The organism is Isoptericola sp. NPDC060185 (genome assembly GCF_042728595.1).
GTDB lineage: Bacteria > Actinomycetota > Actinomycetes > Actinomycetales > Cellulomonadaceae > Isoptericola.
In genome coordinates this window covers 1-57,671 of sequence record NZ_JBHWYY010000013.1, presented here as the reverse complement: position 1 = coordinate 57,671, position 57,671 = coordinate 1, and the positions used below count along the sequence as shown (strand labels likewise).

Below are 57,671 nucleotides of genomic sequence, written 5' to 3'. Positions count from 1 at the left end.
ACGCCGGAAACTCCTGGGCCACGCTCTACCTCACCTCGCTCGACGCCCCCGCGGCGATGGCCGCGCTCGGGTTCATCGCCCTCGTCGGAGCCCAGTTCGTCGGCCGGCTCATCGGCGACCGCCTCGTCGACCGGTACGGTCAGCGCGCGGTCGCCCGCACCGGCGGCCTCGTCGCCGCGGTCGGCATGGGTCTCGCCCTCGCGTTCCCGACCGTCCCCGGCACGATCCTCGGCTTCGCCGCCGCCGGCTTCGGCGTCGCCACCCTCGTCCCGGCCGCCATGCACGAAGCCGACGAGCTGCCCGGCCTTCGCCAGGGCACCGGCCTCACGGTCGTGTCCTGGCTCATGCGCCTGGGCTTCCTGCTCTCGCCGACGATCGTCGGCGCGATCGCCGACACGGCCGGCCTCCGTGCCGGACTGCTCGTCGTGCCGATCGCCGGCCTCGCCGTGGTGCTCCTCGCGGGCGTCCTCCAGGGCCGCCCCACGCAGCCGACCCGCACACCCGAGACGGTGGGAGCGCCGGCAGAAGACCTGGTGTGAGCGCCCGGACCCGACCTCCACGGCCGAGGGCGGCGAACCACTCGCCAGAGGACGTCCGACCAGCAACGAACGACGGAGAGGCGGAAGTCATGGGAGAAGATCGCACGATCGTCGGACAGCGTGACGACGGCGACCTCCCTCGGTACGCGGGGATCGCGACGTTCGCGTTGCTCCCGCGGATCGAGGACGTCGAGCACGCCGACATCGCGGTGGTGGGCGTCCCGTTCGATTCGGGAACGAGCTTCCGGCCTGGCGCACGATTCGGCCCTGCGCACATCCGTGAGCACTCGCGCCAGCTCCACCCCTACCATCAGATCCATGACGCGTTCCCGTTCCGGGATCGACAGGTCGTCGATGCCGGTGACGTCGGGGTCGGCCCGTACGGCATCGAGCGGGCCGTCGAGACCATCCATTCGCAGACCCGCCGCATCGCCGCCCGGGGCACGAGGATCCTCGCGCTCGGAGGCGATCACACGATCGCACTGCCGCTTCTTCGAACGGCGGCCGAGGTCCACGGGCCCCTTGCCGTGCTGCACTTCGACGCGCACCTGGACACCTGGGACGTGCTCCACGGGGCGAGCATCTGGCACGGGTCGCCGTTCCGCCGAGCCGCTGAGGAAGGACTCCTCGACCTCGACCACTGCCAGCACGTGGGCATCCGCGGCGGGATCTACGACCCCAGCGAGCTCGACGACGACCGCAGGGCCGGCTTCGACATCATCCGCAGCGAAGCCTTCCAGGACCGCACGACGCAGAGCATCGCAGCACAGATCCGTGAACGCCTCGGATCCGGACCGGTGTACGTCTCGATCGACATCGACGTTCTCGACCCTTCGCACGCCCCCGGCACCGGCACACCGGAGGTCGCCGGCATCACCACACGAGAGCTCTTCGCGGTGCTCCGCCAGCTTGGCGGGCTCGACATCGTCGGCGGCGACGTCGTCGAAGTGGCCCCCGCGTACGACCACGCCGGCATCACCGGGCTCGCAGCGGCGCACACGGCGTGGGAACTACTGACGCTGATGGGGCTCCCCGAGAGCACTACGAACATTCACTAGCGCACTGGAACTGAGAACTCGGATCTGTGCGACCAGCATCACCACAGGTCAGAGAGTTGCGCCAGATCCCACGGGGCGAAACGAGGAAGGCCCTCCGACCGTCGTTTCCGCTGGTCAGAGGGCCTTCCTCATGGGTGGGCGATACTGGGTTCGAAGCAGCGACTTCCGCCACTCTGACCAGCATCGACGATGGTTCTGAACCTGCCGTGGGCCACCAGTGGGCAAACGATCCGCAACTCGTCCGAGCCGGACTCTCAGCTGGAGCGGCGAACGCCAAAGGCGATAGCCGCCAACACCCATCCTAGCGAATGAGGTATGCGGGCCAGCGACACTTGACGAGCTCGACGGTTCCGAGTGTGACCGCGACTCATCCCCCAGGCACCAAGCGATCATGCGAGAACCGTGTGCCCACCCGACCAGCAGCGAAGTACTACTCTGCGCGATCCCCGAGCGGGGCTCATCGGGCCCGCTCAGCACCGTTCGTCGAGGTCCTGACCTCTGGCGACACCGCACGTCCTGCCACGGTTTGCACGCGTCTGGGGGTCTCACATCGTCTTGACCAGTCCGTACACTTGCCTCCGGACGTCCCATCGATTCAACTCGGCAGGAATGGGGCACACCTCCTCCCCGGCCTGTGGAGTTTCTCGTGATCGGCGGCGACGTCGGCGACGTCACCACCCACCGAACAGCCATCAACCGCGCCATGTGGCGCTACGAGCGAAGCACGCAAGGGGAACGATGTACCTCAGTAGGGTCACGGTGGATGGCTTCCGCGCAAGTGCCGATCAGCAAATGACGTGCACCTTGCCCGGCAGGTTCTCGGTCCTCATCGGGGCGAACTCGGCCGGAAAGTCCACGATCAGCGAGGCTCTGTACCTCGCGCACCCCCAGACGCTTACCTCTGCGGGACGACTCTCAGCTGCCACACTGGGGCGTGGCCGGCGCGGCGTCGACGTCGAATACCACTTTGAGGCCGATCTATCACGAGAAGGACCGCTCGGAAAGCACCTCCAGAACCGCAGCGGAGCAGGGCAGCCAGGGGACCGCGCAGGCGCCTGGACCCGCGAGTTCCAACGCCGGCTCGGGAGAGTGCGCGCCCAATCCATCATCGGAGACCGCGGCGTCGCCGACAGCATTCGGATGGTCTACCTACCTGCCTCCCGCAACCCGCTCGACGACCTCGCTCGTCGCGAAGCACAAACCCTCATCGAGCTGCTACGCGCCCAGCAACAGCGCATCGACGGCACCAAGAACCTACGCGACCTGCGCGGCCGCGCCACAGGCCTACTGGAGGCCCTCACTCAGCACGGCATCATCGCCGACATCGAAACCCGCATCGCCAACCACCTGCACGCCCTGACAGCCGGAGTCACCCGCCAGACACCCCACATTCGTGCGCAGGTCGTCGACGACACATACCTCGCTCGCGTCCTCGAAATCATGCTCGCCACTCTCGAGGGACGCGACAACGCCCAACCCCTCGAAGTCACAGGCCTCGGCTACGTCAATCTGCTTCACATCGCCGTCACACTTGCCGCGATCCCTGATCCCACAGCTATCCCCGTCGTCTCCACAACGGAGGGGGGTCCTGGCCCCGCGCCGACGAACCCAAGCAACCCAGACGAGGCGGCAGCGGCACGTGCGATCCTCGAGGACGCCCACGAGGTCGCCGAGATGCAGGAGGATTCCTTCTACCCCGACGGGCCGTTCCATGCCATCGTCGTCATAGAGGAGCCCGAGGCCCACCTGCACCCTCAGCTGCAGTTCGCGCTCGTCCGCTATCTCCGCCAGGTCGTTCGCGAGCGTCCCGAGATCCAGGTAGTCATCACCAGCCACGCGAACGACATCATCTCTGCGTGCGAGCCGGACGATCTGGTCCTCCTGCGACGTCGCGGAGATCACCGCGTGAGCGTCGCGCTGAAGGACCTGCCCCTAACACCTGACCACAAGCGCAAGGTGCGCCTCCACATGGATGCATCACGCTCGTCCGCCTTGTTCGCAGAGCGCCTCCTTCTGGTCGAAGGGGTTACCGAGGTCGCCCTCATCCGCCAACTGGCCTACCTCTGGGCTGCCAACGACGCCGAAAAGCGGGCCTTCGTCGACGCGCTGACCATCGTTGCGATGGGCACCAAGGTCGGCGAGTGGGGTCCTGCGCTGCTCGCAACGCGCGGCAAGGAGCTCTGCACGAAACTTGCTGTCCTGCGCGACAGCGACCTTGAGGAACACGAGACCCCCTCGCTCCCTTCGTGGGCGTCGAAGTACGACCCGAACATCGTGCAGTTCTTCCACAGCCACCCGACGCTCGAGCCTGCCGTTACCCCGGGAAACGAAGAGTTGATCACCGCCGTCCTCCTCGATATGGAAGGTTGGGACGCAGAGTCCCCCACAATGGACAGCACTCAAGTCCACGAGCTCTTCCGCAGCGCCAAGAAAGCCAAGGGCGACCGGCCGGCCCAGCCCGCGGGACCGATGCAATCGCGCAAGGGCGAGTTCGCGCTCGAACTGGCCGATGAGCTACTGCTCGCAAGCGAAACTGACGCCCGCGACGCGGAAGCCTTCCGCGCCGAGCGCGGCTACGCTCCCCCGGTCGTCCCAGCCCACCTCGCCGGGATACTCGAATTTCTCTATCCCCAGCCCCCAATCGAGCCTCTCTCAGGACCTGAGCCCGACGACGCCTCGAACGACGCAGGGCCTACCGAGCCCGCTGCGGGAGCCGGGAACGATGGCAGCGACTGACCCCGTCCTGTCTCGGCTCACCGATCAGCAAACTGTCGCCGCCGCGACCCCACTCCCTCGCGTCTATATCGAAGCCCACCCCGGCTCGGGAAAGACCACCGTCGCTGCTCAGCGCTTCGGCGCGCTCCGGTATGCCCGCACGCCACCTCCGCACGACCGTGGCGTAGTCGCCGTAAGTTTCACCAGAGCCGCGACTGCGGAGCTTCGCCATCGCGTCGAAGTCTCGTGGGGACCGACCGCCCTGTCCGGCCCGCATCAAATCGTCACCCTCGACACCCTCGTCTACGACCTCTTTCGCGACCTACTCATTGGCGGGATCGTCCACTGGCCAGAAGGCCACACCGACCTCGAGATCATTGACACCTGGACGATGCGTCTCGAGCGTTTCTGGACCGTGCTTGAGGTCCGCGTTGTTCTCGATGGAAGCCGCGTTTCTACGCATCGCCAACGCACGGCACGGGGTGCGCACCTTCGGCTTGAGGAGGTGGCCGCCCAACTACAGGCGGGCGTTTGCACCCATGAGGACGTTCGACATCTCTTGGAGGAAGCCCTCGACCTGCCTGGGGCGCGCGACCGCGTTCGACGCCGCCTTGCCCAAACCACCAGCGCACTCATCGTCGACGAGATCTTCGACGCAAACAGCCTCGACCTCACGATCGTCGAGGTCGCTACCGAGGCAGGCATACCCACAACTCTCATCGGCGATCCCTGGCAGGCCCTCTATGGCTTCCGCGGAGCACAGCCAGACCTCGTCCCCGACGTCATCGCCAGGATCGCCGCAACGACATTGCCCCTGACCCAGTCCTTCCGGTGGGAAACAGAAGAACAGGCCGCGCTCGCATCTCAGGTTCGCAGCTCACAACCGAGCAACCTTCCCATGGCAGCAACCGTTGAAACGGACGTCGTCCTGTCGCGCCAGTGGGAACCACTTTGGAATGTCGACGACGCACTTCTTCCACTTGCATTCAAGCCGAAGAACGGGAACACTCCGTATGCCACTGCAACCCTCCTATTGAACGCGCTGACTACTGCTCGGTTCGGCGTATCCGCCACCTACCTCAACGAAGCGCTCATCACTCTTGGAATCACAGACCCTCAGTCGCTGTCTCGCCTTGAAGCACCACTTGGCGACATCATCGCTCTGCTCGCCAGCGACGCTGCCGACGCCGCGAAGACTCTTTGGCCGGAGCTCGTGTCGATCGTGAAGACAGAAGCGCCCCGCTCCATCCCTGAGAACGCCCACCACAACTACTACGCCCGTCTTCGACGGATCGCCGTTCGAGCACAGCAACCGACCTTGACACCCGGGATGACCGTTCACCAGGCGAAAGGCCGTGAATGGCCCGTAGTTGGCGTGCACCTTATCGAGAAGGACGCCGAACACCTCGCCGCCGGGTTGACCAATCAGACGGAGATCGAACGCCAGCTGTATGTCGCCGTCACCCGCGCGCGCCGCCGGACCGTTCAGGTGTAGCCCTTCGTGCGGCGTTGCACACAGGCGCGGGTGATTCCTCCGCGGCCTAGCTGGCTACAGCGCGCCATGCGTCATCGTCCTACACAGTCATATTGACGAAGCCTGCCCCTGAGACCCCCGCGCTCTACGGTGACAACTCCACTACGGCCCCATGAGCGATTCAGTACGAGGCACAACCGTAGGCCTGGGCGACTCCGAGACCCACTCATCGCTGGACCAGAAAGGGTACCCCGGCACAGGCGAGCCTACGCGCGGAACACACCAGGCGATGCGAGGCGAATGACTGCCTCAACATAGTCTCAGCGACGCGATTGGCGGCCGCCCGAAGGCGTCGCCTCCTCGAAAGCAGCCGCGAACCTATTGTGAAGCGCGACGAGCGCCCGTTTACCCGGACTCGTCAGGCGAACGTCCTTCCGCAAGAGTGCATAAGCGATCTCGACCTTACCAGGAGCCTGGACACGGTTGCTCTTTGCCCAATTGGAGAAGCAAGTCGCGATCGGCGTGCCGGGTGTCACATCTGAGGCGCGAAAGCGCTTCAGCTGGCCCATGGCTTCTAGGAGGGAGTTCACGACCATAATGTAGTCATCCCGGTTAACTAGGTCTTCCACTGCGTGGTTCTTTGGCAGCGCGAAAACACGATGCTCGTCGACCCCGGCTGCCCTAAGGGCGTACTTGTGGGCTGCACCGCCTTGGTCGCCGTCTGTCAGATAGACGACGCGTGCCGCCACCTCCTCGACACGGATTCCCGAACCGTGCGCATTGGCGAGACCCGGCGCGACCTGATAGTCGAGGTCGTCGAGACTTGTGGCCTGCCGGATGAGGGTGGGAAGGAGCACCATGTCTGAGGCGCCCTCCGCCAACACTGCGCTTCGACACATGGAAAACGCTGCTGCGCCCGCTCCCATGGCAAACAGCAGTGGCGAGAAGCCCGGCCCGGCCCCATCCCAAAAGTTGTGTTTGAGGATGCTGGCATCCGGGTGCTCGGGGTCGCGGACGACCACCCTGATTCCGGTTCCGAGGTCTGCCGGAAGACAGCCGGGCGAGTGGGTGGTGTAGAAGACCTGCGCGGCATCGACGCTCTTGAGAAGCGCTCCGACTAGGTCGGCTTGCGCGTCGTAATGAAGGTGGGTTTCTGCCTCGTCGATGAGCAAGACTGGCGGGACCGCATGCCCGCCGGATTCGAGAAAGGCCACCAGCGAGACAAACGTCTTCAGTCCGTCGCTCCGCTCGCTCATCTTCGTCACGTCACCATTGCCGTGAAGCTCCTTGATCAGCACTTCGAGTCGCTGACTGTTGACATTAAGACGCACAGCGACCTTGCTCTGGTTCCATGCCGCATCAAAAACGTCTAGGAGCCTGCCGTTGGCCCGCTCCAGGGCCGTCTCACGCTTGGTCGTATCCTGCTGTTGTATGTAGTCCCACATGCAATCCAGATCGAGCCCCGCGATCGAAAGCAGGCGCGTCACGGCGGGTGGGATTTCCCGCTTGTCCGGCTGTATGAGGTACGAAGTCTGCAAGTCGCGGTCCTCATCTCTGAAGAGCACGAAAGATGGCACCCTGCTCTCGACCGCGCTCCAGACCGCGTCTGTCGGGTGTTCCTGGACGACCAGGCTGTGGACTTCGTCTAGCATCCTGCCCAGCTTTGCGTCCCTGGCCCCCTTCCGCCCGGCCGGGGTTTCCTGTAACCACTTGGAGAGCGCGATAAGGTCCTCCACACGCTCTTCGGACCATGCGTCGTCTGGCTTGGCGAGCATTTCCGAAATGGTTTCGGCCCAGTCGACCGCGTCGCGTTCGACCGCGTCTGAGGCCGAGGTAAACTGCGACGCAAGCTTGGCCTTTGCTGTGCTGAGGCGCTCGGCAGCCACGACAAACGGCCTGGCGGGCCGTCGGGGATTCGGGCGAAGGTCGTATATTTGCCTGCCGTCACGCTTCTTGTAGAGGACAAGCGACGTAGGCGGGTTGTCCATCGGGACCGACGAGAAGGCCTTCTTGTCACCGTCCTCGAACTCGAAAAAGACCTTCACAACAGACGCATTGTCGGACGCGGGCGGACGGGATCGGTTCTCGTCAGTTGGGGGAAGCTCGCCGCCGATAGAGAACCATTCGAGCGCAGAGAGCAGCGACGTCTTGCCCGCCTCGTTGAACCCGACAAAGGCGGTGATAGGGCCGTCAATGGCGGTCGCCGTGTCCGCAAGGCGCCGGTACCCCATGAACTCGATCCTGCTGACACGCATCACGTCTCCCGTCGCCGCGGCCCCTGTTCGGTGAGCGCTCGCGTGACCGGTTGGCCGCCAGCACCCCGACTACCGGACGAGTCTTGCAGGCGGTGGGGACAATCCTTCACTTCGACATGGCCGCGCGTCCTGGGTGATGAGAAGAGCGAACTGCGCACTGCGTACTGCGTACCGGGGCACCTTCCATCCGTTCCGAGCCTCCACTCGAGCCTGGGCGCGAGGCATCTGGTGGGCGATGGCCCGTCGGCGCGACGAGGATGCGACTCATGGCCTCAAGGTGACGGGGTAGCATCGCGCCGCGCCGCGCGCTCGCGTCCCTCGGGCAGACCAGTCTGCCTTCGGGACAAAGGAGTCTTTAGATGGCTGCCTGAGCATCGCTGCGAAGTCGGCGCGCTGGGTGATCGCGTCGGGCTGGGGCGGCACCGTGCGGCGTTGGGGCTCCAGGACCGAAAGTTGTCGATGGAACTCGGGGTTGGACTGAGGTGTCATGACGCCGAACACTGTCCGGCAGTGACGCACGCCACCGGGACCTCTTGCAACCAGCGACTCCTCACCGGTCGCGACGAGCATTCGGCCGTCGGCTACGCCCTGGCGGGTCGCGCGGGCAAGGCGCAGGTCGACGTCGTCGAGCGCCTCCACGAGTCGTAAGGCCTGCTCGGCGGTGATCGTCGCCGTCCGCGCGACCTGGTCGGTGGCGACTGTGCCGTAGGCGACGGCGTACAGGCCGTTACCGAGTGTCCCGCTGACGTTGCGCATGGCAGTGACAAGTCCGGCGTAGACGTTGCCCCGGACGGTCAGGGCCGCCGCGCACTTGGTGTCACCGGCCGCCAGCGCAAGCTTGCTGGCGAGTACCGAGAGCTTCCACTGGGATCGGAACAGGATGCGCAGTGACAGGGGGCGCGGGAAGTCCGCGTCGATCACGGCCGAGAGGTTCTGCAACGCGGTGATCGCGCTGTCGACGGTTCCGCCGGCTGCGTCGAGCTTTGACTCGGGCCGATAGCCGATGCGGTCGACGGTGAAGCCGTCAGGGGTGATCTGCCGCGCGATCCACTCGTTGAAGAACCTCGTTGTCGCGCTCAGCCCTCGCATGTTATCCCCCGATGTGGCGCGTGAGGGCCGATCGGTTCTGACCCCCTTGGTGCCGGCGAGCCCCTGCCAGCCGGGCAGCCGTCCGTGCCGGTCGTCCAGTCGGATGAGTGCGCGCAAGACGTCGGTGACGTCCTTGAGGACGACGTTCCGTTGCTCGGGGGTGATCTGCGCAAGCAACGGTCTGAGTTCGCGCTCGCGTGCGAGGAACCCCGCGACCGCGCCGCGCCGCCATTGCTCGACGATGGGGTTCTCTTGTTCGGTGCCGAGCTCGATCGCGTTGGCGAGCCGCCCGCCGGGCAGTTGGTCGCGCTGCGGGACGGCACGTTCGACCCAGCGCAGCCAGGTCGAGGGGCGCGGAGAGTCCCCCAGCATCCCAGCGGTACAGGCACGGGCCAGGTCGGCGACATAGAGAAGGATGACGGCGCGGTAGCGCTGGATGAGGTCGGCTCGCTCGCGGAAGCCGTCCAGCGGCGCACCGCGTGAGGGGTGCTTGCCGCCGAGTTCGTAGTAGGGCCGGGTGTGGCCGAGCAGCTCCGTCAGGGAGTCTCTCAGCTGTCCGGCCACGTCGCCGTACGTCATGGCGTCGCCTCTGACCGCACGACACCGCGGTCCGCGGCCCAACTCGCGTCGAGCAGTTCGCCCGCACGGAGCAGGACGACCGGGTCGAGACCGAAACCGCTGAGATTGCTGATGGCTTGCCGTGCGGCGGTGTACATCGCGTACCGGCTGATACAGCGCACCGGCAGCGCGACGGCGAGCTGGCCCGGCGGATGCAGGGAGTCGATGAGGTCCAGCACGTCCCAGTAGTCGTGCAGGTGCCCCGCGTCGGTCGCCTCGGCTAGCGCACAGAGGTTGGAGCGGGCGACCTGGTACGTCAGATAGTGGCCGAGCAGCATGGGCTCGCCGCCACGTTCGACGGCGGCCTCAGCCGGGCCAGTGGGGATGGTCATCGCGGTTCTCCCATTTCTCGGGCACGCCGACGGCGGTCCTGTTGTCAGGAGGAAGGTGTGCGCGCGGAACCGGGCGAGCTACGCGGCGAGCCGCCGACGGCGGCGTCGCGGCAACGGGCTCCGCGACCGCACACCGCGCGGTAGACCCAGACGAACGGGCTGCGGATGGCGACGTGGGCGAACTTGATCGCGTTGAGCGCCGCCCACAGCGTGGGCACCCACCACCAGCTGGTGCCGCCTGCGCTCAGGTGTTCGCCGCTCCAGGTCATGGCCAGGTAGTACAGCGGCGTCAGCGCGGCTCCGACGGGCAGGCCCCATGCGATGCCGCGGTCGGTGTCGAGCCAGCGGACCAAGTGGTTCGTCGGCATCCACGCCTGACAGAAGGCGTGACACCGCCGCGCGAGCGTGAACCAGAATCGGAAGAGGAGGTAGAAGAACACGAGATCGCTCCCTTCGAGCCGGGCCGGCTCGCGGTGAACCGGCCTCGTGCCGAGAGTGCGCGCGGAAATCCTCCCGCGGCGCGGACAGCCGTCGAACCTGTGGACAAGGCGCTCTGGGTCCTGCGGATCGCCGTCGTTCCTGCCGTGAGGGCGACCGAAGGCGCGGCCCTGTCCACAGGTTGCTGACCAGGGGTTTCGGTGCCGGGGACGTCCGCGCACGCTGGGTCCCATGGGTCTGGTTCCGAGCGATGGCAGGCGGACGCTAGAGGGTGCGCCCGTACGCGTGCGCGCCGTTCGAACCCCCCACGCGGGTCTGGGTGAGCGCCTCGGCGCGGCGCAGCGCCTCGGCTGCCCGACGGCGGTCGCGTTCCTGGACGACGGTCCGCGTCGAGGCGCCGAGCGGCGCGTTCCCGGTGACGCCGTACCGGTCGCGGTAGGCGGCGATCACGCTCAGTTCGACCAGCCACTGCTCGCCGTCACCGGCGCCCGCGGGCCGGTCGCCGACGCGACGCACCCACGGGGCGCGGTCGCGGACGGCTGCCTCGGCGAGGGTGCGGGCGCGCGTCTCGATCAGCTCGCGGCGTTCGGCCAGGGCCCGGGCGGTGTCGGTCGGCAGCGGCCCGGAGGCGGCGGGGATGAACCCGGCGACAAGGTCCGGCGACGTTCCGCGGGCGGGTCGTCCGGCGGCGCGGGCGAGGCGTGCGGACAGGGCGGAGGCGACGTCGTCGGCGTCGAGCAGGCTGCGCTGGGCGACCAGGCGTGGCAGCAGGGCCGCGACGTCGTGGCGGTTGGCCTCGGCCCGGCGGAGTTCTGCCATGAGGACGGCGAACGCCTCGGACTCGATGACCTGCCCGGCCTCGGCCGGCGTAAACCCGCCCGCACGAACGAGAGACTCCGTGACGAGGGCGGTCCAGCGGTCCCGCTGCGCGGCGGTGGCGATGGTCTCGTACTCGGCCGCCACCTGCGCGATGCCGGTCCACCGCTCCTGCTCGGCGGCGGTGGTCTCGTGCGCGGACAGCTCGAGACCGGAGTGGTTGAGCACCCCGAACAGGACCGTGCGGGCGGAGACGTCGTCATCGATCGGGATGTCGTGCAGCGGATCGGGCTTGTCCAGAGCGACATACGCGGTGTTGGAGCGGCGGCCGCGGGTCATCGAGACGTACAGGTTCTCGCGGGTGGTCGACGGCGACACGACGACGTGCGCTGTGTCGACGGTCAGACCCTGGGCGCGGTGCGCTGTGACCGCGTACCCGAGGTCGACGTGCCGGGCGACGTACTCGGCGGGCAGCGCGACGGTCCTCCCAGTGCCCCCGGTGCGGCGGACCTCGAGAGTCCCGTCCCGGCCGACATGTGTAACGGTCCAGCGATCACCGTTGCGAACCCAGCTTCCGTCGTCCGTGCGCAGCCGACGATGGTTGCGGCGCGTGATCACGACGTCGCCGGCCGAAGCGCGCTCCTCGTCCCGCAACGCTACCTCTCGCTCCGCCGACGTGACGCCGGACCGTATGCGTTCGGCGCGGGCACGTTCGTTCAGCTGTCGCACGGACTCCGCGGCCTCGGTGACGAGGATCGTGGAGCGCCCCGCGCGCAGGTCCACCTGCCAGGCCTCGTAGGCGGTGTCGATCATCGCCTCGGTGGTCCCCTCGTAGAGGCGGCCATGGCTCTCGTACGCGTCGATCGCGGTCACGTCGCCGTCCCGCAGGGCCAGGGAAGCGACCTTCTCCCAGGCGTGAACGAACCGGCGTACCTCAACCAGGCTTGGCACCTCGCCGTCGCGGGCGGTGACGAGCATGGAGAACGCTCCCCCGGCATCGACGGACTGCAACTGGGCGGGGTCGCCGACCAGGACGACCTTCGCGCCCGCCTCCGCGGCATGTGTCGCGATGACGTCGAGCGTGCGGGTCGAGGCAAGGGTGGCCTCGTCGAGGATGACGAGCTGGCCAGCGCGAAACTCCGCCCGGCCGCGACGGTGGTCGTATATCCACTTGGCCGTGTTGTCGCACGCGATGCCGAGATCCTCGGCGAGCACCTGAGCGGCGGCGGCCGACGGCGCCATCCCGACCACCGACCCGGCGCCGTGCTGCACCGTCCAGGCACGAAGCAGCGCGGCCATCGCGGTGGACTTGCCCGTGCCCGCCGGACCCACCAAGAGGTCCAGCTTCCGGCCCGAGATGAGGACCTGCGCGAGCGCCGTGGACTGCTCGGCGTCGACCACGACGCCGTCCACGCGGCTTCCGGGGACCGCCTCAAGACTCCCGCTTGGGACGACGAGGCGTGCGTCGCGGTCGTCCGCGAGCGCCAGCAGGCGGTCCTCGGTCGCGAGCACGTGCTGGCTGGAGAAGTACGTCGAGTGGCGGGGGCGCAGGGTGCTGGTGCCGTCGTCGCGGCGCATCGTGGCCGGGGTGGAGGCGATCTCGCCGGGGGTGAGGGGGACGGACTGGCGGGTGGCGGCCTCGGTGATGAGTGCGACGACGGCTTCGCGGTCCTCGACGGTCTCGAAGCGCCATCCCATCGTGCGGCGGGAGGCTTCGGCCCACAGGTTCCAGTGCCGCCATGTCGACCGCTTCTCTGCCACTGCGTCGACCACCTGAGCGGCGACCTGGTCGATCATGAGCATCGGTACCGATTCGCGGGTGAGTGCCTGCGCCGGCGTCGTCCTTGTGATGAGCCGGCGCGCCCGCTCGGTGGCGTCGCCGCGCAGGATGGCGCGGGTACGCCGGCGCCAGTCGTCGGTCAGGTCGGACAGAGCGTGGATCGTCTTGTCGGGTCGCGTGTCGAGTGTGGCGTCCGCCCGCATGCGCACGATCTGCCTGTCCGACGGACGGTGGCCGTGCTCGCGCTCGTAGTCGTCGATCTTGGCGTCGGTGGCGACGTCGATGTCCCGGGCGCGGGAGGAGAACTCGCGCACAAGGTCTTCGCCGACGCCGTCGATCTCCCATTGCGGGTTGCGGCCGTCGCGTTCGCGCCGCTCCCACGACAGACCGAAGGTGCCGGTGAGCCGGTCGGCAAGGACGGCGTTGTGGTATTCGGACAACGCGACGATGGCGTGGTGGACGGCCTTGGAGTCCAGGGTGCGCCATCTCCCGTCGTGGGCGGTCAGGACCTTGTTCGACACGACGACGTGCGTGTGCAGGTGTGGGTCGTTGGCGCGCGAGTCCCAGTGGTCGTAGGCCGTGGCGGCGATCCCGACGACGGGCATCCGCGCGGTGCCGGCGTGCCCGACCCGCGTCGCGGCGACCTCACGCTCGAAGAACTCGAGTACCTGCGCGACGGCGGCGTGGTGCGCCTCGACGATCAGTTCCTGGGTGTTGGCGTCGGCCACGCCCCACAACACGGAGACCGACTTCGGCACCGAGAACGTCAGGTCGAACCCTGCGGTCGCGGTCTGCGGGCCCCGGGCGGCCTCCTCGGCCTGGACGCGGATGACCTCGGCGTCGAACTCCTCGGTGGGCAGCGTCCGGTCCACTCGCGCGGTTCGAGCGGTGGTGCGCTCGGCGACGGTCGGGTACTCCCGGAACGGCTGACCGAGGTTCGCTCCGCTCACGGGATCGCTGCCGCGCCCCAGGAGGGTCTGGAGCTGTGCGCGAGTGACCGCCATCCCGGGACGCAGCTCGCCGTGGCCGAAGTAGGCGACGCCCTTTCCCATCCACACTCCCGGCGGTGTCCCTGCCTCGGTGAAGTAGCGCGTGAACGCCGTCGCCTGGGTCGCGTCGCCGTCCGTCTGCACGACCGAGCGCAGCAGGTAGCCGTAGCCCTTGCCGGCCGAGAACACGCGCATCGAGACGGTCACATCGCCCAGGTGTGCGGCTCGACCCGCCTCGGGTGCCAGAGGCGTCGGGACCACGGATCGGTGCGTACGGGACCGGCCTCCTGCGCCGGCGACGCCGCCCGCACACCTACGTTCCGACGCCGGCCACTGGTGTTCCAGAGCGGACGGCAGGACACCGTTCGGATTGCAGGGCAAGGAGAGTGATGGCATACCTGGGCAAGTACTTCTTCACCCGCGCTGGTCGCGGTGACGTCGTGCATGTACCGCCCGAAGGGGTGCGGTGCTCGGCGAAGGGCCTCGCAAGAATGCGCCACTGGGGACGAGCTGGGACGCCGACGACAGCAGTACTGCTGCTAGCCGTCCTTGCCGCATGCACCCCAAGCACCGAGGCCTCCCCCATACCCACCCCGACCACGACGTCGGCGGCAAGCACGCCCACGTCGGAGCCGTCGCCCTCGCCGATCTCCGACTCCGAGGTCGCCGCACAGAACGCAGCGGGTCTGGTCCACGAGTACTACCAGGTCCTCGACCAGACACGTGCCGACCCCGATGAGCCCCTGTCGCAGCTCGAGTCCGTGGCCATCAGCAAGGACCTGAGCGTCTGGGAGCAGCAGATCAAGCGCGACCGCCGCGACGGCTACCGGCAGACCGGCGAGACGAGGCTCGTCGAGGTCGACGTCGGGTCTGTCAACCTCGACAACTCCGACCCTGACGCCGGCGTCGTGCCCACAGTCCAGGTCGACGTCTGCTACGACGTGTCCGACGTCGACGTCGTCGACTCCGACGGGACGTCGGTCGTCGCCGCCGACCGCGCAGACACCGGGCGGGTCCGCCACACCGTGAGCAACTACTCCTGGGACACCGACCCCGACGACGGGTGGCGGGTCTCCACGAGCGTGGATCTCGAGCAAGCACCATGCGACCCCGAATCCTGACCCAGGTCCTCGTCTTCGTGATCGCCTCCATCACGGCGGTCCTGCCGCCCACGGCCCCAGCACACGCTGGGGCACCGACGTGCGAGCGCAAGGACCCAAGCACCGGCCGGTGTCTTGTTACGGTCGTCGTCCCACCTCGCCAGGACGAGAACGCCCAGCCGGTCTCGGGCTCCACGAGGGACCCCGACGGCAAGGTCGGGGCGAAGGATTCCGGGTCGGGATCGCCGTGCTACTTCGACCCGTCGAAGCAGGGCTTCACCGCGGTGAAGGCGGGCCCGGTGCCGTGCAAGAGCGACCTGGGGTACTGGTCGAACGCGCACCAGTGCTACATCCGGGTGCTGGATCCTCAACCCGGCCCCGACGACCCGGCGTGGCAGGGCCACTCTCCCCGCGACGACGGCGCGGTCTACGGCTGCCACCAACCGCTGCCGATCGACATCGACGTGTACATGTGGCTCGCCGCTCCCCCGGACGCGTCCGGCGCGGGCCCGTCCCCACGTCAGGTCGCGCAGATGGCCGTGGACGAGATGGACCTGCACGCCATCACGATCGGCATCGCCCCCAAGCCGGGCGACGGCTCGGTCGGCATCGTCGGGATGCCGGTCTGGATGTGGGCCTCCCATCCAGGTCCGAGCAATCTCGGGCCGACCACGGCGTCCGCATCCGCCGGCGGCATCACCGTCACCGCCACCGCCCGGGTGCAAACGATCAGCTGGAACATGGGCGACGGCAACACCGTGACCTGCGACGGCCCGGGCACCACCTACGACACCAGCTACGGCACCGAGCCGTCGCCGGACTGCGGACACACCTACACCACGACCAGCGACCAACGACCCGCCGGGAAGTTCACGGTCACCGCGACCTCGGACTGGGTCGTCACCTGGGAAGGCGCCGGACAGACCGGCACGATCCACATGGACGGGCTGAGCGAGAGCGTGCAGATCGCCGTCGGAGAGGCACAGGTACTCGTGACCAACTGACACGCACCACCGAAAGGCGCCTCGTCCAACGGGGCAGGCAAGAGGGGTCGACGATGACCAACACCATCACCCGCGACACAGCGAACCAGGACCCGGCTCCGGCCTTGGGCCCGCCACCCAAGCTGCGCCGCCGGCCCACCGTGATCGCCATCGGCCTGGTGGTCGCCCTGGTCTCCAGTCTGCTGGTGGGGTGGATGTGGATGCGCGCCAACGACCGGGTCGAGGTCCTGGTCGCTGCGAGTGACGTTCCGCGCGGGGAGGTCATCGACGCCACAGACCTGCGCACCGCGCGCATCAACCTCGACCCCGCGATCACTCCCCTGGCTGCCGACCGCGCCGACGACGTCGTCGGTCAGCGTGCCGCGACCGACATGGTGACCGGCAGTCTCCTGACCGATGCGATGCTCGAGACCGAGACGCTGCCGGCGGACGGATCCTCCCTGGTGCCTGCAGCCCTGCCGGCCGAGCTCGCCGCCGGGCTGGACCTGCAGGCCGGGGACCGGGTCAAGGTCGTCCTCACCGGTCCGGCCGGTCAAGAAGCCGTGGGCAACCCGACATTCACCCCCGCCGAGGTCGCCGGCGTCGACGTCTCTCCCGAGACCGGCGGCACCGTGGTCTCCCTCCTGGTGCCCGAAGCCGACGGGCCGGTCCTGGCGGCTCGGATCGCGGCCGGGAACTTCTACCTGGTCCTCGACACCCGGGAACGGTGAATGAGATGTCCGTCATCACCCTGTGCTCAGCCTCCGGCTCCCCCGGCGTGACGACCACTGCCGTCGGCCTGGCCATGGTCTGGCCCCGCCCGGTCTTGATCGTCGAGGCCGATCCGTCTGGGAGCAACGGGCTGCTGGCCGGATACCTGCAAGGAGCCAGCGAGTACGAGACCGGGCTGCTCGAGCTCGCGTCCTCCCCGCTGCCGATGCCGGACGCACTGCGCGACGTCGTGCGGTCCCTCGATCCCACCACCCGCGCAACGGCAGGCTCACCGGTGAGCTACCTCGTCGGCACGCAAACACACGGGCAGGCTGCCGGGTTGCGCGACCTGTGGACGCCGCTGGTCGAGGCATTGGCCGACCTCGAGCGCGGCGGCCAGGACGTCATCGTCGACGCAGGACGCCTCGGACTGATTGGGTCCCCCGAACCTCTGCTGTCGTGGGCGGACCTGACGCTCCTGGTCACCCGGTCCACGTTGCCCGCTCTGGCGGGCGCGCGGACCTGGGCCGACGACTTGCGCGCCCGGGACAGCTCATGGCGCCAACCTGGACTGCTCGTGATCGGCGAGGGCCAGCCCTACCGGCGACAGGAGATCACCAAGGTGCTCGGCCTGCCCGTCGTGACGACGATCGCCGACGACGAGGAGGCCGCCAAGGTGTACCACCGCGGCGCTCGCCCGCCCAGAAGGTTTACTACCGGTCCGCTCTCGCGCAGCCTGCAGGCCGCGGCAGCAGCCATCACCGGAGCGATCGCCCGCCACCGCGAGGATCTCACCCACGACGTCACCGCCGGCGGCACCCCATGACCACCCTTGACAACCCCCGGCAAGGCGCCACCACCGTGACAGGCGAGCAGACTCCGGATGACTGGGGCCTGGTCGCACAGCTGCGGGCACGCGCCTCCCAGCAGCTGTCCCAGGCGGTCAGTGAGCACGACCACCTGACCCGGTCCGCGCAGGAGGAGCTGGGCCGTACGATCATCCTCGACCTGGTCGAGGCGACCCTCGCCGACCGCGTCGACGCCGGCCTGCCCGCTTGGAGCCTGCCCCAGCAGCATCAGCTCGCCAAGCGGGTCTTCGACGCCCTGTTCCGCCTCGGGCGCCTTCAACCGCTCGTCGACGACGACCGGGTCGAGAACATCATGATCACCGGCGCCGACGCCGTGCTGCTCGAGCTCGCCGACGGAACCCTGACCCAGGCGCCGGCGGTCGCCGACTCCGACGAGGACCTCGTGGAGTTCCTCGTGTTCCTCGCGTCCCGCTCCGAGGTCAATGCCCGCGAGTTCTCCGAGTCGCACCCGACCCTGCACCTGCGCTTGGACGGCGGGGCGCGGCTCGCGGCCAGCGCCTGGGTGTGCCCGCGTCCGCAGGTCACCATCCGGCGCCACCGCCTGGTCGAGGTCACCCTCGACGACCTCGTCGCCCTGGACATGCTCACCCCGGTCGCCGCATCCTTCCTCGCCGCCGCGGTACGGGCACGCCGCTCGATCGTGGTCTCCGGCGCCCAGGGTGCCGGCAAGACCACCCTGGTGCGCGCCCTGTGCGCCGAGATCGACCCGTGGGAGGCCATCGGCACGTTCGAGACCGAGTACGAGCTGCACCTGCACGAGCTACGTGAACGCCACCGGGTCGTGCGCGCCTGGGAAGCCCGGCCCGGCACCGGCGAGCTCGGCCCCGACGGGCACCGGGCCGGGGAGTTCACCCTGGACGAGGCCCTCGTCGACTCCTTCCGGTTCAACCTCTCGCGCCAGATCGTCGGGGAGGTCCGCGGCCGAGAGATCTGGGCCATGATCAAGGCCATGGAGTCCGGCACCGGCTCCATCTCCACCACCCACGCCTCCGGCGCCGTCGCCGCGATCCGCAAGCTCGTCACCTGCGCCATGGAAGCCGGCCGGCACGTCACCCACGAGCTCGCCACCTCCAAGCTCGCCGCCACGATCGACCTGATCGTCCACCTCGACATGACGACCGAGCCCATCACCGCCCCACCCGGGGAGGGCACAGCCGGTTCGGGCCGGCCTGCCGCAACCCGGTCCGTCCGCCGCCGACGGGTCGCCGAGATCGTCGCGGTCGCCCCCGGCGAGCACGAGACCGGGTACGCCACCACCGACGTCTTCACCTCGACCAGGCCGACCGCGTCGCAGGGCCCGGTAGGCCCGCGCGGCCAGCTGGCGCTGGCCAGGCCGGCGGTCCTGCCCGACGACTACCGCGACCTGGCCGCCTACGGGTTCGACCTCGCCGGCTACTTCGCCAACCAGAACGGGCACACCACCCCGAATGGGGAGGCCCGCTGATGCTCCCGCTCGTCGTCGTCCTCGGTGCCCTGATCGGCGCAGGGCTCTTCCTGAGCATCCTTGGGCTGATTCCACGACCACCCGCACCGCCGCGACCGGCGACATCGCGGGTGCACGTCGATCGGCGGACCCGGATCCTGCTCGCCGCCGGGCTGGGCGGCGGCCTGCTGGCGTGGTGGGCCACCGGGTGGGTGCTCGCCCTGTTGATCGTGCCCGTCGCGGTCCTGGGCCTGCCGACCCTGATGTCCACTCGCAGCGCGAAGGCGGAGATCGCCCGCCTCGAAGCGATGGAGGAATGGACCCGCTCCCTGGCCGGAGTCCTGACCGTCGGGATCGGCCTCGAGCAGGCGATCATCATCTCGATGCGGTCGGCCCCGGGCCCCATCGAACCTGCACTCAACCGCCTCACGGCCCGGCTGCGCGCCCGGTGGCACACCGAAGACGCCTTGCGCGCGTTTGCAGACGATCTCGATGACGCCACCGGTGACCTCATCGCCGCCAACCTCATCCTCGCCGCCCGCAAGCGCGGCAGCGGCCTCGCCTCCGTCCTGGAGGGGCTGGCCGAGTCCGTCGCCGACGACGTGCGAGCCCGCCGACAGGTCGAGGCCGACCGTGCCAAGCCCCGCGCCACCGCCCGCTGGGTCACGATCATCTCCGCGAGCGTCCTGGTCGTCCTGTCCTTGGCGTCCACCTACACAGCGACCTACGCGACCCCCGTCGGCCAGCTCATCCTCGTCGTGCTGCTCACCGCCTACATCGCCACCCTGGTGTGGATGAAACGGATGGCCACCGGCAAGCCCTGGCCCCGCATCCTCGTGGACACCCGCGAAGGAGCCCACCCATGAGCTCGACCCTCGCAGTGATCATGGCCATGACCGCTGTCGGCGCCGGAGCCCTCGTGGCCGTGCTTGCGCGGTTCCTGCCCGCGCATGTCGACCTCGGCGACGCGTTCGACCGGATGACCCCCACCCGCCACCGGAGGATGCAGCCCACCGCGGGCACCGACACCACTGGCAAGGAACGCCTCGGCCTGTGGGCCATGCGCGCCCTGCCGCCGGCTCTATGGGTACGCACCCCGAGCCGGGAGCTCGCTCTACTGCGTATCCCAGTGGCCCGGTTCTACGCCGAGAAACTCATCTTCGCGGCCCTAGGGCTCGCGATCCCGCCCTTCCTCGTCGCCCTGTTCACCCTCCTCGGTCTGCAGCTTCCCATCGCCGTCCCCGCCGTGGCTGGGGTCGCGGTGGCCGCCGTGATGTTCTTCATCCCGGACTACAACGCCCGCGATGACGCCACCAAAGCGCGGGCCGAGTTCCGCCGTGCATTGGCCGCCTACGTCGACCTCGTCGCCACCGAACGCCACAACGGCGCGGGCACCCGGCAGGCCATGGAGAACGCCGCCGAGGTCGGCACCTCCTGGGTCTTCACCCGCCTGGCCGAAGAGCTCCGTCGCTCACGCTGGTCCGGCATCCCACCCTGGGACGCCCTGCGCTCACTCGGCGACGAGCTCACACTGCCCGAGCTCGCCGACTTCGCCGACATCATGCGACTGTCCGGCGCCGAAGGCGCCTCCGTCTACGCCAACCTCCGCGCCCGCTCAGCCGCCGTACGCAACGCCATGCTCGGCGAGGAACTGGCCGCCGCGAACGCGGTCGGCGAGCGCATGTCGATCCCCGGCTCCGTCCTCGGGGTCGTATTCATGGCGCTCCTGCTTGCACCCGCATTCCTCGGCATGCTGCAACCCACCTGACCCCGTGAAAGGAGCCACCCATCCCATCCCTGCCTGTCAGCCGGTTTCCTCAGCGTTTTTGAAGCAAGGAGCAGAACCATGCTGCACTTCACCACGCTCCTGGCCCTGGTCAGGGCCTACCTGATTCCGCCCGGCCAGCCGCAGTCCGACCATGCGCGTCTCGACTCCTCCGAGCGGGGTTCGGTGACCATAGAGCACGTCGTGTGGGCCGTGGCCGCCATCGCGTTCGTCGGCCTCGCAGTCGTCGCCATCAAAGCGTTCCTGACCACTCAGGCCGGGAAGATCACTTGAGGCACGGCATATCCAGATGACGAAGATGCCTATCCGGGATCGGCCCTCGAGCACGTCCGGCGGTGAGCGAGGCTCGGCGTCGATCGAACTCGTCGTCCTGCTGCCCGCGCTCTTCACGCTGCTCTTCCTCGGGCTGCAGGGCGCGCTGTACTTCTACGCCCAGTCTGTCGCCACCGCCGCTGCCGCTGAAGGCGCGCGCACCGCCGCCGCCCTGAATGCCACCAGCTCCTTGGGAGCGGCCGCGGCATCCGACTTCGCCGCCGACGTCGGCACCCGCGCCCTGCGCGAGGTAAGCGTCGACGCCGCCCGCGACCAGACCACCGCGACCGTCACCGTCTCAGGCGCGTCCGTCTCCGTCATCCCCCTGTGGCAACCCGTCATCCAGCGAACAGTGACGGTCCCCGTCGAACGGCTCACCGCACCATGACCCCGCACCGCATTCGACATCGGCTGTTTCCCGGGCACTCGTTCCTCCGTCCGCGCGACGAGCGTGGGTCAGCGTCGATCGAGGCCGTCATCGGGGCGCCGGTGTTCGCGCTCTTCCTCGCGCTCGTCATCGCCGGCGGACGCATCGCGCTCGCGCACCAGGACGTCCAAGCGGTCGCCGCCGACGCTGCACGGGCAGCAAGTCTCGCGCGCACCGTCAGCGAGGCCAACGACGCCGCCGCCCGCGCCATGGCCACCGGTCTCACCGCCCGCGGCCTGTCCTGCGAGAGCGCCGACATCACCCTCGTTACCGCGGCGCTCTCGCATCCAGCCGGTATCCCGGGCGCGGTGTCGGCGACCGTGACCTGCACCGTCGACCTCACCGACATCACCCTGCCCGGCGTCCCCGGCGCGCACACCGTCACTGCGACCATGACCAGCCCGGTCGACACCTGGAGGGCTGACCCATGAAACTCATCGGTCATCGGTCCGCACCGGGCCTCGGCCACGACGGCGAGCGTGGGTCAGTCAGCACCTGGCTCGTCCTGTCCGCCTTCGCCATGGTCCTGATCGTCGGGCTTGCGGTCGATCTGTCCGGGCAGGTCCACGCCCAGCAACAAGTTCGCGACATCGCCGCCCAGGCCGCTCGCGTCGGCGGACAACAGCTGGACGCCACCGCCGTCCAAGGCGCCTATCCATCCATCGCCATCGGGAAAGCACGCACCGCCGCCCAGGACTACCTCGCGGCCTCCGGCGCCACCGGATCGGTCACCGTGTCCGGCGGGACCACCGTCCACGTCCAGGTCACCAGCACCTACCACCCGACCTTCATCGGGGTCGTCGGCATCGGCGGCCTCACGGTGAGCGGCGAAGCCAGCGCCCGCGTGATCCGCACGATGGGAGACACCGAGCGATGAGCCACACCCACACCCGTCTCATCGGAGCAGCCGGCACCCTTGGCGCCCTCGCCCTCGTGGCCGGTGTCCCCCTCGCCCTGATCGCGGTCGGGCTCAGCCCGACGCAGATCGCGGCCCACCCGATCTGGACGAACCTGCTCGCGCCCGACGACGGCACCCTGCTGTGGGTCGCCATCGGCGCGCTCGCCTGGCTCCTATGGGTTGTCATAGCCGGCCTCATCCTGCTCGAGGCCGCCGCCCAGACCCGCGGCATCCACGCGCCGAACCTGCACGGCCTGGCAGTCCCCCAGGCAGCAGTGCGCACCCTCGTGGGCTGGGCAGCGCTCCTGTTCATCGCCGCCCCCGGCGAGGCCGCGGCCGCCACGCCAGGCCTCGCCAGCACCGACAGTGCCGTCGCGGTCGAGGTCACGAACATCCCGGCCCTGCTCGACGTCCCAAACCGGACCTCGGCACCCGAGCGCGCGATCGGCCGTACCGTGGCTGCCCCCGACACACGGGCGACAAACTCGGCCAACGTCACCGCCGCCTACCAGTCATCGGCCACGGTGCGGACATCGCCGCCAGACCGCACCGTGCCCGGCACAGTCGCCTACCAGGTCACCAGGGGCGACACCCTGTGGCGCATCGCCGAGAAGCACCTTGGCGACCCGCTCCGCTACACCGAGATCGCCGCGCTCAACCGCGACATCCTGGGCGACGACCCTGACTTCATCACCCCGCCCATGGCGCTGCTCCTGCCCGACGACGGCCACGTCACGTCCACGTCACAGCACGACGACTCGGCCACCGTCATCGTGGAACCCGGCGACACCCTGTCCCAGATTGCACTCGACGAGCTCGGGGACGCGAACCGCTACCCAGAGATCTTCAACGCCTCGACCAGCACGGCACAGCCCGACGGCGCCAAGCTCATAGACCCCGACCTGATCCAGCCCGGATGGAGACTCACCATCCCAACTACAGGCGCCGCCCAGCAAGGTGCGACCGCCACGACTGACAAGCAGGGTGAATCTCCGGATCGGGAACACCCCCGCTCCAACGCGAACCGACCTGCTGAACCGGAACCGGCCACCAACCCGCATACAAGCGCCACGAACCCAGCCGAGCAGGCTCCGACTCCAGCCGAGCGACCACGAGCAACCGAGACATCAGGCACGCCGGCACCGAGCACCACGCCAACACCGGAGACAGCGGCGACGTCGTCCCCAGCAGCGTCGGCCGGTTGGCTGATCCCGGCGCTCACCGGCGCAGGATCCCTGCTCGCGGGCGTCCTGTTCCTCCGGCTACGGGCCAACCGCCGATCCCAGCTGCGCTTCCGCACGCCCGGGATGCTCATCGCCCCCGAGCCCGCCGAGACGGTGCCCGTCGACCGCAGAAGTCGGGTGGTGGGCGGCCCGGTGGCGCCCCGGATCCAGGCACTCGATGCCCTGTTGCGCTCCCTGGCGTCTTCGTACGTCGAACCATCCGAGTACCCCCCGCTGCTCGCCGTCGAGCTGGCGGCCGAGACGGCAACCCTGCACCTGGCCGACGACGCCGACCTCGGCGAACCGTGGACCGGCGCGGACACCCGCTGGACCGCACCCCTCGGCACCACGCTCGAATGCATCGACGTCGTCGCGCCATACCCGATGCTCGTGTCGATCGGTGCCGACGACGCCGGCGCGGCGTGGCTGCTCAACCTCGAACGGTTCGGCGTGCTCAGCGTCGCCGGCGAGGCCCAGGCGACACAGAAGCTCGGCCGGCACCTGGCCGCAGAGCTGGCCCTGTCACCGTGGTCCACCCTGGTCCAGGTCCACACGCTCGGTTTCGGCCAAGAATTGACCGACCTCGACGAGTTCCGCCTCACCCCCTACCCCGCCGGCGACACCCGCGCTTTCGACGCAGCCACCCGGTCAGCGCTGGCCTCGGACGACGACGACCCCGAGGAGCTGCACGTCGTGGTCATCGCCTCGGGGGCCGCCCCGGCAGAGGCTTCCACCCGGCTCTCCGAGGTCATCGCAGCGCACGAGTCACGGCCGGGCGCGGCCGTCGTCACGCTCACCGATGCGGCCACGGAGTCAGCGACGATCATCGAGGTCGACGACGAGCGCCTGCGGGTCCCCAGGCTCGGCATCGACCTCCGCGTACCCGGACTGAGCGAGCCCGAGGCTGCGGCGGTTGCCGAAATCGTCCGCGCCACCCAGAGCCGAGCGAACGTGCCCATGCCGGTCGACGTCACCATCACCGAGGGATACGGGGCGTTCATCAACCAGACCGGCGCGCTGCGCGAGCCGCTGGTCGACGAGCGTCCCGCACCGGATGAGGAAGCCGGGCCGACATCGCTGCTGCCTGAGCCTGCCGCGGCCTACGTCGACGCCGCGGCCACCACCGAGCAGGACGTCGCCGCACTTGCTCCGCCCGTACCGCCGTCGACCGCCGACGACGTGTTCGCCGCCGACCCGACCCTCGACGCCGACCTCGAGCTGTGGCGCCTCGGCGACGAGTGCCCGGTCTCGCGCGTCATGCTGCTCGGCACGCTCCGCGCCACCGCTCACGGTGTCAGCCAGGAGGTCTCCGAGCGCAAGCACCACTACATCGAGCTCATGACCTACCTGTGGGCCCACCCGCACGGCGTCCCATCCGCCACGCTGTCCGACGAGTTCGGTTACACCCGCGAACGCGCCCGCGTCGAGATCAGCCACCTGCGCAAATACCTCGGCGTCGACCCACGCACGGGCGAGGAGTACCTTCCGACTGCGCCGAGCACCCGCGAGCGCACCGAGAACGGGTGGACCGGGTACTCCTTGCAAGGTGTGCTGTTCGACATCGACTTGTTCCGACGGTTGCGTGCCCGAGCCCAGGCGCGCGGCGGCGACGGTCTGCCGGACCTCGTCGCCGCCCTCCGGCTGGTGCGCGGCGAGCCGTTCGCGGACCTGCGCGCCGACTCCTGGGCCTGGATGTTCGAGGGCGAACGCTTCGACCAGGAGTTCGCCGCCGCGATCGTCGACGTCGCACATCTCGTCGCCACCCGCTCCATGAAGGACTGCGACCTGCCCACCGCACGCCGAGCCGCCGAGATTGCACTCAGTGCCTCGCCGTACGACGAGACCGCCCGGCTGGATCTCGCGAGGATCGCAGAGCTCGAGGGCAATGATGCCGAAGCCGCGCAGATCAGAGAAGACGGGATCTACCAGCGCACCGACGACTACCGACCGCCGCTCGACCCTTCCCAGCGAACACAGAAGTTCGGCGCTGTTCGACGACGCTCTACCAAGATGTAGGGGCCTGAGGCCTTCCAGCATGGTTGGCCGAGATCAATCGGGCCGGCACCACCCTGCGACGGCCCGAGGCGGCGGACTGACGACGATGACTTCGTCCTCGTCGGCTTCAAGCGGTTCTAGATCCGCCGATGGGGAGCGCAACAGCGCTGGGTGCATGAAGTGACCTCTTGTGCCGAGATTCGGGCGGCGCAGGGCGTCGCGGTAGGTCCGCTTCAGGGCCGAGCACGTGATGACCGCAGCTCGACCGCGGTCTGCCTGTCGAGCCACTCATGTAGAACCTGGAGCCAGCGCCCGCGGTCGGCGTCGTCCAGGAAGTGCCGGGGCGCATCGTGCCGACGTTCGCGGGTGGGTGGGATTCGTCGGCCTCGGCCTGTTCGAGCCAAATGGTTTCGCGAGGATCCTCGCGATGGCGGCCTTCCTCGAATCGGCTACCCCCTGACGACGAGGTGGGCATAGCCAGTGTGGCTCAGACGTTGAATGTGACATCGATGCTCTGACCTGTAGCTTCACCGCGACCGATAGGCCTGCGGGGGAACCGTGGGGGAATCAGAGCGACGGGCAATCCCCCGCCATGGCGGGACGGCAGGAACCCGACGGGAACGTCGATATCTGCGATGTGTCGTCGGCGACACCACCCGTTGAGTCTATCGACGGCGCGCCTCTGCACGTCGATCGCGCAGCTGAAGATCGTGAGCCCAGCTCAGGAGACGACGCACCGAACCCATTTGGCGTCGTCAGCCGTTCGAAGCCTCAGAAGCGGCACCGGTCGCCGGGGCCGCGGTCCGTGCTGTCGCGATCACGCCGCATCTTTCTGCGGCGAAGCCTGAGGCACGCCTCCCCGCCGTGAGGGACCGCAGCAAGACTCATCGCCCCTTCCCCCCGGATGGGCGTGGGGCTGCCGTCCGACGGGATCCCGTGGGAAGCCTTGCTCGGCGTCGCCGCCATCACCACGGCCCTCGTGCTGCAGCTCGCCGTCGACCGCGTCGACGCGACCCGCCTCCGGCACTACCACCACGTGGCATCGCCCCCGTTCGACACCGGGATCGACGGACATGCGACCTCGAGCTCGCTCCGCGGCCGTACCGCCGACCGACCATCGGTCCGCGCGCACACCAACAGGTCTAGACAACTGCAAATTTATGGTTGATCATTGCAATCACTCACGACCCGTACGGCTCAAGGAGGAGCCATGGCCCGAGGTCCACGAGTCGCCCCTCGAACGACAAGGCCCCCGGTTGCGCGCCGGGAGCGCACCGCCTCCAGCACTTCGCCGGCCGCACGCCCCGAGCAACCAGGGCTGCCGAAATCTCGTCCTCGAGCCTCGCCCCGCTGGCCATCTGGCGGACCGCGAGCCCTCCGACCAGTCACCGACGTCCACCCGAGAGGACGCATCGTGCTCATGTCGTTCACCCTCGCTCCGTGCTCGTCGGCGGCACAGAGCGCGCACCGGCTGGTGTGCGGCGCTTCGCCAGCCTCGCGGAGACGGTCGGCGCGGACGTCGCGGGGGCCACCTCACGCGACCCTGCGAGCCCGCCGCTGGCGACGGCCATGCATCGGACCCGCCGTCTCACCGCGGCTTCGACCAGGCTCTGCACCTCGAAGCCAGCAAGCAATCGACTGTCCGGATCCTGTTCCCATCGAACGGAGAACACCGTGAGAGCACCTTCATCGAGACGGAGCGCCGCCGTGGCGGCCTTCGTCGCGCTCACTGTCGCCGGCGGCCTGACCGCCGCCCCTCAAGCCATGGCAGAGAACGAAACGACCGGCACCGACGCCGCCACCAGCCCGTACGGCAACCCGTTCAACGACTACCTGCGCCGCCCGTACGGCGTCATGGACAACGCTCAGCAACAGGCAACGCTCCCCAAGGTCGACGACAAGGACGACGAACCGTTCGACTGGTACCGGAGCCCGCACGCCGTCATCGGCGTGTACGGCGGCCCGGAGGAGGCCGTCGTCACGCCGGAGGGCAACCTTCAGACGCAGTTCGGCAAGGTCGTCTTCGACACCGGCGAACAGCACACGCCCGTCAACCAGCGGGTCAAGACCTGGCGCGACGGCTGGCTGCCGATGCTGGACCAGACGTTCACCCGCGATCAGGTCGAGCACGACATCTCGTTTTTCGCGGCCAAGGTGCCCGACGTCGCGACCGTGCCCTACGACCAGCAGTACGCCTTCCCCAGGAAGTCCATGCGGGTGCAGGCCGAGAACATGATCACCTTCGTCGACATCACCCTGCGGAACACGGGCCGTGAGGCGACGACCGCACACTTCGGCGCGTCGGTCGCCGAGGGGGGCACGAGCCAGGGCGGGCAGCCGCAGGACGGTCCCGCCGTGCCCGCGGACCCGGTCTGGGACGCAGCTGCAGGCGCCCTGGGCGGCGAGGGCAAGCTCCTGCTCACGGCATCGGACGGGCCCAGCTACGACGACGGCCGACTTGCATGGTCGCTGCCGCTCGAGCCGGGCGCCTCGCGCACGATCCGTCTGAAGGTGCCCTACTGGGTCGGCCAGCAGAAGGATCTGGAAGCGATCCGGGACGCGGACTCCACCGCCTACGCCAAGAAGACCGAGAACTTCTGGCGCACCACCGTCGAACGGGCCAGCACCCGCTTCACGCTGCCCACGGTCGGGCCCGACAACGCCGCCGAGAACAAGGTGATCGACACCTACCGCGCGTCGATCGTCCAGTCGCTGATGTCCGCGGACCTCGTCGACGGTCATTGTTTCTGGGACGGCAGCCCCACCCTGTACGACCAGTTCTACCTGCGCGACGCGGCGTTCAACGTCGAGGGCATCCTCAACGCGGGCTTTACCGACCTGGCGAAGCAGTGCATCACCGACATGCTCCTCTACCAGGACTCCGAGGGCCACATCATCTCCCAGCAGGGACAGATGGACGGCCACGGCCAGACGCTGGCGCTGATCGGCACGTACCTGGAGCGGACCGGCGACGTCCAGTTCGCCCACGAGGTCCTGCCTGCCGTCCGTCGCGCCATGGACTGGGAGTGGAAGACGCGCCAGGACGACTGGGAGAACTCCGGAGGCCTGTTCCCCGAGTCCGTCATGGACGACAACGAGGCCGTGATCGGGCACGTGCTCACCTACGACCTCTGGAACATCGCAGGCGAACGCGGAGCCGCACAGACCGCTCGGCTCGCGGGAGACGCCGCGGCTGCGGACCAGTGGTCCGCACGCGCCGACCAGTACGTGGGCATCCTGAAGGAGAAGCTCGAGCCGGCCGTCGACGAGATCGGCTGGATCCCGCCGACCATCGAAGGTCTCGACGGCGAGGTGATCCGGACCGGTTGGTACGGCGACACCTACGGCATCGACTGGGGCAACCTGGAGGTCGTCCATCCCACCGGGTTCCTCCGGCCGAACGACCCGTGGGTGACGGCGAGCCTGACGGAGTGGAAGAAGAAGACCTTCGAAGGCGTGTTCACCTACCCGATGAACGGCGTGGAGGGACTGCTGCACTCCTACACGCCCATCTCCGTCCTGGAGACGACCCTGCGCCGCGGTGAGCAGGATGCCACGCTGAAGGGCATCTACAACCTTCTCGTGCACACCACGGCGACCCACTCGGCCGGCGAGGGCCTCAGCGCGGCCCAGCGCTGGGACTGGGGCTCGAACAACCTGTCCCAGCCGCACAACGAGTTCGCGGGCAAGTACGTCAACCTGCTGCGCGACGTCATGGCCTACGAGGGCGACGACAAGTCGCTGCGCATCGCCAACGCCTGGAACCCGCAGTGGTCCAAGCCCGGCAACCGGTTGGCGTTCACCGGCAACACGGACTTCGGCAGGCTCTCGTACGAGGTGCGCACACGGGCGAACGGCGCGACGGCGCACATCGAACCTCCGAACCGGACCACGCCGATCGTCATGAGCGTGCCGGAGGGCGCGACGATCTCGTCCGCCTCCCTCACGCGTGGCGCCCGGGGCACCGTTGAGGTGGTCGGCAACACCATCAGGCTGACCCGCCTGTCCGGTCCGGTCGACCTCCACATCAGGTGGACGCTGGACACGACGGGACCGGCAATCAGCTACGGCCGCGCCGTCGCGGACTACAAGGCGAACTACGACCGCATGACCTCCCCGATCAGGGCCGGCGTCACGGAGGTCGAGCCGTCCAAGCGCACCCTCGCCGTCGGTGAACCCTTCGACGTCTCGGCCGTCGTCGAGAACACCGGCGGGGCGGGGTACCTCCCCGACCCCGACGTGGTGCTCTTCGTCGACGGGAAGGCCGTCTCCCGAGACACACGGTCGTTCGCTCGCGGCATCGGTTTCACCACCCCCGACGGCATCATCTCCTTCGACCGCAACGGCGGGGGCGTGATCCCCGTCAACCTGTCCGCGCAGCAGATCTGCACGCCGGGTGAGCACACGATCGGGGTCGGGCTGGGTGAGGCAGAGCCGGTGACCCGCAAGGTCACCGTCACGGACGCGTCGCCAGACGCCCCGGCCCCGACGGCGACCGTCGCCGTGGCCGCGGACCCGGCCAACGTCTCCGCCGGCGGCGCTGCCACGGTCACCGCGACGTTCACCAACACCGGCTGCCAGCCAGTCAAGGCCGTCACCGGCAGCATCGAGGTCGCCGAGGGATGGACCGCCACCCCCACCAGCACCGACCCGGCGCCGTCCGTCCAGCCCGGCGACTCCGCCACCCTGACCTGGACCGTCAAGGCTCCCGACGGTCTCGGAACCGATCCCGTCGCCAGCGCCTCCGCCGAGGTCACGGTGGGCTACGGCTGGAGCGGTTCGACCACCGGGTCGGTGTCCGCGAAGGCTGACGTGCGGGCGTTCGCGCCCGTGAGCGACCCGTTCCGCGGCGTCGCCCACGGCACCCCCGCCTGGTTCGGCCAGTCCGGCAACACGTTTGCCGTGCTCGCCGGCGGCAAGGACATCGGCGCCGGCACCGACGAGTTCGGCGCGATCTACGAGGCGGACGCCGCGGACGCCGACGCGGTCGCGACCGTCACGGTCACCGGCCAGGAGGACACCTGGCCCTGGGCCAAGGCCGGCGTAATGCTGCGCAACGACCTCGCCGAGAAGGACTCCCACGGAGGTGCGGCGGTCGCGGTCACACCGACCAACGGCATGCAGTTCCTGTGGGACGGCGACGGGAACGGCACCATGGAGAGATCGGTGGCCGCGGGCCGAACGACGTATCCGGTGACGCTGCGGCTCGAACGCTCGGGCTCGACGATGACCGGCTCCTACCAGGCCGACGACGGCACGTGGAAGCCGATCGGGAGCGCAACGGTCGAGGGCGTGTCCACCACGTCCGACGTCGGCGTCTTCTCCTCGGCCGTCAACGCCAACGTCCCGGGCACCTTGGGGCTGTCCACGTTCCAGGACCTGTCGGTCAGATGATCGACAGGCAGTGCTCGCGCTGACCGGCGTGAGAGATCGACGGCCCGGTGCAGGACCCACTGGTCCTGCACCGGGCCGTTCCCGGCGAGCCGCGAGACGGGCGCCGTGGCGGGATCGGTGCGCTCAGTCGGTCGGTCCGAGATCGGGCCGGTCGACCACTCGAGGCGCGCCGCCGATCCGGTCGAGCTCGAGGACGACGACCTCGTTGCGGCCCTCGCGGACGACGGGCGCCGGCAGGTAGAGCGTGCGCTGCGGGCCGCGTTCCCAGTACCGGCCGAGACAGAATCCGTTGACCCAGACGTATCCCTTCCCCCAACCCTCCAGTGCGACGAACCCGCCCGCAGGCGATATCGCGTCGAACGCGCCCTGGACGAAGGCCGGTGCGGAGGCATCTGCCGCGGTGCTCGCCGCCGCCGGCGACTCCGGCTGCGGCAGGTTCGGCAGGTCGGGCAGCTCCACGGAGGTGACCTCCCAACCATGGAGGTACTGGAGCCCGTGGCGCACTCCCCCGACCAAGCCCTTGCGCTCCCCGATGCGGGTGCCGTAATTCACCCGACCCATCGACTCGACCACGACCTCCAGCGTCACCCCCTCCGCGGGGACGGCCAAGGGGATCCCTGCGTCGTCGTCCCGCCAGACGATGCCGAGCAGACGACCGTCGGCGTACACGTGTGCCCGGTCGCCCAGCCCGGGGAACGTCAACGCGGCCTCCGGTCGCGGCCCGGCCACCCGGCATCGGTACCGGACGAGCCCGTGGGCGAGGCCGAGCTCCTCGAACGTCGGCGGGGACGGCGCCGCGACCACGCGCGACGCCGCGTCGAGGACGTTTGCGAGCGGGACGGCGCCGGTCATCCTGATCTGGGTGGTCGGCAGCGTCGCCGGCTCGGCGACCTCCTGCAGCGGCGGAAGGTCGCGGTACCGGCCGATCACCTCCCGGAACGCCCAGAACTTCGCGGTGGGGCGGCCCGCCTCGTCGATCGGCGCGTCATAGTCGTACGACGTGACCGTCGGCAGGTACCGCCCGTCGTCGTTGGCCCCGGCGGAGCATCCGAAGCTGGTCCCGCCGTGCGCCATGTACAGGTTCACCGAGGCCCCCGTCGCCAGCATGCGATCGAGGACGTCGGCCGCGTCCCCGGCGTCGCGCACGTGGTGATGCGCCCCCCAGTGGTCGAACCACCCGTGCCAGTACTCCATGCAGAAGAGCGGGTCGTCGGGCCGGTGGCGGCGAAGCGCGTCGAAGTTCTGCTCCGGGTTGCTGCCGAAGTTCACGGTCGCCCACACGCCCGGCAGGGTCCCCCCGGTGAGGCAACTATCGGAACCTCCGTCCGAGGTGAACAACGGGACGTCGATGCCGCGCCCGGCCAGGCCGATCCGAAGGTGCTCGAGATAGCTCCGGTCGGTGCCGAACGACCCGTACTCGTTCTCGATCTGCACCAGGCACACGTTGCCGCCGCGCGTGGACTGCCGCTCGACGAGCATCGGGACGAGGACGTCGAACCAGTCGTCGACCGCGGCGAGGAACGCCTCGTCCGCGGTGCGGATCCGTAGTCCCGGCACACCCGTCAACCACGCAGGCAGGCCGCCGTTGTCCCACTCGGCGCAGCTGTAGGGCCCGGGACGCACGATCGCCCGCAGGCCGACCGCGCCGGCCAGGTCCAGGAACCGTCCGAGGTCAGCGATTCCGTCGAAGCGGTACTCGCCGCGGCGCGGTTCGTGGAAGTTCCACGGCACGTACGTCTCGACGGTGTCCAAGCCCATCGCACGCAGCAGCTGGAGGCGCTCCTCCCACTGGTCGGGATGCACCCGGGCGTAGTGGAAGGCGCCGGAGATCATGGGCAGCCGAAGATCGGCGGGCAGTTTCACGGATCGATCGCCCCTCAGGTGTAGACGAGCTGGCCGGTGACGGTGCTGTCGCAGTCGCTGACGAGCCGGACCCAATGGGCGCTGAACCCCGTGGGGAAGACGTGGGTCACCAGCTCGCCGGCGGGCACCTCGATCCGCGCCGTGCGAGCGAACCGGCCGTGCCCGCGCACGTCGATCTCGACGGTGACGGTGACGGGCTGGTCACCGTGGTTCTCCAGGTGGAGGCACTTGTGCTCGAATCCCGTCATCAGGTACGGGTCGGACGGCACGCCGGCCTTGACCTCGGACTCCCACCAGGGGCCGCCCCAGCCCTGCGGCTTGCCGAATCCCCACAGGTCGTCCGTCTTGCCGAACCACAGGTTGGCCTGCGGCTGCCCGGCGACCGGGTTGCCGTCGAAGATCGGCGTCGTCTGGTCCCCGGCCAGCACGAGCAGTCCGTTCCACGAGCAGAAGTCTCCGACGATCCGGAGGTGGGACGAGATCGGACGGATGCCCCAGACGGCATCGCCGTAGGTGAGGCTGGGCAGCTCGTAGAACATGCCGCTGGCATCCATGAGCAGGCGCTCCGACTCCACCTCCCGGATGCGCGGCCACTCCGTCGTGAACGCGTGGTCCTGGGTGTGGGTCGACTTCGGCAGCCGGTAGACCTTCCACCCCGTCGAGGGCAGGTGCACCCAGAGCAGCGCCGAGGCGCGGTCCTGCCCGACGGCGTACATCGCCTCGCCGATCCCGTTGGCGCCGGCGAGCGTGTTGAACTGCGTCCTGGCCAGCGTCGTCCAGGTCTGCCCGTCCCATTCCGCCAGGCGACCCTCGCTCTCGCCCGTCGGGAAGTCCTGCTCGTAGTACGAGTTGTTCACCACGACGACCCGACCGTTGCGGGTGTAGCAGTCCTTGAAGTGGGGATATCCGCGGACGTCGAGGATCTCGAGGAGGTCGAAGAGCTGAGTGACCTCGAGCGTCCGGGCGTCGACCTCGAAGAACTCGCCCTCCATCCCGAGCACGTAGACCTTCCCGGCAGGATCGGTCAGGTGCCTCGCCGTCGCCGTGAGGCGGACGTCGACGAGCTCCGTGATGGTGCGCACGTTGCCCTCGACGTCGATCACGTGCGGTCCGATGAAGAGCTGGTCGGTCTCCTTGTGCACCAGCCTGTTGGCATAGGTGCCCACCACGCTCGCGGGGTGCTTCTCGAGCTGCAGGTCGTCTCCGACCGTGAACAGACCGGTGCCTCCGCCCGTGGTCCTCGTGTGGGCGACGTAGGTGACCATCCAGAGCTTGCCCGCCCACGGCATCAGTGCGCCGATGCCGGTCTCGGACCGGGGAACGTGATCGGCCTTGACCGCAAGGGTCGGCACGACGCCGCTGATCACCACCGGTGCTCCGACGCGGTCGACGGGTGATGTCACCGATCCGGGCGCGGTGGTGGGGGTCTTGACCTCGAGGTCGGTGGTGCTGGAAGGCATGCGAAAGTCCTTGAGTCCTTGTCGTGGGATGGGAGCTCTGCCGGGTGTGGAAGAGCTGGTCGATGGCGGTCGCCGAGTGACGTCCGAGGTCACGCGAGCCGGTCGCGAGCTGCGATGGCCTCCTCGTACTCCGCTCGGACCTTGTCGCCTGCCTCGGTCCGCCACGTGTCGATCGCGGACTCGAGGTCTGCCATCGGCTTCCGGCCGACGATCACGTCGGTCATGGTGTCGGTGACCTTCTGCTTGAGGTTGGTGGCACCGACGTCGGCGTCCGATCGCAGGCCGGACGTCGGGTCCTCCACCCGGCCGGGCGAGACGTCTCCCTGATAGGTGTGCATGGTCTCGACCATGCCGGTGTCGCCGATGGTGGAGTAGAGGACGTCCGGCCCGCCCGCGATGAAGCGCAGGCTGAGGCTGTAGACCTCGGCCTCGCCCTGCGACGTCAGGGTAGGCAGCCCGGCGTCGAGCCTGTGGTCGACCCCCTCGACCCCGTAGGTACGGAGGAAGTTCTCCTCGCTGCCGAACGGCGCCGAGAGCCAGTTCAGCACGCGCAGGCACTCCTGAACCCTGGCGTCGTCGCCCTTCTTGACGAACGTCACGAAGTCCGTGACCGAAGCCTGGAGGGTGGTCGGTGTCCCGTCGCTCGAGTAGGCGGACATGATCGCCGGGTTCAGGCCGGAGTCGTTCCGCACGGTGTACCGGACCATGTTGTCGGACCGCACGGCCACGGACCCGTTCTCGAAGAGGGGCTCGGCGTCGAATCCCTCGCTGGGCGCGTCGGGGTGGATGTATCCCTTGTCCCACAGTCCCTTGATGTAGTCGACGCAGTCGAGAAAGCCGTCGCTCTCCCAGTCCTTCGTCAGGTTCCCGTCGCCGTCGATGCTCCAGTTGTTCGGCACGTCGAACATCGGGTACATCAGGGGTCCCGTCATCCACGTGCCGTCGGCCATCGCGTAGCGGTTGGCGCGGGCGTCCGTGAACGTCGCGCACATCTCCCGGACCTCGTCAGGAGTGCGCGGCGCCGGGTTGGCGCCGTACTTCTCGAACACCTCTGGCTGGTAGAACACCGTGTACCCGGTCGGGATGCGCAGGGTGGGCGTGGCGTAGATCCGCCCGTCCACCAGCGTTGCGGGCCACGCCTCCCTCGGTAGCCGCGCGAGGTTCGGGTAGTCCTTGATCGCGTCCCCCGACAGATGGTCGGTCAGGTCGGCGAAGCGCGCCTTCGCCAGGTCGTCGAAGCGACGAAGGCCCGCAGCGTCTCGCAGGTACATCGTGACGAGGTCGGGGATGTCACCGCCCGTCATCACCGCGGCGAGCTTGGTGGCGAAGTCGGTCGGGACGAGCGTCGGCTTGAAGTCGACCCCGAGCGCATCGTTGATCGCCTGCCAGTACGCGTTCTTGGCAGCCTGGGGAGGCGGCGCGGAGAACGTCACGACGAAGGCGCTCATCTCTCCCCCGGAGCCGACCTCATCCGTGACGGACCTGACGAGCTGGTCGACCGGATAGCGGAAGTACCCCGGGTTGATCGCCTTGGCCAGGTCACCGGCCAGGTCGGGGACGGGCCCGGAGAAGGGCACCTGCGTCGGGAGCACCGCCCGCGGACCCGCGGCGGTCGAGGCGCCGCCGGACGACCCGCAGGCCGTGAGGAGGGGGCCGCCGACGGTCGCGAGGGCGAGGCCGCCGAGGAACCCACGGCGGGAGACGTCGGCGGCACGGAGACGTGGTGAGGCGGACATGGGAGTCCTTTCAGGTCGGATCAGCCTTTGACGGCGCCGGTGAGCACGCCGGCCTGGAAGTGCTTCTGGAGGAACGGGTAGACGCAGACGATCGGGACGATGGCCAGCACGACGACGGCCATCTGCAGGGCTTGCTGGGGCGGGAGGATGCCGGACTCCGCTGCGCCCTCCGACGCCATCGGGCTGTTCTGGAGCACGTAGGTGCGGAGCACCAGCTGAAGGGGCCACTTCCCGGAGTCCTGCAGGTAGAGAAGGGCGCTGAAGAAGGAGTTCCAATAACCCACCGCGTAGAACAGCCCGATCACGGCGATCACCGCCTTCGACAGCGGGATGACGATGCTGTACAGCACGCGCCAATGCCCGGCGCCGTCGATGCGGGCGCTGTCGAACAGCTCGCGGGGGATGCTCTGGAAGAATCCGCGCACGATCACGAGGTTGAAGGCGCTGATCGCCACGGGCAGGATCAACGAGGCGTACGTGTCGAGCAGTCCGAGCTGCTTGACCATCAGGTAGACCGGGATCATCCCGGGCGTGAAGAGCATGGTCAGGAGCACAAAGGTGAGCAGGGGCCGCTGCCCGGGGAGCTCCCGGCGACCCAGCGCGTACGCGGCGAGCACGGTGGCCGTCAGCGAGACCGCCGTGCCGACCAGGGTGACGCCGACGCTGACGACGACGGCGCGGGTGACCGCCCCGCCCGCCAGCACCTGGCGATAGGCCTCGAGACTCGGCTCCGTCGGCCACAGCACGTAGCCGCCCGAGGCGTTGATCTGCGCCTGCGATGCCAGGCTCGTGGAGACGACCACGAGGAAGGGGAAGATGATCACGACGAGGATCACGACGACCGCGAGCGCCTTGAGGACGACCGTCAGCGGCGTCGGCCTCTCCATCCAGACGGGTCGCTGACCTCGGAGCACAGAGTGGCTCGCGAACCTGGTCACGGTGCTAGTCACGGGAGTACACCCCCTGTTCGCCCAGCATGTGGGCGACCTTGTTGGCGATGAGGATCAGGACGAGTCCGACGACGCCCTTGAGCAGTCCGGCCGCGACGCCGATGCTCCAGTTCCCGTCGATCACCCCGTTGAAGTAGACGTACGTGTCGAGCACCTCGGCCGCCTCCGGGCCGACGTTCCCGCGCTGCAGCAGGATCTGCTCGAAGCCGACGGTCAGGGAGCTGCCCAGCTGAAGGATCAGCAACAGGACAATCACCGGGCGGATCCCGGGCAGGGTGATGTGCCAGAACCTCCGCCAGGCGTTCGCACCGTCCACGGCGGCGGCCTCGTAGAGGGCGAGGTCGATGGCGCTCAGAGCCGCGAGAAAGAGGATCGTGCCCCATCCCGCGTCCTTCCACACGCCCTGTGCGACGACGAGCATCTTGAACGTGTCGGGGTTGGCCATGATGTTGCCGGCGTCGACCCCCATGTCGCGCAGCGCCTCCGTGACCGCGCCGGTGCCACCCAACAGCTGCTGGAACAGCGCGACCACGATCACCCACGACAGGAAGTGCGGCAGGTAGATCACCGACTGCACGAAGCGTCGGATCACCGGCGAGAGGATGCCGTGCAGGAACAGAGCGAGGGCGAGCGGTACGGGGAACGAGAAGATCAGCTGCAGCCCGTTGATGATCAGCGTGTTCCACAGGGCGTTCCAGAAGGCCGAGTCCTCGAACATCAGCTGGAAGTTCTGGAGGCCTACCCAGGGCGACTCGGAGAGCGGCAGGTACGGCACGTAGTCCATGAAGGCGACGAGGTTGCCCACCAGCGGCACATAGGTGAACACCAGGAGCAGCACGAACACCGGCGCGACCATGAGGAGCAGCGAACGTTCGCGTGCCAGCCGCTGCCAGAACTGCTGCTGGGCGCCCCGCGCCGGACGTCTCGAGCGAGCGGGGTGCCCGTCGGGCGCGCCGCGGGCCGGCCCGGACCCGGCGCGGGTCTCAGGTCTCCCCTGCTGGTTCAGCACCTTGCCGTCGATCATGCGAGACACTCCTCGTCGAGTGTTGCTTCTTTAGCATCAATCGCAATGCGGGGCTAACATAGCAACATGCGACCGGCCCAGCCAAACCAGTCACTCATCGATGGGCTCGCCTGCCTCCAGGCGCTCACCTCGCACGGCGAGCCGATCGGGTCGCGCGAGCTGGGCCGGATGCTGGGGCTCGAGTCGACCCGGGCCAACCGGCTCCTCAAGACGCTCGCCTACGTCGGCCTGGCCCAGCAGGACGCATCGCGGCGCTATTTCCCCGGGCCCGGGGTCCACGTGCTCGCGGCCCAGAGCATGCGAGGGTCGGGGCTCGTCCGGCGAGCCTTCGGCCCGCTCGAGGCCCTGGCCTCCGGCGGGCTGCACGTGTCGATGGGAGTGCTGTGGCGGGACCAGGTCTGCTACCTGTACCACACGTCGGACGAGCTGCACGGCGCGAACATCGGAGGCGCCCCGCTCTTTCCCGCGGCCCGGTCAGGCATCGGACACGTGTTGCTCGCGGCACAGGACGACGACGCGATCCGTGCGGTCTTCGACGGTTCGTCCCCCCGCGCCGACGCGGTCGCGGACCTGCCCGCGAGCCCTCCCGAACTCGGGCGGCTGCTCGACGAGATCCACGCCGTGCGCACGCAGGGGTTCGCCGTGGTCGCCACGTCCGACGAGGACCGCACGGTCGCGGTAGCGCTCGAGTCCGACGCCGCGGCGATCGGCGTGTTCGGCACGTTCGACGACGACGAGATCCCAGCGCTGGTCCGGCGGATTCACGAGACCGCGCGGCAGATCGACCACGCCGGGGCTGCCGACCCGTCGCCGACCCTGGAAGCCCACGCCTGACCCGTTCCGGTTCCTCTCGGCAAGACGCACGAGGTGAGAGGCATTCGCGTGTCTGGATCGTGCCGCTGGCACGTTCTGGACTTCAGACACCCTGTGTTCCACGACTCTGTCCCCCAGGTGCGGATGTCATGACGGTCGACGAACACGACGATCGCCGGGCGTCCGGGCGCACCCGCCCCCACGCGTGCGAGGTGAGTCGCGTTCCGTACCTGCCGATCCGGCGATCGCCGGCAGCGGCGCCCGAGCCGCACCCACCGGAAGGCTTGCGCGCACCGTGCCGACATGCCCGCTCCACGGAGGGAAATCGATCATGTTTGACGCTCGACGAAGAAGTCCGATGCCCGACCATCGGCGGACAGTTCGTGCCAGTAGCCTGGGCGTGGCCTTGCTGACGCTAGCGCTCGCCGTCACGTCGCTCGCACCCGCGAGCAGGACGCTCGCCGCGCCCGCGCCCACCGTGGTCCGGGTCACCGACTTCGGCGCCGACCCCGGCGGCCACCGGGACAGCGCTGCAGCCGTTGCCGCCGCTTTGCGCCACGCCAAGGAGCTGGACCGCCCGGTGCGCGTGGTGTTCCCGCGCGGTACGTACTCCATCTATCCCGAGCAGGCCGAGAAGCGCGAGCTCTACCTGTCCAACACCGTGGGCGCCGACCCGCGGTACCGGGACAAGCGCATCGGCATCCTCGTCGAGGACATGGAGAACGTGACCGTCGACGGCGACGGCTCGACCTTGCTCTACCACGGAGGCCAGACCGCGTTCGCCTCACTGCGCTCCAAGAACGTCGTCTTCCAGAACTTCGCCTTCGACTACGTGAACCCGCACACGATCGAGGCCACCGTCGCCAAGACCGGCGTCGAGGACGGGCACGCCTACCGCGTGCTCAGCGTGCCGCGGGACACCCTCTACTCGATCGTCGGGAACGAGGTGCACTGGCGCGGTGAGGCCTCACCTACGACAGGCGAGCCCTACTGGACCGGCGTCAACGGCATCCGTTACACCCAGGTGTACGACCCGGCCGAGCAGACCAGCCACCGCACCGGCAACCCGCTGTTCTCCGGTGTGACCGGCATGCGCGACCTCGGTGACGGCCGGATCCGCATCGACTACGCCACCACCACGGCACCGGGCGACCAGGGGCTCGTCTACACGATGGACGACGACATCCGCGACACCGCGGCCGCCTTCTTCTGGGAGTCGACGGACGTCACCGTCCGTGACCTCGACGCACGCTACCTGCACGGGTTCGGGTTCCTCGGCCAGCTCAGCCGCGACATCACGATCGAGAACACGAAGTTCGCCAGCGACAAGTCCGCTGGGCGGTACAACGCGGGGGACGCCGATCTGGTGCAGATGTCCGGTGTCGCCGGACGGGTCGTCCTCCGCAACAACGTCTTCGACGGCGCTCACGACGACCCGATCAACATCCACGGCACCTACCTCGGTATCAGCGCGCGCCCCGACGACGCACGGACGCTCGAGCTGGCCTACCGGCAGTACCAGAGCGTCGGGTTCCCCGCGTTCTATCCCGGTGACGAGATCGAGATCGTGTCCGGGTCGAGCATGACGCCCGTTCCCGGCATCACGGCGAAGGTCGTCTCGGTCGACGGCCCGTCCGGGAAGGACCACGACAAGCCGCTGAGCACCATGACGATCACTCTCGACCAGGAGATCCCGGCACAGGTCACCGCCGGCGACCACTACGTCGAGAACACCACCTACACGCCGGAGGTGCTGATCGAGGGCAACGAGTTCCGCAACATCCCCACCCGCGGCATCCTCGTCACCACCCGCCGCCCGGTCGTCATTCGCGACAACCTGTTCGCCCGGATGAACATGGCGAGCATCTTCATCTCGTCCGACACGACCTACTGGTGGGAGTCCGGGCCGGTCAACGACGTCCTGATCGAGCACAACACCTTCTATCGGCCTACCAGCCCCGTGATCTTCGTCGAGCCGACCAATCCGGTGATCGACCCCCAGCAGCCGGTGCACCGGAACATCCGCGTGGTGAACAACGACTTCGTGGTCGACGACGTGCGCCTGGCCGACATCAAGAGCGTCAGCGGGTTCACCTTCTCCGGCAACCAGGTCCGGCGGTACGACCGTGACCAGGCGCTCGCCGTGCAGGTTCGCGACCGCTGCCCCGCCCCGGGTGACACGGTGGCCGCCCGCGTCGTGCCGGTCGTGCCGGAGCACACGACCCCGGCGTTCCGCTTGCGCGGCGGTTCCGACGTCACGATCGCGGACAACACCTACGACCCGGGCATCAACCAGAGGGTCGACCTCGAGCGTACCGACCCCGCTGAGGTCTCCATCAGCGGCGAGGCGACGCGTATCGGTCAGGACACCACCACCAACTGGCCCACCCTGGCGAACTATTCGAGCAGCCGGCCGAGCGTGCTCGAGGTCGGCCGCGACGGCACCGTCCGGGCGAAGAAGCCGGGCACGGCCGTGCTCAGCGCGAACGTCCGCGTCGACGGGAAGCCCCTGAAGGCCCGGCCGGTGACGGTGACCGTGGGCGGCGACCCCTCGTCAGCGGACTGCGCGCAGGAGCCCGAGCTGTCGCGGGACTGGACGGTCCTGCGCGACGTCCCCGCCAACCGGAGCCTCGACGAGGACGGGACGCTCACGCTGACCCCGTCGCCGGGATTCCTGTTCGACGGGTTCAGCAACGCGCGCAACGTCCTCCTCACCACGGCCGGTGACGGGACCGGTACGGCGACGGTCCGCATGACCGGCCGTACGCAGGACGGCTGGGCGGAGGCCGGGCTGTTGCTGTACCGCACCGACGACGACTACGTGGCGATCCAGCGCAAGTACAACAACGACAGCCCGACGGTGACGGTCGTGACCGAGTTCGGTGGCCGGGCCGAGGAGTCACGGCGCATCGCCGACCCGGTGCAGGACGACATCTGGCTGCGGCTCACCCGGTCCGGCGACCAGGTGACCGCGTCCTACTCCCTCGACGGACGGACCTTCTCGCAGATCGGCTCCCCCGTCGACGCCGGCGCGCTCGGCACGGCCCGGTACGGAGTCATGGCCCAGGTACCGCCAGCGGGTGCGGACCATCCTCCGTTCCGCTTCGACGGCTTCCTCGCGGGCGACACGGAGGTCCCGTTCGTCGCCCGTTGGTGACAGGGCGACCGGCGGCAGGTGAACGCTCGTAGCCGGAAGGCCGCGACGGTCACCGCGGTACCGGTCCGCACCGACTCCTGAGCGGCCAGCACCACGCGCAGCGAGCGTAGTCCGGCCGGTCCGTCAGGGGTCGGAGCACGGCCGTCACGGACCGCGCAGAGGAACTCGCGGAGCATCAGGGCGTCGGTGTCCACCCCGAGGCCCCACCACGCCGCACCCGCGGGACCGAACCCGCCGACGTGCTGGGCGAACGGGTCGATCCGCGCGGTACCCCGCGTCCCGATGACCTCGAGGGTGAGGCCACCCCAGTTCGGGGCGGCGTCGGGGTGGCTCCACGAGCAGTCGATGACGGCGGTCACACCGTCCGGGTAACGGACGGACACGAGACCACCCGTCTCGGCTCCCACCTCGGGCCGGTCGGCGTGCAGGATCGAGTTCGTGACCGCGTAGACGTCCTCCGCCTGCCGCCCGCCGAGGAGGTCGTCGATCAGGTCCGCGACATGCACCACGTGATCGACCAGGGCACCGCCGCCGGCGAGAGCCGGATCGGTGAACCACGAGCGCTCACCGACGGGTATCTGCCCGTTGTTCGTGCCGTTCACGGCGAGGATCCGCCCCAGAGCTCCGGAGCCCACCTGCTGCTTCAGCCGGAGAAACGCCGGCGAGAACCGCACCGGGTACGCGGTCATGAGCTGCACGCCGGCCCGCTCGCAGGCGGCGACCATCGCACGGCCGTCGGCCTCCGACGTCGCCAGCGGCTTCTCGCACAACACGTGCGCACCCGCGGCCGCCACCCGCTCCACGTGCGCCCGATGCCTCGCGTTCTCGCTGGTGACGATCACGGCATGCGGCTCCCACGCGAGCAGGTCGTCGATGTCGTCCGCGTAGTCGACACCGAGCTCGACGGCCAGGTCCTTGCCGCGCCGCTCGCCCGGTGCGTAGGGCTCGGGGTCGGTGGCCCGGACCTCGACGCCGTCCAGGGCGACGAGCGAGCTCGCGTAGGACAGCGCATGGGGGTGCGCGAAGGACAGGATCCCCACCCGCAGGGTGGACGTCGTCCCGGTCATGCGGCGGTCCTCCTCGTGGCCGGGGTCGCGACGGGACTCCCGGTCCGGATCGACGTGTTCGCGGCGAGGGCGAGCTCGGCGGCGCGAACGCCGTCGGCCCAGGTGACCCGCGGCGCGCCGCCGCCACGGATCGCGCCGAGGAAGTCACGCAGCTCGTGCGTGTACGGGCTCTCGGTGAAGCTGCTGTCGGGACGGTCGGAAGGTCCACGGCCGGTGGCGTCGGTCTCGATCCGGAACGAGTCGTCCCGGTGGGTGTCGTGCTCGAGCACGCCGCCGCTCCCCGCGATCGAGAAGGCCGTCCGGAACGTGGTCCCCGGTGCGCCCCACAGCCCGTTCACCGCGCTGATCGCGCCCGACTCGTGGGTGAGCAGCACCTGCGCCGCCGCCGTCGTGACCCCGTCTCCGGACGCGGTCGCATACACCTCCACGACCTCGCCGGCGATCCACCGGGCGACGTCGAGGTCGTGCGTCATCTGGTCGGCGACGATGCCCCCGGACTCCGCCTCCCTGCCGAACCAGGACGACCACGTCGGGAACCCGCCGTGCCGCGAGAACCGGAGCACCGCGACGTCACCGACCACGCCGTCGTCGACCGCACGCTTCGCCGCGGCGTACTGGGGGAACCAGCGCACCACCTGCGCCGGGAAGAGGCAGAGCCCTCGGGCGCTCGCGAGGTCGCCCAGCGACGCCGCCCGTGCGAGGTCGAGCGAGACGGGCTTCTCGCAGATCACGTGACGGCCGGCGACGAGGGCTGCCTCCACGTATGCGAGATGGCTCGGCGTCGGGGTGCAGATGTCGACGACGTCGCATCCGTCGAGCAGCCCGTCGAGCGTCTCCGCGACGGTCAGTCCGTACTGCTCGGCCAGCTCGACAGCGCCCTCGTCCGAGTGCACGACGACGTCGACACCGAGGTCGAGCCAACCGTCGACGTGGACGCGCGAGATACCGCCCGCGCCGATCAGTCCGACGCGTGGGGGGTGGTGTGGCATGACGCTCCTTCGAAGCTCTCGAACAGTGGTAGTAGCGGTCATCACTTGCTCCCCGTGAAGGCGAGGCCGGCGACCACCCGGCGCTGCAGCACGATGAAGAGGACGAGCACGGGGGCCATGGCCATCGTGCTCGCGGCCATCATCAGGGTGTAGTCGGTCTGGTAGGCGCCCTGCATCGTGGCCAGTCCCACCGACAACGGCATGCGGTCGGCGTAGGTCGACACCACAAGGGGCCACAGCAGGTCGTTCCACGACGCGAGCGTGGTCAGGACGACCAGCGCGCTGATCCCCGGGGCCGCCAACGGCAGCATGATCCGCCAGAAGACCTGGAACGGGTTCGCGCCGTCCAGGCGGGCGGCCTCCTCGAGCTCGACCGGCAGCCCGAGGAAGAACTGCCGCATGAGGAAGGTGCCGAACGCGCTGACGATGCCCGGCAGGGCGATGCCCCAGACCGTGTTGGGTAGACCCAAGCCCTGGATGATCTGGAACTGCGGGATCAGGTAGGCCTGGCTCGGCACCATGAGGATCGACAGGATGATCCCCAGGACGACCCCCTTCGCCGGGAACCGCATGCGGGCGAAGGCATAGCCCGCTATCGAGCACAGCACGACCTGGCCCACCACGCGCAGCACGGTGATGGCGACCGACACACCGAGCTGGTCGAGGAAGGGGATCGTCCGGAAGACCTCGACGTAGTTCTCGAACTGCAGCTCGGCGGGCCAGAAGGTCGGCGGGATGCTGGCGACCTCCTGGTTCGTCGAGAGCGACAGGACGAGCTGCCAGACGAACGGGAAGACCATCACGACTGCGGCCGCACTGAGGATCAGGTGCGTGCCGAGGTGGCGGGGTCGACGCGGTCGGCGCCACGTCGTCAGTGCTGTCGCGGCGCTAGACATGCTGCACCCACCTCCGCTGCATCCGGAACTGGAACCAGGTCAGGACACCCACGAGCACGAAGATCAGGATCGCGATCGCAGCCGCGTACCCCTGGTCGTGCTGGATGAACGCCTCGTTGTAGAAGATGTAGACGAGCGACTGCGTCTGGCGCATCGCCGGGTTGGCGTTGCCCATGATCGCGTAGAGAAGGTCGAACAGCTGGAACCCGTTGATGATCGAGATCACCGCGACGAAGAAGATGCTCGGCGTCAGCAGCGGGACCGTGATGGCACGGAACTGGGTCCAGCGGGACGCGCCGTCCAGCTGCGCCGCCTCGTAGTACTCACCCGCGATCCCCTTGAGGGCCGCGTTGAAGATGATCAGTCCGAATCCCAGTGACGACCAGAGCCCGACGATCCCGACCGCGACGATCGCGAACCCGGGTGTGGACACCCAGTGCGGTCCGTCGATCCCGAACCAGGCCAGCGCCCAGTTGAGCACCCCGAAGTCTCCGTTGTAGATGATGCGCCAGATCATCGCGACGGCCGTAGGCATGGCGATGTACGGCATGAAGAACAGGACCTGGTAGACCCGCGCGCCCCGGAGACCGGGCCGGCTCACCAGGCTCGCCAAGCCGACCGCGATCGGCACCCCCAGCAGCACGATCGCCGTGTACACCAGCGTGTTCCCGACGGCGAGCGCCACGTCGCCGTCGGACGCGAGGCGGTCGTAGTTGTCCAGGCCTGCCCACGTCGCGCCCCCGAAGGGGCCCGTGTCGGTCAGGCTCAAGTAGCCCGTCCTGAAGATCGGCCACAGGTAGAAGACCAGGATCCCGACCATCGTGGGGGCGACGAAGAGCCACGGCCACCAGCCGTCACCCGAGCCTCTGGCACCAGGATGGTCGCGATGCGGAGCACGATGTCGATCCTGGCGCCCTGCTGCGGAACGGCCGTCGCGGGACGTCGTCTGCGCGGTCATGGTCATTCCTCCGCCAAGGCCTCGTTCATCTTCTCGGCGAGCTCGGCCGCGACGTCGGCCACGGGCCGCTCGCCGGAGAACGCTGCCGGGAGCAGCTCGGCCTCGAGCTGCGTCCAGACCGCTGTGTTCTTCGACACGGGGTAAGGGAACGAGTACTCGTCCGCCGCGTCGAGGAACGTTTGGAGGTTGAAGGACGGCACGGACTCGACGAACGCGTCCTGCGTGCCGTTGAATGCGGGGTTGGCGGCACCCATGTCCGCCTGGGTCAGCTGGGCCTCCTCGGTGCCGAGGTATGCCTGGAAGGCCTGCGCCGCGGCCTTCTCCGCGCTGTTCGCAGAGACGACGTTCGCCAGACCGTGGATCACGGTCGCCCGGCGCTCGTCATGCGGGAGGGGCGCCGTCGTGATGTCGTCGGCGACGCCGCTCTCGGCGAGCGGGGCGACGTCCCAGGTGCCGGACCAGTAGAGGCCGGCCTTGCCGTTCTGGAAGTAGGCGAGCGCGTCGGTGTCGGAGAGCTGCTGCAGGGTCGGGCTCGACCCGTCGGCGATGAGGTCCGCCCAGAGCTGCAACCCCTTGATCGCCTCGGGCGAGTCGAAACCGCTCTTCGTACCGTCCGCCGAGATGACCTCTCCGCCGGCCTGGAGGATGGTGTTGTAGTAGGCCGACTGACCGTTGGTCAGCCACGGAGCGACACCATAGATTCCCTCGCCGCCGAGCTTGTCCGAGATCGTGCGCGCGGCATCGTGGAAGTCCTCCCACGTCCAGTCCGCCGTCGGCTCCGCGACTCCGGCCTCCTTGAGGATGGCCTTGTTGTACCAGAGGACGATGGTGTCGAAGTCCTTCGGGACGCCGAACTGCTCCCCGTCGAGGGAGTAGAGCTCGTTCAACGCCGCCGGGTAGTTGGCGGGGTCGACGTCACCGGCCTCGACCAGGCCGGTGACCGGCTCGAGCTGGTCGTTCGCGGCATACAGCTGGAAGTTCGGGCCGTTGATCCAGAAGACGTCGGGAAGCGTGTCGCTCGTCGCCTGCGTCTGCAGCTTCGTCCAGTACTGGTCCCACGGGGTGACGTCGACGGTCACCTTGATCCCCGGGTAGTCCTCGTTGAAGTCCTCGATGTTCTGCTTGATGGCCGGGAGCTGATTCTCGTCCCAGATCCCGTACGTGATCTCGGCCTGGGTGTCCGCCGAGACCGCGGTGGCTCCGCTGGTCTTCGGGTCGTCGTCGGCCGAGCAACCCGCCAGTGCGATGGCGCTCACGATGACGCCGGTCAGGGCGGCCATTCGAGTCGTTCGTCTCATGTCTCTCCTTCGAGTACCCCGGCATCGACGCCGGGTCGGGGAACGGTGGGGGTCAGGTGATCCCTGCGCGGCAGGGCGGTCAGGACCGGGTATGCGCCGGCTCGAAAGGGGCGCGTCCGTGGACCCCCGGCGCCAGCGCGGATAGCGCGGCGGCGAAGTCGTCGGACCGGCCGCTGACCCTGAGTGGCGGCGCAGTGACGGCGGGATTTCCGTACACGGTGGCGCTGGCGCGCTCCAGCGCGCGCACGAGCGCGCCGACCGCGACACCGCGTCCGCCGAGCGTCGACGTGGTCATCGTGGGCAGGAAGGTGCGTCCAGCCAGGGCGCCCAGCTGCTGGCGCACCCGACTCAGCAGGGGCTCACCGACCGCAGACACCCCGCCACCGAGGACGACGAGATCCGGGTCGACGGTGAGCGCCACCAGGCCGATAGAGCGTGCCAGTCGGCGTGTGTACTCGGTCAGCTCGACGTCGGCGACAGAGTCTCCGGCCTCGGCGCGGGCCACCATCGCGAGGCGGTCCTCGACGAGGACCTCGTCCGACGCCATCGCGGTCTCCTGCCCGGCGGCCTCGAGGGCCCCGATCTCGCCCGCCGCAGACCTCCGCCCGGCATGCAACCGCCCGCCGAGGATGATCGCCGCACTGACGAAACGGTCGACCTTGACGAAGACGACGTCATCGACGAGCTGCGCGGCACCTGTGTGGTGCTCGGCGACGGCGGCGACCTTCACGTCGTTCTCGACCGCGACAGGGCAGGACAGCATGCGGGAGAGGCGGCCAGCCAGGTCCACCCCGGTCCACTCCGGGACCAGGTCCGACTGGGTCATCCGCCCGAGCTCGTCGACGATGCCGCTCACCGCGACCGTCACGCCCCGCACCTGCTGGGGGTGCACCTGCGCCTGCGAGGTGAGCAGGCCGACCAGTTCGGGCACGGCCCGCAGCCGGCCGATACCGTCGATGCCGGGATCAATCCGGCGGTCGACGCTCGCCACCACGGCGCCGGACAGATCGCACAGCAGTGCGCGGGCGGTATCGAGCCCCAGGTCCACACCGGCCAGGTACGCCGCACCCGGCACGAACGCGAACCGACGTGCCGGCCGGCCGGCACCGGACCCCGTGACGACGTCGTCGGGCGTGACCACACCGGCCTCCTGGAGGTCGGTCAAGATCTTCTCGACCGTCGGGCGCGAGAGCGTCGTCGCCGCCGCTAGCTCGGCGAGGGTTGCCCGGCCTCGTTCACGGAGCACCTCCACGCAGGCGGCGGAGTTGCGCGCGCGTACGGCTGCCATCTCACGGTCGTGGGCACCCGGTGGTGTCGTCATGACGCCTCCTCCCGAATATTGGATCCCTATTACGTAATCAAGGATCCGCACGCTAGCCATGGCGGGAGCGCGCTGTCAAGAGGGCGGCACGTGAGATCCACGCAGCGCGAGGCTCATTTCGCTACTGTGTTACACAATTGAATGCCCCGGGCTCGGGAACAGTTCTCCCGCGGGCTGTCTGACGGTCCGGACGGGGTGTGCGACGGCGGACACGACAGAGCCCGGACGGCGCGTACTGCGCCGCCCGGGCCTTCGTCGCCCCCGCTGGTCAACCGACCGGGGAAGTGCCCTCAGTTCCCGTAGGTCAGGTGCGGATCAGGCTCGCCAACGCCCCGCGCCCCACACTCTCGGGAGGTCGGCCACGCTGTCGAGGACGTGCGTGTGTGGCGCGGCCTCCAGCACGGCCCGCGGCACACCACCGCTGAGCACGCCGACCACGAGCGCGGCACCGGCGTTCGTCCCGGCCTCGAGGTCGAGCACCGTGTCGCCGACGGTGAGCACCCGCGCGACGTTCGTGACCCCCGTGCGCTCCATCGCCCGGTGCACCATATAGGGCGCGGGGCGGCCGGAGGGCACGTCGTCGGTGGTCACGACGATGTCCACAACGCCACCCTCGGTCCAGCCGAGCCGGTCGAGCAGCAGGCCGGTGACGTCGGCGGAGAAGCCTGTGGTCAGGGCGATGCGCGCGCCCCGCGCCCGGAGGTCGGCAAAGGTGTCGAGCACACCCGGCATCACGACCGGCGGGGCGGCGTCGTAGGTCTCGCGCAGCAACCGCTCGAACTCGACGAACGTCGGCTCGACGGCGGACGGGTCACCACCGAGCTCCAGCAGCGCGCGGATGGCGGTGCGCTTGTCAGCGCCCATCCAGCGGGCGACGTCGGCGACGTCGGCGGTGCTTCCCTGCCGTCGCACGGCGTCGTGGAGCGCGCGGTAGACGGCACCCCCCTCCTCCACGGTGGTGCCGGCGACATCGAAGGCGGCGAGGTCGATCGGGGCGGGGTCGGTGTTCACAGGTGGTCCTTCCGGTGGGTGGGTCGGGGGGCGGGGACCGCTCAGGCCGTGATCCCCGCGCGGTCGAGGACGTCGGCGGCGAGGCCGAGCCCAGTAGTCATGCCGATGCCGGTGGTGACGGTGGCGACGTGTACGCCCGGCATCGGCTCAGCGACGAGGAACTCTCGCCCGGGGGCTGTGGCGTAGGTGCCCTGCCAGCGCTCGACGACGCGGAGGTCGGCGCCCGGACGGGAGGCGAACAGGTCGCGGCCCAGACGCAGGAGGACGTCGAAGCCCTCCTCGTCCTGGAAGACGGGGGCGTCGGCGGCCCGCGCGTGGGTGTCGCCGAGCAGCAATGTGTCGCCCTGCGGGGTCGCCATGAGGTTGACATCCCACCGCGCCCCGGCCGGGTCGGCGGCAGCGAGCTCGGCCGCGACGTCCGCCGCCGACGGGCACGCCGCGAAGGCGGCGTACCGCACCATCGACCAGCCGGTGAGCAACGGCGTCGTGAGCCCGAGCGGGGCGTCGGGCCGCACCCGCAGCATGTGCAGGCGACAGCGCCGCAGCCCGGCCTCCTCGGCGACGTCGGGCAGCAGCCGGTCGAGGTCGTGGTGAGCGGCGACCACCACGACGTCGGCCTCGAGGACGCCGCGCGTCGTCTCGACGCGGCCGGACGTGACGGCCCGCGCCGCAGTCCGCCAGCGAAACGTCACGCCCTGCACCTCGAGCCACCGGGCCAAGGCGGGGGCCGCCGCCCGCGGGTCGACGAGCAGGTCGAGCGGCAGGTGCGCACCCCCCACCACCGGCACCGGGCGGATGGGCACGTTCGCCCGCGTCGCGGCCGCGTCCAGGAGGCGCACCTCGTCCGGGCCGCGACCGGCTGCGAACTCAGCGAGCAGGCGTAGCTCGGCGTCGGTGCGCGCCACGACGTGCGTTCCGACGCGGGCGACAGCGAACCCCGCTGCGGACCCCAGGGACAGCCAGCGCTCGCGGGCGGCGAGCGCGTACCGGCGTGCGTCCCCGGCCTGCGCCGTCGTGCACACGTGGCCGAAATTCTGCACGGAGGAGCCGACCACCCCCGCCGCCTGCTCCACGACCGTCACCCGGTAGCCGCGGCGGTGCGCCTCCGCCGCGGCGCCCAGGCCGACCACCCCCGCGCCCACGACGACGACATTGCGGCCGGTCGCAGGCGACGGGGCGGCCGTCGTGGTGAGGGTCGGGATCGTCGTCGTGGCGGAGCGGGTCATCGGGTCCCTCCGGGGACGGGGTCGGGCTCGTTCACCGCACGGCCACCTGGGTCCGGTACGTTCCGGGCGTGAGCAGCGACAAGGGGCCGTCGGCGCGGATCGTGCGCGTGCTCGCTGACGAGCTCTCGGGGCTGCCGTCCGGCACGCGCGTCGCCTCCGAGGCGGAGGTGGGGCGCCGGTTCAGCGTCGGGCGTGCCGCCGCACGCGCGGCGCTGGGCGAGCTGGAGCGCCGGATGCTCGTGAGCCGCGTCCAGGGTCTGGGCACGTTCACGCGCCGCCGCGTCGACTATCTCGTGGCGCCGGGGCAGGCGCCGTCGTGGAGCCGGACGCTGCGGGAGGCGGGTGCGTCGCCGCGCACCGTGGTCCTGGCCTGCGATGACCTGGCCCTGCCCGATGACGTCGCCGCCGCGCTGGAGGTCTCGCCCGGCACCCGCGGATTCCGGCTGGTGCGCCGCTCGCACATCGACGAGATGCCCGCCGCCTGGGGCGTCGAGTGGCTCGTCCACGCGCTCGTGCCCGAGCTGCCCGCCGCGCTGCGGCTGGAGGACTCGCTGGACACGATCCTGCGCGCGTCGGCCGGCACCAGCCCCGAGCGGGCGTGGACGCGGGCCAGCATCGAGCCCGCGCCCGAGGAGGCAAGCGAGGGCCTCGGCTGCCGCCCCGGCGACCCAGCCTGGCTCATGGTGAGCCTCGCGCGCGACGGCGCGGGCGGGCGCCCGCTCCTGTTCACGGAACGCTGGGTGCGCGCGGACGCCGTGCGCGTCGTGCTGGAGCTGGGGCGCGGCCGGGACTGCTGAGTGGACGGGCAGCGTCATGGCGCCACCGCCGCCCGTGGCGCGGTCCCGGCGGGACCCGTCAGCAGGGCTCCCACCTCGGCGAGCGGCGCGGCGGGGGTCACGAGCTCGCCCCACGGCACGGCGTCCCGGGTGCGGTCCAGCAGCCCGAGGGCCGCGCGCAAGTGGCGTGGCTCGTAGTTGTGCACGCCGGTCACGGTGAGCCACCGACGCACCACGCGCTCCGGGTCGAGCGGCACGGCCGGCGACGGCGCGACGGAACCGACGAGCACCAGCCGCCCCCCGACGTCGAGCGCGTCGAGGCAGCGGGCCACGGCCGGGCTCGCGCCGGAGAGCTCGATCGCGACGTCGACCGGCGCGACCTCGTCCTCCGTCCCGAGGGTCGTGGCGGCGCCGAACCGCGCGGCGAGGTCACGGCGCGCGGGGTCAAGGTCGGTGACGACGACCTCCGCGGCCCCGGCGTCCCGCACGGCGACGACGGCGGCCACGCCGAGCATCCCGGCGCCGCTGACGAGCACGCGCCTACCGACCAGCGGCCCCGCGGCCTCGACCGCCGCCATGACGGTCGCGGTCGCGCACCCCGCTGGGGCGGCCAGCGCGTCGGGGACGGTCACGGGCACGCGGGCGATCGTGGCGCCCGCCGGCAGCACTATGTGCCGCGCGTAGGTGCCGGACAGCGGCCAGCCCGAGTCGAACGCCTCGTGCCCCACCTTCCGCACCGACCAGCACTTCGCGGTGCGCCCGGCGCGGCAGCGGTCGCACGCCCCGCAGGCCACGGTGACACCCCACACGACACGGTCACCCGCGGCGAGCTCGCCGCCGTCGTTGCCCACGGCGCCGCCGGCGCCCACCTCGACGACCTCGCCGACGGCCTCGTGCCCCAGCACGGAGGGGGACGGCGACGAGCGGCGTCCGGAGACGGTGTGCCGGTCGCTGCCGCACACGGTGGCGAGGAGCACGCGGACGAGCACCTCGCCGGGGGCGAGCGCGGGGAGCGGGACGTCGACGAGGCGGACGGCGTCGCCGCCCTCCCACAGCGCGACGGTGGTCAGGACAGCTGTGCGCGGATCCACCCGGAGAGCCTCTCGATGAGCAGGACGACGACGAACACGAGCAGGACGATCCCGCCCGCCACCTGGAAGTGGAGGGTGCGGACGGCCTCGAAGAGCAGGAAGCCGACCCCGCCGGCGCCGACGATCCCGAGGATCGCCGAGGTGCGGATGTTGACGTCCAGGAGGTACAGGCCCGACCCGACGATCGCGGGCATGCCCTGCGGCAGCACGGCGGAGAACAGGACCTTCCACCAGCCGCCGCCGACGGAGCGGACCGCCTCGGCGGGCCCGGGCGGGATCTCCTCGACAGCGTCGGCGACGAGCTTGCCGAGGAAGCCGATCGAGCCGATGCTGAGCGCGACGGCGCCGGCGACCGGCCCCAGCCCGACCGCGGCGACAAAGACCACCGCGAGGACGAGCTCGGGGATCGCGCGCACCACGAGGATCACGGCCCGCGCGGCGCCGTGCACCAGCGGGTGTGGCGCCACGGTGCGCGCGGCGAGCAGGCCCAGTGGCAGCGACAGCAGGACGCCGATGCCCGTGGCGGACAGCCCGATGGCGAGCGTCTGGAGCAGCGCCGCCCACAGGGCGGGGCCGAGCGTGGTGAGGTCGGGCGGGAACGTCCGGCCCGCGACGGCGAGCAGGTCGGGGATCGAGGTGACGAGCGCGAGCGGGTCGATGTCGAGCCGCACGAACGACACGACGAGCAGCACCGCGGCCGCTGCCCCGGCCACCAGTCGCACCGCACGGTCGCGCCCGTACCGGGGGCTCTTCGGCGCGAGCAGCGTGCGGCGGATCGCCATCGACAGCAGCTCCATGCCCGCCACGAGCACGAGGATGACCAGCACGATCCCCATCGCCTTCGGGTAGACGAGGCCGCGCAGCGCGTCCTGCAGGGCGAACCCGATGCCGCCTGCCCCGACGAAGCCGAGCACCACGGACGTGCGCAGGTTGATGTCCACGCGGTACACGAAGGCCGAGACCCAGGCCGGCACGACCTGCGGCACGACGCCGTTGAGCAGCTCGCGGACGCGGCCCACGCCCACGGCGCGCACGGCCTCGCGCGGGCCCTCGTCGGCGCCCTCGATCGCGTCGGCGAACAGCTTGCCGAGCATGCCCACCGAGTGCAGGGCCAGCGCGAGCACGCCCGGCAGGATCCCGAGTCCGAGCGCCCGCACGAACAGCACGGCGAACACGAGGTCCGGCACCGCCCGGCAGAACGTGATGATCCCGCGGGCGACGGCGGCCACCGCGGGGTGCGGCGTGGTCGTCCGCGCCGCGAGGAACGCCAGCGGCACGGACAGCAGCGTCGCCAGGACCGTGCCGAGGAATGCCATGAGCACCGTGTCGAGGGCGAGCGTCGCGATCCGGGCCGGGTCCGACAGCTCCGGCGGCACCATCCGGCCGAGCAGGTTCGCCACGTCCTCGCCGCCCGCGACGAGCGTCGGCAGGTCGAGCCCGATCGCCGACGACGCGACCAGCACGAGGACGACACCGCCCCCGGCGAGCCAGCGCAGCGCCCGGCGCCGGCCGTCCGCCGGCGGGCGCAGCGGGTCACGGCCCGGAGGCGGTTCCGGGGCCGGCGCGGTCGACGGCGTCCCGGGCCGCGCCTGGACGGCCGCCGTCATGCCGCCACCGCCGCGGGCTCGACCCGCCGGTAGATCGCCATCGCCTCGTCCCGGGTGAGGCCGGCCGCCGGCCGGTCCAGCACCTTCTCGCCCTGCCGCAGGCCCACGAGGCGGTCGGCCCAGCCGAGCGCGAGGTCCACCTGGTGCAGCGTGCACAGCACGGTCAGCCCCTCCTCAGCGCACACGCGCACGAGCAGGTCCATGACCGTGCCGGCGTTCTCCGGGTCGAGCGACGCGACCGGCTCGTCGGCGAGCACGAGCTGCGGGCGCTGCATCAGCGTGCGCGCCAGCGCGACCCGCTGCTGCTGCCCGCCGGACAGCGTGTCCGCCCGCTGGTACGCCTGGTCGGCCAGCCCGACGCGCTCGATGTGCGCCATCGCCTCCGCGCGCATCCGGCGCGAGTAGGTCGAGACCCCGTACCGCGGCCCGCGCACCCGGCCCAGGCCGCCGATCAGCACGTTCTCGAGGCAGGTGAGGCGGCCCACGAGGTTGAACTGCTGGAACACGAAGCCCACGTCGGTGCGCAGCCGCCGCAGCTCCCGCCCCGACGCGCGGTCCACGCGCGTGCCGGCCACGGTCACCTCGCCGGCGGTCGGCCGGTGCAGGCCGTTGAGGCAGCGCAGCAGCGTCGACTTGCCGGAGCCGGACAGCCCCAGCAGCACGACGAGCTCGCCCTGCTGCACGTCCAGGTCCACCCCGCCGAGCGCCGTCGTGCCGTCGAACTCCTTGCGGAGCCCACGGACCCGTACCAAGGGCTCGCCTGCGGCCGGCACGGTCACTCCTCGCACTTGTCGGACCTGGTGATCGTGCAGACCTCGCGCGTGCCGTCGTAGTCCGCGTCCTTCGCGGGGACGAAGCCCCACGCGTCCTCGTCGGTGAGCAGGCACTCCCCGTCGCAGTAGCCGTGCTCGCGCAGGTAGGCGGCGTTCGCCTTCTCGGTGAGCAGCGTCGTGAGCATCTGGTTCACCTCGTCGCCCAGCGCGTCGTTGCCGACGAACAGCGAGCCGGAGATCGGCTCGGACTTCCAGACCTCCTTGAGGTCGCCGTCGGCCAGGTCGCCCGACGCCGGCAGGGTCTCCGCGACCATCGACTGCATGGCGAAGCCCACCTCGCAGTCCCCCGAGGCGACGGCCAGCGCCGACGCGTCGTGGCCACCCGCGTACACGGGCTCCACCCCGGCGGCCACGTCCTTCTCGGTGCCCGAGTCGATGACTCCTGCGTCGATCAGCCCGGCGGACGGGTAGAGGAAGCCCGACGTCGAGCCGGGATCGACGAAGCACACCGTCTTGCCCGCGAAATCCTCGAGGCCGTCCACGGCGTCGTTGTCGCCCTGGGTGATGCCGAGAGAGTAGTAGCCGGGCTCGGCGCCCTCCTCCGCGATGACCGAGGCGAGCGGCGTGAGGGCGGCGTCGTTGTGCGTGGCGAGGACGTAGGCGAACGACCCGAGGAAGGCGAGGTCGACCTTGTCGGCGATGAGGCCCTCGATGACGCCCGCGTAGTCGGAGGCCTGGCTGACCTCGACCTGCGCGCCCGTCTCCGCCTCGAGCATCTGGATGATCGGGTCGTAGCCCTCGGCGAGGTTCGTCGAGTTCTCCGCCGGGATCGCGCCGAGGCGCAGCACCTCGGGGAAACCCTGGTCCGTGGTGCCGCCGCCGGCGGACGCGGTGCCCAGCGACCCGCAGCCGGCCAGTGTGAGGGCCGCGACGCCGGCGAGCGCCACGGCGGCGAGGGTGGTCCTGGTGGTCTTCATGTCGTCTCCGGTGGGGCTCGTAGGGCTCTCCGCGCGGGCGCCGGACCCGGCGCCGTCCAGGAGTCTGGGAGTCCGCGAAGACCAGCCGCCCCCGAGAAGATGAACACCGCGTGAAGCGTCGTTAACCGTCTCGCCAGGTCGTCCGGACAAGATGCGGTCGTGTTCACCTCGCTCCGCCCCGCGACCGGCACGCCGTGGCCGGTCGGCACCCCGCCGGCCGAGTGGTCGCTCGCCGGCGTCCGCGCCGTCCTGCCCGACCGGGTGGTGGACGACGCCCGGCTCGTCGTGCACGGCGGCCGCGTCGCGGAGGTGGGCGAGAGGCCGCCGGGGTTCCGGGCGGACCTCGACGGCGGCGGCGCGTGGCTGCTGCCCGGGCTCGTCGACGTGCACACGGACGTGCTGGTGCACGAGCGCCGGCCGCGACCCGGGGCCGACCTGCCGTTGGACCTCGCGGTGCGGACGGCGGGTGACCGGCTCGCGGCGGGCGGCGTGCTCACCGCGTTCCACGGCGTGGCGTTCGGGGAGCGCACGCCCGTGGGCCTCGCGGCGGGCGACCCCGGACCTGCTCCGGTGCTGACGGCGTTGCGCGACCCCGACGCCGCCGAGGCGGGCGCGCGCGTGCTGCACCGCGTGGACATCCGGTGCCGGTCCGGGATGACGGACCTCGAGGCGGCGCTGGCCGCCGACGTCGGGGACGCGCCACCGCTGGTGTCCTACGAGGACCACACCCCCGGCATCGGGCAGTACGCCGACCCCGCCACCATGGAACGCTTCCTCGTGGAGCGCGAGGGCATGAGCCCGCCCGACGCGCACACGCACGTGGCGGCCTGGCGCGCCGAGCGCGAGGACCGGGCGGACGTCGCGACGTCCGCCCTCGACCGCCTGGGGTCGTGGGCCCGCGCCGGCCTGATCCGACTCGCCGGGCACGACCCCGAGACCCGTGCCGACATCGAGGCCCTGGTCGCGCGCGGCGGTGTCGTCGCGGAGTTCCCCACCACCGTCGACGCAGCGTTCGCGGCCCGCGAGCACGCGCTGCACGTCGTGGCGGGCGGGCCCAACGCCGTCCGCGGCTCCTCGCACGCCGCCAACGTCTCCGCACGTGAGCTCGTGGCCCGCGGCCTGGTCGACGCGCTGGCCTCCGACTACGTGCCGTCGTCCCTGCTCACCGCCGTCGAGGTCCTCGTGCGCGAGGGCCTGGCCGACCTGCCCCGCGCCGTCCGCCTTGTCACCTCTGGGCCCGCGCACGCCGCGGGTCTGGACGACCGTGGCGAGCTCGTCCCCGGCGCGCGGGCGGACGTCCTGCTGGTCCGCCGTGCCGGCAGGTGGCCCACCGTGGTCGCTGCCTTCCGCAGCGGCGTCGACGCCTGATCCGCACACGTGACCACAGCGCGGCCGCCCGGACCTCGGACCGTCGCGCACACCTGCGCCGTGCCGGTGGCGCCTCGACGCGAGGC

Annotated in this window: 43 protein-coding genes and 1 pseudogene (1 of these 44 running past the window's edge); 22 read left to right on the top strand and 22 right to left on the bottom strand. The window is 69.9% G+C overall.

The window, feature by feature from the left end; translation table 11 throughout:
* From ACFWDO_RS07360 to ACFWDO_RS07345, 4 genes are all read left to right on the top strand, one after another.
* A protein-coding gene (locus tag ACFWDO_RS07360; protein WP_380321233.1) for an MFS transporter crosses the window boundary here: on the top strand, window positions 1-539 show its 3' end. 718 nt of this gene lie to the left of the window's left edge; only the last 539 of its 1,257 coding nucleotides appear in the window; its start codon lies off the left edge, out of view; its stop codon occupies window positions 537-539.
* Between the two features lie 89 nt (window positions 540-628).
* Window positions 629-1,597, top strand: a complete 969-nt coding sequence (speB, locus tag ACFWDO_RS07355; RefSeq protein ID WP_380321236.1) for an agmatinase — start codon at window positions 629-631, stop codon at window positions 1,595-1,597.
* Between the two features lie 1,089 nt (window positions 1,598-2,686).
* On the top strand, window positions 2,687-4,333 hold the full coding sequence (locus ACFWDO_RS07350; protein ID WP_380321239.1) for an ATP-dependent endonuclease: 1,647 nt from the start codon (window positions 2,687-2,689) through the stop codon (window positions 4,331-4,333).
* The gene (locus ACFWDO_RS07345; protein WP_380321242.1) at window positions 4,320-5,807 is read left to right on the top strand and encodes a UvrD-helicase domain-containing protein; all 1,488 of its coding nucleotides are present in this window, start codon (window positions 4,320-4,322) and stop codon (window positions 5,805-5,807) included. Before ACFWDO_RS07350 ends, ACFWDO_RS07345 begins: the two co-directional genes overlap by 14 nt.
* 299 nt (window positions 5,808-6,106) lie before the next feature.
* Here ACFWDO_RS07345 and ACFWDO_RS07340 read toward each other — a convergent pair whose 3' ends face one another.
* From ACFWDO_RS07340 to mobF, 5 genes are all read right to left on the bottom strand, one after another.
* Window positions 6,107-8,041, bottom strand: coding sequence for an AAA family ATPase (locus ACFWDO_RS07340; protein WP_380346872.1), 1,935 nt, complete (start codon window positions 8,039-8,041; stop codon window positions 6,107-6,109).
* Between the two features lie 264 nt (window positions 8,042-8,305).
* A complete protein-coding gene (locus tag ACFWDO_RS07335) occupies window positions 8,306-9,709 on the bottom strand; it encodes a hypothetical protein (RefSeq protein WP_380320342.1) in 1,404 nt (467 codons plus the stop codon).
* Window positions 9,706-10,080: a hypothetical protein gene (locus ACFWDO_RS07330; protein WP_380320339.1), complete on the bottom strand. Its 375-nt coding sequence runs from the start codon at window positions 10,078-10,080 to the stop codon at window positions 9,706-9,708. Before ACFWDO_RS07330 ends, ACFWDO_RS07335 begins: the two co-directional genes overlap by 4 nt.
* A gap of 44 nt (window positions 10,081-10,124) precedes the next feature.
* Window positions 10,125-10,520: a hypothetical protein gene (locus ACFWDO_RS07325; protein WP_380320336.1), complete on the bottom strand. Its 396-nt coding sequence runs from the start codon at window positions 10,518-10,520 to the stop codon at window positions 10,125-10,127.
* 262 nt (window positions 10,521-10,782) lie between these two features.
* Complete coding sequence (gene mobF / locus ACFWDO_RS07320) at window positions 10,783-14,298, bottom strand: MobF family relaxase (RefSeq protein WP_380320333.1); 3,516 nt, start codon at window positions 14,296-14,298, stop codon at window positions 10,783-10,785.
* A 194-nt stretch (window positions 14,299-14,492) separates the two neighbouring features.
* Between mobF and ACFWDO_RS07315 the strand changes: the two genes are divergently transcribed.
* The 14 genes from ACFWDO_RS07315 (at window position 14,493) to ACFWDO_RS07250 (ending at window position 31,224) form a co-directional block, all read left to right on the top strand.
* Window positions 14,493-15,224, top strand: coding sequence for a hypothetical protein (locus tag ACFWDO_RS07315; RefSeq protein WP_380320330.1), 732 nt, complete (start codon window positions 14,493-14,495; stop codon window positions 15,222-15,224).
* The gene (locus ACFWDO_RS07310; RefSeq protein WP_380320327.1) at window positions 15,206-16,207 is read left to right on the top strand and encodes a hypothetical protein; all 1,002 of its coding nucleotides are present in this window, start codon (window positions 15,206-15,208) and stop codon (window positions 16,205-16,207) included. The genes ACFWDO_RS07315 and ACFWDO_RS07310 overlap by 19 nt, the downstream gene beginning before the upstream one ends.
* Before the next feature lie 53 nt (window positions 16,208-16,260).
* On the top strand, window positions 16,261-16,917 hold the full coding sequence (locus ACFWDO_RS07305; RefSeq protein WP_380320324.1) for an SAF domain-containing protein: 657 nt from the start codon (window positions 16,261-16,263) through the stop codon (window positions 16,915-16,917).
* 5 nt (window positions 16,918-16,922) lie between these two features.
* The gene (locus ACFWDO_RS07300) at window positions 16,923-17,723 is read left to right on the top strand and encodes a hypothetical protein (protein WP_380320321.1); all 801 of its coding nucleotides are present in this window, start codon (window positions 16,923-16,925) and stop codon (window positions 17,721-17,723) included.
* The gene (locus ACFWDO_RS07295) at window positions 17,720-19,210 is read left to right on the top strand and encodes a CpaF family protein (RefSeq protein ID WP_380346870.1); all 1,491 of its coding nucleotides are present in this window, start codon (window positions 17,720-17,722) and stop codon (window positions 19,208-19,210) included. Before ACFWDO_RS07300 ends, ACFWDO_RS07295 begins: the two co-directional genes overlap by 4 nt.
* Before the next feature lie 110 nt (window positions 19,211-19,320).
* The gene (locus ACFWDO_RS07290; protein ID WP_380320315.1) at window positions 19,321-20,055 is read left to right on the top strand and encodes a type II secretion system F family protein; all 735 of its coding nucleotides are present in this window, start codon (window positions 19,321-19,323) and stop codon (window positions 20,053-20,055) included.
* Window positions 20,052-20,957 (top strand): type II secretion system F family protein, encoded by a 906-nt coding sequence (locus tag ACFWDO_RS07285; RefSeq protein ID WP_380320312.1) that lies wholly within the window; start codon window positions 20,052-20,054, stop codon window positions 20,955-20,957. The genes ACFWDO_RS07290 and ACFWDO_RS07285 overlap by 4 nt, the downstream gene beginning before the upstream one ends.
* Window positions 20,958-21,035: 78 nt before the next feature.
* Complete coding sequence (locus ACFWDO_RS07280) at window positions 21,036-21,248, top strand: hypothetical protein (protein WP_380320309.1); 213 nt, start codon at window positions 21,036-21,038, stop codon at window positions 21,246-21,248.
* A gap of 16 nt (window positions 21,249-21,264) precedes the next feature.
* Window positions 21,265-21,675, top strand: coding sequence for a TadE family protein (locus ACFWDO_RS07275; RefSeq protein ID WP_380320306.1), 411 nt, complete (start codon window positions 21,265-21,267; stop codon window positions 21,673-21,675).
* The gene (locus ACFWDO_RS07270; RefSeq protein WP_380320303.1) at window positions 21,672-22,145 is read left to right on the top strand and encodes a TadE/TadG family type IV pilus assembly protein; all 474 of its coding nucleotides are present in this window, start codon (window positions 21,672-21,674) and stop codon (window positions 22,143-22,145) included. The genes ACFWDO_RS07275 and ACFWDO_RS07270 overlap by 4 nt, the downstream gene beginning before the upstream one ends.
* Window positions 22,142-22,591 (top strand): TadE/TadG family type IV pilus assembly protein, encoded by a 450-nt coding sequence (locus ACFWDO_RS07265; protein WP_380320300.1) that lies wholly within the window; start codon window positions 22,142-22,144, stop codon window positions 22,589-22,591. Before ACFWDO_RS07270 ends, ACFWDO_RS07265 begins: the two co-directional genes overlap by 4 nt.
* Complete coding sequence (locus tag ACFWDO_RS07260; RefSeq protein ID WP_380320297.1) at window positions 22,588-25,851, top strand: LysM peptidoglycan-binding domain-containing protein; 3,264 nt, start codon at window positions 22,588-22,590, stop codon at window positions 25,849-25,851. Before ACFWDO_RS07265 ends, ACFWDO_RS07260 begins: the two co-directional genes overlap by 4 nt.
* Before the next feature lie 889 nt (window positions 25,852-26,740).
* A complete protein-coding gene (locus tag ACFWDO_RS07255) occupies window positions 26,741-26,998 on the top strand; it encodes a hypothetical protein (protein ID WP_380320294.1) in 258 nt (85 codons plus the stop codon).
* A 596-nt stretch (window positions 26,999-27,594) separates the two neighbouring features.
* Window positions 27,595-31,224: an NEW3 domain-containing protein gene (locus ACFWDO_RS07250; RefSeq protein WP_380320291.1), complete on the top strand. Its 3,630-nt coding sequence runs from the start codon at window positions 27,595-27,597 to the stop codon at window positions 31,222-31,224.
* Between the two features lie 123 nt (window positions 31,225-31,347).
* On the opposite strand, the gene ACFWDO_RS07245 is transcribed toward ACFWDO_RS07250, so the two are convergent.
* The 5 genes from ACFWDO_RS07245 to ACFWDO_RS07225 form a co-directional block, all read right to left on the bottom strand.
* The gene (locus tag ACFWDO_RS07245) at window positions 31,348-33,087 is read right to left on the bottom strand and encodes a beta-galactosidase family protein (protein ID WP_380324684.1); all 1,740 of its coding nucleotides are present in this window, start codon (window positions 33,085-33,087) and stop codon (window positions 31,348-31,350) included.
* A 14-nt stretch (window positions 33,088-33,101) separates the two neighbouring features.
* Entirely contained in the window at window positions 33,102-34,547 is a 1,446-nt protein-coding gene (locus ACFWDO_RS07240; protein ID WP_380324677.1) for a hypothetical protein, read from the bottom strand.
* A gap of 89 nt (window positions 34,548-34,636) precedes the next feature.
* Window positions 34,637-36,283 (bottom strand): hypothetical protein, encoded by a 1,647-nt coding sequence (locus tag ACFWDO_RS07235; protein ID WP_380324674.1) that lies wholly within the window; start codon window positions 36,281-36,283, stop codon window positions 34,637-34,639.
* A 20-nt stretch (window positions 36,284-36,303) separates the two neighbouring features.
* Window positions 36,304-37,170, bottom strand: coding sequence for a carbohydrate ABC transporter permease (locus tag ACFWDO_RS07230; RefSeq protein ID WP_380324671.1), 867 nt, complete (start codon window positions 37,168-37,170; stop codon window positions 36,304-36,306).
* Between the two features lie 55 nt (window positions 37,171-37,225).
* On the bottom strand, window positions 37,226-38,257 hold the full coding sequence (locus tag ACFWDO_RS07225) for an ABC transporter permease (RefSeq protein ID WP_380324668.1): 1,032 nt from the start codon (window positions 38,255-38,257) through the stop codon (window positions 37,226-37,228).
* Between the two features lie 66 nt (window positions 38,258-38,323).
* Between ACFWDO_RS07225 and ACFWDO_RS07220 the strand changes: the two genes are divergently transcribed.
* On the top strand, window positions 38,324-39,091 hold the full coding sequence (locus tag ACFWDO_RS07220) for an IclR family transcriptional regulator (protein ID WP_380324666.1): 768 nt from the start codon (window positions 38,324-38,326) through the stop codon (window positions 39,089-39,091).
* Window positions 39,092-39,470: 379 nt separating this feature from the next.
* A complete protein-coding gene (locus ACFWDO_RS07215; RefSeq protein WP_380324663.1) occupies window positions 39,471-42,227 on the top strand; it encodes a DUF1349 domain-containing protein in 2,757 nt (918 codons plus the stop codon).
* Between the two features lie 263 nt (window positions 42,228-42,490).
* Here ACFWDO_RS07215 and ACFWDO_RS07210 read toward each other — a convergent pair.
* The 8 genes and pseudogenes from ACFWDO_RS07210 to ACFWDO_RS07175 form a co-directional block, all read right to left on the bottom strand.
* A pseudogene (locus ACFWDO_RS07210) lies at window positions 42,491-43,294 on the bottom strand (Gfo/Idh/MocA family protein); the annotation flags it as partial.
* Window positions 43,291-44,283, bottom strand: coding sequence for a Gfo/Idh/MocA family protein (locus ACFWDO_RS07205; protein ID WP_380323457.1), 993 nt, complete (start codon window positions 44,281-44,283; stop codon window positions 43,291-43,293). The gene ACFWDO_RS07205 and the pseudogene ACFWDO_RS07210, both read right to left, overlap by 4 nt.
* A gap of 41 nt (window positions 44,284-44,324) precedes the next feature.
* Window positions 44,325-45,083: a carbohydrate ABC transporter permease gene (locus tag ACFWDO_RS07200; protein ID WP_380323454.1), complete on the bottom strand. Its 759-nt coding sequence runs from the start codon at window positions 45,081-45,083 to the stop codon at window positions 44,325-44,327.
* An 88-nt stretch (window positions 45,084-45,171) separates the two neighbouring features.
* Window positions 45,172-46,137: a carbohydrate ABC transporter permease gene (locus ACFWDO_RS07195; protein WP_380323451.1), complete on the bottom strand. Its 966-nt coding sequence runs from the start codon at window positions 46,135-46,137 to the stop codon at window positions 45,172-45,174.
* 2 nt (window positions 46,138-46,139) lie between these two features.
* Window positions 46,140-47,435 (bottom strand): ABC transporter substrate-binding protein, encoded by a 1,296-nt coding sequence (locus tag ACFWDO_RS07190; protein ID WP_380323448.1) that lies wholly within the window; start codon window positions 47,433-47,435, stop codon window positions 46,140-46,142.
* Between the two features lie 79 nt (window positions 47,436-47,514).
* Window positions 47,515-48,756 carry an ROK family protein gene (locus ACFWDO_RS07185; RefSeq protein WP_380323445.1) on the bottom strand — a complete coding sequence of 414 codons (1,242 nt, stop codon included), beginning with the start codon at window positions 48,754-48,756 and terminating at the stop codon, window positions 47,515-47,517.
* Window positions 48,757-49,071: 315 nt separating this feature from the next.
* A complete protein-coding gene (locus ACFWDO_RS07180; RefSeq protein ID WP_380323442.1) occupies window positions 49,072-49,767 on the bottom strand; it encodes a phosphonatase-like hydrolase in 696 nt (231 codons plus the stop codon).
* 41 nt (window positions 49,768-49,808) lie between these two features.
* Entirely contained in the window at window positions 49,809-50,993 is a 1,185-nt protein-coding gene (locus ACFWDO_RS07175; RefSeq protein ID WP_380323439.1) for a TIGR03364 family FAD-dependent oxidoreductase, read from the bottom strand.
* 68 nt (window positions 50,994-51,061) lie between these two features.
* Between ACFWDO_RS07175 and ACFWDO_RS07170 the strand changes: the two genes are divergently transcribed.
* Window positions 51,062-51,790, top strand: coding sequence for a GntR family transcriptional regulator (locus ACFWDO_RS07170; RefSeq protein WP_380323436.1), 729 nt, complete (start codon window positions 51,062-51,064; stop codon window positions 51,788-51,790).
* A gap of 14 nt (window positions 51,791-51,804) precedes the next feature.
* On the opposite strand, the gene ACFWDO_RS07165 is transcribed toward ACFWDO_RS07170, so the two are convergent.
* From ACFWDO_RS07165 to ACFWDO_RS07150, 4 genes are read right to left on the bottom strand one after another with little or no spacing between them, the layout of a single operon-like run.
* Entirely contained in the window at window positions 51,805-52,860 is a 1,056-nt protein-coding gene (locus tag ACFWDO_RS07165) for a zinc-binding dehydrogenase (RefSeq protein ID WP_380323434.1), read from the bottom strand.
* Entirely contained in the window at window positions 52,836-54,467 is a 1,632-nt protein-coding gene (gene phnE, locus ACFWDO_RS07160; protein ID WP_380323431.1) for a phosphonate ABC transporter, permease protein PhnE, read from the bottom strand. The genes ACFWDO_RS07165 and phnE overlap by 25 nt, the downstream gene beginning before the upstream one ends.
* Complete coding sequence (gene phnC / locus ACFWDO_RS07155) at window positions 54,464-55,240, bottom strand: phosphonate ABC transporter ATP-binding protein (RefSeq protein WP_380323428.1); 777 nt, start codon at window positions 55,238-55,240, stop codon at window positions 54,464-54,466. Before phnC ends, phnE begins: the two co-directional genes overlap by 4 nt.
* Window positions 55,241-55,242: 2 nt before the next feature.
* Window positions 55,243-56,217, bottom strand: a complete 975-nt coding sequence (locus ACFWDO_RS07150) for a phosphate/phosphite/phosphonate ABC transporter substrate-binding protein (RefSeq protein ID WP_380323425.1) — start codon at window positions 56,215-56,217, stop codon at window positions 55,243-55,245.
* A 159-nt stretch (window positions 56,218-56,376) separates the two neighbouring features.
* On the opposite strand from ACFWDO_RS07150, the gene ACFWDO_RS07145 reads away from it, so the two are divergent.
* Entirely contained in the window at window positions 56,377-57,585 is a 1,209-nt protein-coding gene (locus ACFWDO_RS07145) for an alpha-D-ribose 1-methylphosphonate 5-triphosphate diphosphatase (RefSeq protein ID WP_380323422.1), read from the top strand.
* Window positions 57,586-57,671: the final 86 nt, after the last annotated feature.

What these genes read in the sequence shown, in the direction of transcription:
- speB (WP_380321236.1), top strand. Translation starts at nt 629, where the DNA reads ATGGGAGAAGATCGCACGATCGTCGGACAGCGTGACGACGGCGACCTC.
- ACFWDO_RS07345 (WP_380321242.1), top strand. Translation starts at nt 4,320, where the DNA reads ATGGCAGCGACTGACCCCGTCCTGTCTCGGCTCACCGATCAGCAAACT.
- ACFWDO_RS07340 (WP_380346872.1), bottom strand. Translation starts at nt 8,041, where the DNA reads ATGCGTGTCAGCAGGATCGAGTTCATGGGGTACCGGCGCCTTGCGGAC.
- ACFWDO_RS07335 (WP_380320342.1), bottom strand. Translation starts at nt 9,709, where the DNA reads ATGACGTACGGCGACGTGGCCGGACAGCTGAGAGACTCCCTGACGGAG.
- ACFWDO_RS07330 (WP_380320339.1), bottom strand. Translation starts at nt 10,080, where the DNA reads ATGACCATCCCCACTGGCCCGGCTGAGGCCGCCGTCGAACGTGGCGGC.
- mobF (WP_380320333.1), bottom strand. Translation starts at nt 14,298, where the DNA reads ATGCGCGTGTTCTCGGCCGGCAAGGGCTACGGCTACCTGCTGCGCTCG.
- ACFWDO_RS07315 (WP_380320330.1), top strand. Translation starts at nt 14,493, where the DNA reads ATGGCATACCTGGGCAAGTACTTCTTCACCCGCGCTGGTCGCGGTGAC.
- ACFWDO_RS07310 (WP_380320327.1), top strand. Translation starts at nt 15,206, where the DNA reads ATGCGACCCCGAATCCTGACCCAGGTCCTCGTCTTCGTGATCGCCTCC.
- ACFWDO_RS07305 (WP_380320324.1), top strand. Translation starts at nt 16,261, where the DNA reads ATGACCAACACCATCACCCGCGACACAGCGAACCAGGACCCGGCTCCG.
- ACFWDO_RS07300 (WP_380320321.1), top strand. Translation starts at nt 16,923, where the DNA reads ATGTCCGTCATCACCCTGTGCTCAGCCTCCGGCTCCCCCGGCGTGACG.
- ACFWDO_RS07295 (WP_380346870.1), top strand. Translation starts at nt 17,720, where the DNA reads ATGACCACCCTTGACAACCCCCGGCAAGGCGCCACCACCGTGACAGGC.
- ACFWDO_RS07285 (WP_380320312.1), top strand. Translation starts at nt 20,052, where the DNA reads ATGAGCTCGACCCTCGCAGTGATCATGGCCATGACCGCTGTCGGCGCC.
- ACFWDO_RS07280 (WP_380320309.1), top strand. Translation starts at nt 21,036, where the DNA reads ATGCTGCACTTCACCACGCTCCTGGCCCTGGTCAGGGCCTACCTGATT.
- ACFWDO_RS07275 (WP_380320306.1), top strand. Translation starts at nt 21,265, where the DNA reads ATGACGAAGATGCCTATCCGGGATCGGCCCTCGAGCACGTCCGGCGGT.
- ACFWDO_RS07270 (WP_380320303.1), top strand. Translation starts at nt 21,672, where the DNA reads ATGACCCCGCACCGCATTCGACATCGGCTGTTTCCCGGGCACTCGTTC.
- ACFWDO_RS07265 (WP_380320300.1), top strand. Translation starts at nt 22,142, where the DNA reads ATGAAACTCATCGGTCATCGGTCCGCACCGGGCCTCGGCCACGACGGC.
- ACFWDO_RS07260 (WP_380320297.1), top strand. Translation starts at nt 22,588, where the DNA reads ATGAGCCACACCCACACCCGTCTCATCGGAGCAGCCGGCACCCTTGGC.
- ACFWDO_RS07250 (WP_380320291.1), top strand. Translation starts at nt 27,595, where the DNA reads ATGGCAGAGAACGAAACGACCGGCACCGACGCCGCCACCAGCCCGTAC.
- ACFWDO_RS07240 (WP_380324677.1), bottom strand. Translation starts at nt 34,547, where the DNA reads ATGCCTTCCAGCACCACCGACCTCGAGGTCAAGACCCCCACCACCGCG.
- ACFWDO_RS07235 (WP_380324674.1), bottom strand. Translation starts at nt 36,283, where the DNA reads ATGTCCGCCTCACCACGTCTCCGTGCCGCCGACGTCTCCCGCCGTGGG.
- ACFWDO_RS07230 (WP_380324671.1), bottom strand. Translation starts at nt 37,170, where the DNA reads ATGGAGAGGCCGACGCCGCTGACGGTCGTCCTCAAGGCGCTCGCGGTC.
- ACFWDO_RS07225 (WP_380324668.1), bottom strand. Translation starts at nt 38,257, where the DNA reads ATGATCGACGGCAAGGTGCTGAACCAGCAGGGGAGACCTGAGACCCGC.
- ACFWDO_RS07220 (WP_380324666.1), top strand. Translation starts at nt 38,324, where the DNA reads ATGCGACCGGCCCAGCCAAACCAGTCACTCATCGATGGGCTCGCCTGC.
- ACFWDO_RS07205 (WP_380323457.1), bottom strand. Translation starts at nt 44,283, where the DNA reads ATGCCACACCACCCCCCACGCGTCGGACTGATCGGCGCGGGCGGTATC.
- ACFWDO_RS07200 (WP_380323454.1), bottom strand. Translation starts at nt 45,083, where the DNA reads ATGGTCTTCCCGTTCGTCTGGCAGCTCGTCCTGTCGCTCTCGACGAAC.
- ACFWDO_RS07195 (WP_380323451.1), bottom strand. Translation starts at nt 46,137, where the DNA reads ATGACCGCGCAGACGACGTCCCGCGACGGCCGTTCCGCAGCAGGGCGC.
- ACFWDO_RS07190 (WP_380323448.1), bottom strand. Translation starts at nt 47,435, where the DNA reads ATGAGACGAACGACTCGAATGGCCGCCCTGACCGGCGTCATCGTGAGC.
- ACFWDO_RS07185 (WP_380323445.1), bottom strand. Translation starts at nt 48,756, where the DNA reads ATGACGACACCACCGGGTGCCCACGACCGTGAGATGGCAGCCGTACGC.
- ACFWDO_RS07175 (WP_380323439.1), bottom strand. Translation starts at nt 50,993, where the DNA reads ATGACCCGCTCCGCCACGACGACGATCCCGACCCTCACCACGACGGCC.
- phnE (WP_380323431.1), bottom strand. Translation starts at nt 54,467, where the DNA reads ATGACGGCGGCCGTCCAGGCGCGGCCCGGGACGCCGTCGACCGCGCCG.
- ACFWDO_RS07150 (WP_380323425.1), bottom strand. Translation starts at nt 56,217, where the DNA reads ATGAAGACCACCAGGACCACCCTCGCCGCCGTGGCGCTCGCCGGCGTC.